Source organism: Ramlibacter sp., assembly GCF_035627355.1.
GTDB lineage: Bacteria > Pseudomonadota > Gammaproteobacteria > Burkholderiales > Burkholderiaceae_C > Ramlibacter.
Window position 1 is genome coordinate 53787 of the sequence record NZ_DASPLW010000025.1, and the last position, 54453, is coordinate 108239.

General features: G+C 70.0%; 55 protein-coding genes and 1 pseudogene (2 of these 56 running past the window's edge). 29 read left to right on the forward strand and 27 right to left on the reverse strand.

Going from position 1 to position 54453, the window contains the following annotated elements:
* Together VEC03_RS07140 and VEC03_RS07145 are read left to right on the forward strand one after the other, a co-directional pair.
* Window positions 1-845: the 3' portion of an ABC transporter substrate-binding protein gene (locus VEC03_RS07140; RefSeq protein WP_324913966.1), read on the forward strand. It extends 367 nt beyond the left edge of the window; the window shows 845 of its 1212 coding nt (coding positions 368-1212); its start codon lies beyond the left edge, outside the window; its stop codon occupies window positions 843-845.
* A gap of 781 nt (window positions 846-1626) precedes the next feature.
* Window positions 1627-1929 carry an RNA-binding protein gene (locus tag VEC03_RS07145; protein ID WP_324913968.1) on the forward strand — a complete coding sequence of 101 codons (303 nt, stop codon included), beginning with the start codon at window positions 1627-1629 and terminating at the stop codon, window positions 1927-1929.
* A 107-nt stretch (window positions 1930-2036) separates the two neighbouring features.
* Here VEC03_RS07145 and VEC03_RS07150 read toward each other — a convergent pair whose 3' ends face one another.
* Window positions 2037-2258 carry a hypothetical protein gene (locus VEC03_RS07150; RefSeq protein ID WP_324913970.1) on the reverse strand — a complete coding sequence of 74 codons (222 nt, stop codon included), beginning with the start codon at window positions 2256-2258 and terminating at the stop codon, window positions 2037-2039.
* A 399-nt stretch (window positions 2259-2657) separates the two neighbouring features.
* Between VEC03_RS07150 and VEC03_RS07155 the strand changes: the two genes are divergently transcribed.
* Window positions 2658-3011 (forward strand): hypothetical protein, encoded by a 354-nt coding sequence (locus VEC03_RS07155; protein WP_324913972.1) that lies wholly within the window; start codon window positions 2658-2660, stop codon window positions 3009-3011.
* A gap of 53 nt (window positions 3012-3064) precedes the next feature.
* Here the strand turns inward: VEC03_RS07155 and VEC03_RS07160 are convergent, their stop codons facing one another.
* Window positions 3065-4252: a HAMP domain-containing sensor histidine kinase gene (locus VEC03_RS07160; protein ID WP_324913973.1), complete on the reverse strand. Its 1188-nt coding sequence runs from the start codon at window positions 4250-4252 to the stop codon at window positions 3065-3067.
* A gap of 161 nt (window positions 4253-4413) precedes the next feature.
* Here VEC03_RS07160 and VEC03_RS07165 point away from each other — a divergent pair, with 161 nt between their 5' ends.
* Window positions 4414-4635 carry a hypothetical protein gene (locus tag VEC03_RS07165; RefSeq protein WP_324913975.1) on the forward strand — a complete coding sequence of 74 codons (222 nt, stop codon included), beginning with the start codon at window positions 4414-4416 and terminating at the stop codon, window positions 4633-4635.
* 38 nt (window positions 4636-4673) lie between these two features.
* Here the strand turns inward: VEC03_RS07165 and VEC03_RS07170 are convergent, their stop codons facing one another.
* Window positions 4674-5015 carry a hypothetical protein gene (locus VEC03_RS07170; RefSeq protein WP_324913977.1) on the reverse strand — a complete coding sequence of 114 codons (342 nt, stop codon included), beginning with the start codon at window positions 5013-5015 and terminating at the stop codon, window positions 4674-4676.
* A gap of 123 nt (window positions 5016-5138) precedes the next feature.
* A complete protein-coding gene (glgP, locus tag VEC03_RS07175) occupies window positions 5139-6827 on the reverse strand; it encodes an alpha-glucan family phosphorylase (protein WP_324913979.1) in 1689 nt (562 codons plus the stop codon).
* Window positions 6828-6986: 159 nt separating this feature from the next.
* Between glgP and paaA the strand changes: the two genes are divergently transcribed.
* The 8 genes from paaA to VEC03_RS07215 all read left to right on the forward strand — a co-directional run bounded on the left by paaA (window position 6987) and on the right by VEC03_RS07215 (window position 14888).
* Entirely contained in the window at window positions 6987-7994 is a 1008-nt protein-coding gene (gene paaA / locus VEC03_RS07180) for a 1,2-phenylacetyl-CoA epoxidase subunit PaaA (protein WP_324913981.1), read from the forward strand.
* 166 nt (window positions 7995-8160) lie between these two features.
* A complete protein-coding gene (gene paaB, locus VEC03_RS07185) occupies window positions 8161-8451 on the forward strand; it encodes a 1,2-phenylacetyl-CoA epoxidase subunit PaaB (protein WP_324913983.1) in 291 nt (96 codons plus the stop codon).
* 11 nt (window positions 8452-8462) lie between these two features.
* A complete protein-coding gene (gene paaC, locus VEC03_RS07190; RefSeq protein ID WP_324914064.1) occupies window positions 8463-9236 on the forward strand; it encodes a 1,2-phenylacetyl-CoA epoxidase subunit PaaC in 774 nt (257 codons plus the stop codon).
* Between the two features lie 5 nt (window positions 9237-9241).
* Window positions 9242-9745 carry a 1,2-phenylacetyl-CoA epoxidase subunit PaaD gene (paaD, locus tag VEC03_RS07195; RefSeq protein ID WP_324913985.1) on the forward strand — a complete coding sequence of 168 codons (504 nt, stop codon included), beginning with the start codon at window positions 9242-9244 and terminating at the stop codon, window positions 9743-9745.
* A 124-nt stretch (window positions 9746-9869) separates the two neighbouring features.
* Entirely contained in the window at window positions 9870-10958 is a 1089-nt protein-coding gene (gene paaE / locus VEC03_RS07200) for a 1,2-phenylacetyl-CoA epoxidase subunit PaaE (RefSeq protein WP_324913987.1), read from the forward strand.
* Complete coding sequence (locus VEC03_RS07205; protein ID WP_324913989.1) at window positions 10958-11581, forward strand: TetR/AcrR family transcriptional regulator; 624 nt, start codon at window positions 10958-10960, stop codon at window positions 11579-11581. The genes paaE and VEC03_RS07205 overlap by 1 nt, the downstream gene beginning before the upstream one ends.
* 203 nt (window positions 11582-11784) lie before the next feature.
* Window positions 11785-13833 carry a phenylacetic acid degradation bifunctional protein PaaZ gene (gene paaZ / locus VEC03_RS07210; protein WP_324913990.1) on the forward strand — a complete coding sequence of 683 codons (2049 nt, stop codon included), beginning with the start codon at window positions 11785-11787 and terminating at the stop codon, window positions 13831-13833.
* Window positions 13830-14888 (forward strand): RNA methyltransferase, encoded by a 1059-nt coding sequence (locus VEC03_RS07215; RefSeq protein ID WP_324913992.1) that lies wholly within the window; start codon window positions 13830-13832, stop codon window positions 14886-14888. The genes paaZ and VEC03_RS07215 overlap by 4 nt, the downstream gene beginning before the upstream one ends.
* Here VEC03_RS07215 and VEC03_RS07220 read toward each other — a convergent pair.
* The 7 genes from VEC03_RS07220 to VEC03_RS07250 all read right to left on the reverse strand — a co-directional run bounded on the left by VEC03_RS07220 (window position 14849) and on the right by VEC03_RS07250 (window position 21119).
* Complete coding sequence (locus tag VEC03_RS07220; RefSeq protein WP_324913994.1) at window positions 14849-15799, reverse strand: LysR family transcriptional regulator; 951 nt, start codon at window positions 15797-15799, stop codon at window positions 14849-14851. The genes VEC03_RS07215 and VEC03_RS07220 overlap by 40 nt on opposite strands.
* 130 nt (window positions 15800-15929) lie before the next feature.
* On the reverse strand, window positions 15930-16376 hold the full coding sequence (locus VEC03_RS07225; protein WP_324913996.1) for a hemerythrin domain-containing protein: 447 nt from the start codon (window positions 16374-16376) through the stop codon (window positions 15930-15932).
* Window positions 16377-16404: 28 nt separating this feature from the next.
* The gene (fdxA, locus tag VEC03_RS07230; protein WP_324913997.1) at window positions 16405-16731 is read right to left on the reverse strand and encodes a ferredoxin FdxA; all 327 of its coding nucleotides are present in this window, start codon (window positions 16729-16731) and stop codon (window positions 16405-16407) included.
* A gap of 42 nt (window positions 16732-16773) precedes the next feature.
* Complete coding sequence (locus tag VEC03_RS07235; protein WP_324913999.1) at window positions 16774-17754, reverse strand: acyl-CoA dehydratase activase; 981 nt, start codon at window positions 17752-17754, stop codon at window positions 16774-16776.
* Between the two features lie 11 nt (window positions 17755-17765).
* Window positions 17766-18581: an acyl-CoA dehydratase activase gene (locus tag VEC03_RS07240; RefSeq protein WP_324914001.1), complete on the reverse strand. Its 816-nt coding sequence runs from the start codon at window positions 18579-18581 to the stop codon at window positions 17766-17768.
* Window positions 18578-19927 (reverse strand): 2-hydroxyacyl-CoA dehydratase family protein, encoded by a 1350-nt coding sequence (locus tag VEC03_RS07245; RefSeq protein ID WP_324914003.1) that lies wholly within the window; start codon window positions 19925-19927, stop codon window positions 18578-18580. The genes VEC03_RS07240 and VEC03_RS07245 overlap by 4 nt, the downstream gene beginning before the upstream one ends.
* Before the next feature lie 13 nt (window positions 19928-19940).
* Window positions 19941-21119: a 2-hydroxyacyl-CoA dehydratase gene (locus tag VEC03_RS07250; RefSeq protein WP_324914005.1), complete on the reverse strand. Its 1179-nt coding sequence runs from the start codon at window positions 21117-21119 to the stop codon at window positions 19941-19943.
* Window positions 21120-21369: 250 nt separating this feature from the next.
* Between VEC03_RS07250 and VEC03_RS07255 the strand changes: the two genes are divergently transcribed.
* From VEC03_RS07255 to VEC03_RS07285, 7 genes are all read left to right on the forward strand, one after another.
* Window positions 21370-23553, forward strand: coding sequence for an indolepyruvate ferredoxin oxidoreductase subunit alpha (locus tag VEC03_RS07255; RefSeq protein WP_324914006.1), 2184 nt, complete (start codon window positions 21370-21372; stop codon window positions 23551-23553).
* The gene (locus tag VEC03_RS07260) at window positions 23550-25013 is read left to right on the forward strand and encodes an indolepyruvate oxidoreductase subunit beta family protein (protein WP_324914008.1); all 1464 of its coding nucleotides are present in this window, start codon (window positions 23550-23552) and stop codon (window positions 25011-25013) included. Before VEC03_RS07255 ends, VEC03_RS07260 begins: the two co-directional genes overlap by 4 nt.
* Window positions 25014-25070: 57 nt before the next feature.
* Window positions 25071-26045, forward strand: coding sequence for a TRAP transporter substrate-binding protein DctP (dctP, locus tag VEC03_RS07265; RefSeq protein ID WP_324914010.1), 975 nt, complete (start codon window positions 25071-25073; stop codon window positions 26043-26045).
* Window positions 26042-26572, forward strand: a complete 531-nt coding sequence (locus VEC03_RS07270) for a TRAP transporter small permease (RefSeq protein WP_324914011.1) — start codon at window positions 26042-26044, stop codon at window positions 26570-26572. Before dctP ends, VEC03_RS07270 begins: the two co-directional genes overlap by 4 nt.
* A gap of 13 nt (window positions 26573-26585) precedes the next feature.
* Entirely contained in the window at window positions 26586-27905 is a 1320-nt protein-coding gene (locus VEC03_RS07275) for a TRAP transporter large permease subunit (RefSeq protein WP_324914012.1), read from the forward strand.
* A gap of 118 nt (window positions 27906-28023) precedes the next feature.
* Window positions 28024-29517, forward strand: a complete 1494-nt coding sequence (locus tag VEC03_RS07280; protein WP_414708466.1) for an ATPase domain-containing protein — start codon at window positions 28024-28026, stop codon at window positions 29515-29517.
* 7 nt (window positions 29518-29524) lie between these two features.
* A complete protein-coding gene (locus tag VEC03_RS07285; RefSeq protein WP_324914015.1) occupies window positions 29525-31075 on the forward strand; it encodes a hybrid sensor histidine kinase/response regulator in 1551 nt (516 codons plus the stop codon).
* Between the two features lie 18 nt (window positions 31076-31093).
* Here the strand turns inward: VEC03_RS07285 and VEC03_RS07290 are convergent, their stop codons facing one another.
* The 3 genes and pseudogenes from VEC03_RS07290 to VEC03_RS07295 all read right to left on the reverse strand — a co-directional run.
* Window positions 31094-32698: a 4-hydroxyphenylacetate 3-hydroxylase family protein gene (locus tag VEC03_RS07290; protein WP_324914017.1), complete on the reverse strand. Its 1605-nt coding sequence runs from the start codon at window positions 32696-32698 to the stop codon at window positions 31094-31096.
* A 53-nt stretch (window positions 32699-32751) separates the two neighbouring features.
* Window positions 32752-33204: a sensor histidine kinase gene (locus VEC03_RS19110; RefSeq protein ID WP_414708468.1), complete on the reverse strand. Its 453-nt coding sequence runs from the start codon at window positions 33202-33204 to the stop codon at window positions 32752-32754.
* Window positions 33205-33270: 66 nt separating this feature from the next.
* Window positions 33271-34272 (reverse strand): annotated as a pseudogene (locus tag VEC03_RS07295) (PAS domain-containing sensor histidine kinase); the annotation flags it as partial.
* A 188-nt stretch (window positions 34273-34460) separates the two neighbouring features.
* Here VEC03_RS07295 and VEC03_RS07300 point away from each other — a divergent pair.
* The 3 genes from VEC03_RS07300 to VEC03_RS07310 all read left to right on the forward strand — a co-directional run bounded on the left by VEC03_RS07300 (window position 34461) and on the right by VEC03_RS07310 (window position 37616).
* Entirely contained in the window at window positions 34461-35612 is a 1152-nt protein-coding gene (locus tag VEC03_RS07300; RefSeq protein ID WP_324914020.1) for a DNA topoisomerase IB, read from the forward strand.
* A 93-nt stretch (window positions 35613-35705) separates the two neighbouring features.
* Window positions 35706-35915, forward strand: coding sequence for a hypothetical protein (locus VEC03_RS07305; RefSeq protein WP_324914021.1), 210 nt, complete (start codon window positions 35706-35708; stop codon window positions 35913-35915).
* A gap of 177 nt (window positions 35916-36092) precedes the next feature.
* Entirely contained in the window at window positions 36093-37616 is a 1524-nt protein-coding gene (locus VEC03_RS07310; RefSeq protein WP_324914023.1) for a hybrid sensor histidine kinase/response regulator, read from the forward strand.
* On the opposite strand, the gene VEC03_RS07315 is transcribed toward VEC03_RS07310, so the two are convergent.
* Together VEC03_RS07315 and VEC03_RS07320 are read right to left on the reverse strand one after the other, a co-directional pair.
* Window positions 37601-38233 carry a YitT family protein gene (locus tag VEC03_RS07315; protein ID WP_324914025.1) on the reverse strand — a complete coding sequence of 211 codons (633 nt, stop codon included), beginning with the start codon at window positions 38231-38233 and terminating at the stop codon, window positions 37601-37603. The genes VEC03_RS07310 and VEC03_RS07315 overlap by 16 nt on opposite strands.
* A 71-nt stretch (window positions 38234-38304) precedes the next feature.
* A complete protein-coding gene (locus tag VEC03_RS07320) occupies window positions 38305-39234 on the reverse strand; it encodes a nucleotidyltransferase (protein ID WP_324914026.1) in 930 nt (309 codons plus the stop codon).
* A 194-nt stretch (window positions 39235-39428) separates the two neighbouring features.
* On the opposite strand from VEC03_RS07320, the gene VEC03_RS07325 reads away from it, so the two are divergent.
* Together VEC03_RS07325 and VEC03_RS07330 are read left to right on the forward strand one after the other, a co-directional pair.
* Window positions 39429-40223, forward strand: coding sequence for a metallophosphoesterase family protein (locus VEC03_RS07325; protein ID WP_324914028.1), 795 nt, complete (start codon window positions 39429-39431; stop codon window positions 40221-40223).
* Between the two features lie 16 nt (window positions 40224-40239).
* On the forward strand, window positions 40240-40446 hold the full coding sequence (locus VEC03_RS07330; RefSeq protein WP_324914029.1) for a hypothetical protein: 207 nt from the start codon (window positions 40240-40242) through the stop codon (window positions 40444-40446).
* A gap of 23 nt (window positions 40447-40469) precedes the next feature.
* Here the strand turns inward: VEC03_RS07330 and VEC03_RS07335 are convergent, their stop codons facing one another.
* Window positions 40470-40847: a TraR/DksA family transcriptional regulator gene (locus VEC03_RS07335; protein WP_324914030.1), complete on the reverse strand. Its 378-nt coding sequence runs from the start codon at window positions 40845-40847 to the stop codon at window positions 40470-40472.
* A gap of 171 nt (window positions 40848-41018) precedes the next feature.
* Between VEC03_RS07335 and VEC03_RS07340 the strand changes: the two genes are divergently transcribed.
* The 4 genes from VEC03_RS07340 to VEC03_RS07355 all read left to right on the forward strand — a co-directional run bounded on the left by VEC03_RS07340 (window position 41019) and on the right by VEC03_RS07355 (window position 44916).
* Window positions 41019-41456 (forward strand): universal stress protein, encoded by a 438-nt coding sequence (locus VEC03_RS07340; protein WP_324914032.1) that lies wholly within the window; start codon window positions 41019-41021, stop codon window positions 41454-41456.
* Between the two features lie 25 nt (window positions 41457-41481).
* A complete protein-coding gene (gene hemN / locus VEC03_RS07345; RefSeq protein WP_324914033.1) occupies window positions 41482-42864 on the forward strand; it encodes an oxygen-independent coproporphyrinogen III oxidase in 1383 nt (460 codons plus the stop codon).
* 7 nt (window positions 42865-42871) lie between these two features.
* The gene (locus VEC03_RS07350; RefSeq protein ID WP_324914035.1) at window positions 42872-43543 is read left to right on the forward strand and encodes a sulfite exporter TauE/SafE family protein; all 672 of its coding nucleotides are present in this window, start codon (window positions 42872-42874) and stop codon (window positions 43541-43543) included.
* A gap of 185 nt (window positions 43544-43728) precedes the next feature.
* A complete protein-coding gene (locus tag VEC03_RS07355; protein ID WP_324914037.1) occupies window positions 43729-44916 on the forward strand; it encodes a Fic family protein in 1188 nt (395 codons plus the stop codon).
* A gap of 31 nt (window positions 44917-44947) precedes the next feature.
* Here the strand turns inward: VEC03_RS07355 and VEC03_RS07360 are convergent, their stop codons facing one another.
* Genes VEC03_RS07360 through VEC03_RS07380 form a run of 5 tightly spaced genes read right to left on the reverse strand, consistent with a single transcriptional unit; the run spans window position 44948 to window position 49565 of the window.
* Window positions 44948-46222 carry a cytochrome c gene (locus VEC03_RS07360; RefSeq protein WP_324914038.1) on the reverse strand — a complete coding sequence of 425 codons (1275 nt, stop codon included), beginning with the start codon at window positions 46220-46222 and terminating at the stop codon, window positions 44948-44950.
* Window positions 46219-46941 carry a cytochrome c4 gene (locus VEC03_RS07365; protein ID WP_324914040.1) on the reverse strand — a complete coding sequence of 241 codons (723 nt, stop codon included), beginning with the start codon at window positions 46939-46941 and terminating at the stop codon, window positions 46219-46221. Before VEC03_RS07365 ends, VEC03_RS07360 begins: the two co-directional genes overlap by 4 nt.
* 32 nt (window positions 46942-46973) lie before the next feature.
* The gene (locus VEC03_RS07370; protein WP_324914041.1) at window positions 46974-47111 is read right to left on the reverse strand and encodes a DUF2474 family protein; all 138 of its coding nucleotides are present in this window, start codon (window positions 47109-47111) and stop codon (window positions 46974-46976) included.
* Entirely contained in the window at window positions 47108-48121 is a 1014-nt protein-coding gene (cydB, locus tag VEC03_RS07375) for a cytochrome d ubiquinol oxidase subunit II (RefSeq protein ID WP_324914065.1), read from the reverse strand. The genes VEC03_RS07370 and cydB overlap by 4 nt, the downstream gene beginning before the upstream one ends.
* 7 nt (window positions 48122-48128) lie before the next feature.
* Window positions 48129-49565 carry a cytochrome ubiquinol oxidase subunit I gene (locus VEC03_RS07380; protein WP_324914043.1) on the reverse strand — a complete coding sequence of 479 codons (1437 nt, stop codon included), beginning with the start codon at window positions 49563-49565 and terminating at the stop codon, window positions 48129-48131.
* A 167-nt stretch (window positions 49566-49732) separates the two neighbouring features.
* On the opposite strand from VEC03_RS07380, the gene VEC03_RS07385 reads away from it, so the two are divergent.
* Window positions 49733-51526 carry a thiamine pyrophosphate-requiring protein gene (locus tag VEC03_RS07385; RefSeq protein ID WP_324914044.1) on the forward strand — a complete coding sequence of 598 codons (1794 nt, stop codon included), beginning with the start codon at window positions 49733-49735 and terminating at the stop codon, window positions 51524-51526.
* A gap of 18 nt (window positions 51527-51544) precedes the next feature.
* On the opposite strand, the gene VEC03_RS07390 is transcribed toward VEC03_RS07385, so the two are convergent.
* The 5 genes from VEC03_RS07390 to senA form a co-directional block, all read right to left on the reverse strand.
* Window positions 51545-51883 (reverse strand): plasmid stabilization protein, encoded by a 339-nt coding sequence (locus tag VEC03_RS07390; protein WP_324914046.1) that lies wholly within the window; start codon window positions 51881-51883, stop codon window positions 51545-51547.
* 188 nt (window positions 51884-52071) lie between these two features.
* The gene (locus VEC03_RS07395) at window positions 52072-52611 is read right to left on the reverse strand and encodes a hypothetical protein (protein WP_324914047.1); all 540 of its coding nucleotides are present in this window, start codon (window positions 52609-52611) and stop codon (window positions 52072-52074) included.
* Window positions 52608-53189 carry a hypothetical protein gene (locus VEC03_RS07400; RefSeq protein ID WP_324914048.1) on the reverse strand — a complete coding sequence of 194 codons (582 nt, stop codon included), beginning with the start codon at window positions 53187-53189 and terminating at the stop codon, window positions 52608-52610. Before VEC03_RS07400 ends, VEC03_RS07395 begins: the two co-directional genes overlap by 4 nt.
* A 154-nt stretch (window positions 53190-53343) precedes the next feature.
* Window positions 53344-53619, reverse strand: a complete 276-nt coding sequence (locus VEC03_RS07405; protein WP_324914050.1) for a hypothetical protein — start codon at window positions 53617-53619, stop codon at window positions 53344-53346.
* Between the two features lie 124 nt (window positions 53620-53743).
* Window positions 53744-54453 carry the 3' portion of a selenoneine synthase SenA gene (senA, locus tag VEC03_RS07410; RefSeq protein ID WP_324914051.1) on the reverse strand. 523 nt of this gene lie beyond the right edge of the window, so 710 of the gene's 1233 nt are visible here — the last part of the coding sequence; its start codon lies beyond the right edge, outside the window — the gene reads right to left on this strand; the stop codon is at window positions 53744-53746.

Below are 54453 nucleotides of genomic sequence, written 5' to 3' on the forward strand. Positions count from 1 at the left end.
TCGTCATGATCGGCGGCTCCAGCACGACCCGCATCACCGGGGATTCCTGCACACCCAACAGCGTGCAGTACGTCTACGACGGCAACTCGCTGCCCAACGTGACCGCCAAGGCGCTGATCGAGCAGGGCGGCGACAGCTGGTTCTTCATCACGGTCGATTTCGCGTTCGGCCATGGCCTGGAGAAGTCGACCACCGAGGTGGTCAAGGCGGCCGGGGGCAAGGTGCTCGGGTCGGTGCGGCACCCGCTCAACGCGCCCGACTTCGCGTCCTTCATGGTCCAGGCCAAGAATTCCGGCGCCAAGGTGATCGCCCTGGCCAACGGCGGCACCGACATGGTGAACGCCATCAAGAGCGCCAACGAGTTCGGCCTCACCAAGGGGAGCCAGCGCGTCGCCTCGCTGCTGACCTTCATCACCGACGTGCACAGCATGGGTCTGGCGCAGGCCAAGGACATCATGCTGACCGAGGCCTTCTACTGGGACCTGAACGACGATTCCCGCAAGTGGTCCAAGCGGTTCTTCGAGCGCACGAAGAAGATGCCGTCGATGGTGCAGGCCGGCATGTACTCGGCCACCATGCACTACCTGAAGGCCCTGGCCGCCACCGGAACGGACGCTGCGCCGGCGGTGATGACCCACATGAAGGCCACGCCGATCAACGACTTCTTCGTCAAGAACGGCAAGATCCGCCCCGACGGCCTCCACGTGCACGACATGTACCTGATGCAGGTCAAGCAGCCGTCCGAGTCCAAGTATGCGTGGGACTACTACAAGGTCAAGGCCGTGGTGCCGGCGGACAAGGCGTTCTCGCCGCCGAACCCGGCGTGCAAGCTGGTCTCCAAGTAAGCGGGAAGCCGCATCGGCCCGCCGGGGCCCTGGAATAGGGAACCGGGCGCGGCCACGACCGGGCAAGGCCGGGTAATCCGCGCGGGGTCGAGGCAGACCGATCCGGCTATCGCTGCGCTGCGCCGGTCAGCGCGTGCGGCCGTGTTCAAGGAAGAAGCGCAGCATCTCTGCGCTCGCGTCCGGCCCTTGCGGGTCCGGCTCGGGCCCCCGCGGCCAGGGAGCCTCGGCTCGAGGCGCCGCCCCGCCCGCATGCGATGGCTGCGGATCGCCACTCGGAACACCGGCGCGGCGGCATCGCCGACCTCGCGTGCCTCGACGTCCAAGACGGCATCGTCGGCGCGGACCTCCGTCTGGCACAGCGCCCGCCGGATGGTCTCCGTGGCCGCCTGCAGTTCCCCGCGGCGGGTCAGTCGTGTGGCTTGCTGGATGAGGCGCTGGAACTCGGAGTTCATGCTTTCCTTCTGCAGAGGCGCCCGACACGGGCGGCCAGCACCGCAGGTGAGACCGGCCTGGCGCAGAGCAAGCCCCGCAGAGGAATCAGGTTCCTTCATCGGGCCGGACCACGGGAACGAGCCGCGTCGTCGCACGGCAGGCACGCGGGTGCGCATCGTGCTACCATGGCCGCTGCTGGACGTCTACAGACGGTCGTCTTCCAGGCCTCTCTTCTCCTTCCGCCGGACTTGCAACCCGGCGCGTCGTCGTCGGAATCCTCCTGATGCTCTCTGGCGTTGTGCACCGCGCGGCATGTCGCTGCGCGGCCATTTCCTTCATGGGAGTCATCATGGGAAACAAACTCTACGTGGGCAACCTGCCCTACTCGTATGCCGACAGTGACATGGAGCGTGCCTTCGGCGCCTTCGGCTCGGTGAACAGCGCCAAGGTGGTGATGGACCGCGACAGCGGCCGTTCCAAGGGCTTCGGCTTCGTCGAAATGTCCTCGCCCGCCGAAGCGCAGGCAGCCATCCAGGGACTGCATGGCCAGGACGTCGGCGGACGGGACATGGTCGTCAACGAGGCCAAGCCGATGGAGCCGCGTGCCCCTCGGGCGGGCGGGTACGGCGGCGGCCCTGGCCGCCGCCACTGATGCATGGCGCTCAGCCTGTTGCGACGGGCGAGCGTGCCCTGACTTGTTGTTGGCATCCGTCCGGGTGCCTGCAAAATCCCGGTGGCCATGCCTTGCGACCGGGACGCTCAATGCATGAGGGCACCGCCCGGGACCACGAACACGAGATCGGTGGCGGAGCGCACGATCATGGCGCGGGCGGCCCCGTCCATCGAGCGGAGCGTCAATTTCCAACGTCCACTCAGCAGCCTCTTGAGAGCCAGCACCCGATACAGATGGTGGTCGTCGACGAGTTGCAGGATGTCGTCCGTGCTCAGCTCCTGAACCGAGCGCAGCGCATACGCTTTCACGAGAAGCGTCTCCTGCGCTCGGGACCCCGGCGACGTTCGCGGTCCCGCTGAAGGTATGGCCGCGCGCCATCGGAGCCCTCTCCCGAGCGCTCTCCGGCTCGCCGGCGTTGCCCCTCCGTGGCTTCCTTTTCGGCTCCAAGGATCGTTTCGGAAGGCGTGTGCGGGGGCGGAAGCTTTGGCTTCATGGTGCGATCTCCTGCACCATCATGCGCTGGCGTGCAGCCCGGATCCTGTCGAGCCAAGAGAAAAAATAACTCGGGAAACGCGCCATCTGCTTTCGGCCAAGGCGCGCTGTTGCTTGGCCGATGCCTGCATGCCTGCATGACGATGCGCGCGTCAGGCGTAAGGGTTTGTATGCCGAGTCCGCCGGAACTGGTCTTCGCGGGGCATGCTTGCGCCATGGGCAACACAGACAAGCGTTCTGCGCGCAGGATGCACGACGACCACAGTCGTGAAGAGGCGGAGCTTCGCCGCGCGCAGCAACACGACGCGGGCGACACGCACCACCCCGTGCAGGACATGCCCTCGCACGGCGAGCAGCCGGTCGTGCATCACAGCCTCACCAAGCTCCGCCGCGACTACGAAGACAGGCTGCGCCGCGAGGCGGAAGCCTGGAGTCGTCTCCACGGGCTTCCTGGCGAGGCCGGATTCTCCCAGGAGGCCTGGGAAAGCTGGAGGGATGCGGTCGAGGAGCGTGAAAGAGCCACACGGCTGTTGATCAACAGCGTGATGGACGTGCAGTCCCGTGACTGACTGCGGCCGCAACCGGGCGGATGAGGCATCGGCGGACTTCGGGCCGGACCCGATCACCCGCGTGTTGTCTCGCCATGGGTCGGGTCTGCAAGCCTCCTGTCCTTGGACGACGGCGGTATGCGAGGAAGCCGGGCAGCAAAGCGGGTGCCCTCGGCCGTCGACGTGACTTCGATGTCGCCGCCATGCGCCACCGCGATCTCGCGCGTGATGTACAGCCCGAGGCCGAGCCCCGAAGACCCGGCGCTCCGCTTTCCTTCCGTCGTGCTCTCTTGGCGCAGCGGAAGGAACAAGGTCTTGCGGGCCTCCTGGGTGATCGGTGCGCTCTTGTTCCGGACCTCCACCAGCACCTCGCCACCGAGGCCGCTCACCCGCACTTCGATCGGATGGGTCCGGTCGCCGTGCTGCACCGCGTTCGCCAGCAGGTTGGACAGCATCTGCCCGATTCGTGCTCCGTCCCAGCGCCCCGCCAGGTCCCCTTCGAACGCCAGCTCGACGTGGCACTCCGGAACGAGCGTGGTCACCTCCGCCACGATGGCCGTGGCGAGCGTCCCCATGTCGGTGGGCGCGGGTGAGAGGGGAAGGGTGACGCCGAACGCGGTCTGGGTGAAATCCAGGATGTCCTTCACCATGGCGGACATCCGCTCCGAGGCGGTCAGGATGCGGGCCGCGGCTTTCGTCTGCGGGCCGTCGAGCGTGTCGGTCCGCAAGAGGTAGTTCGCGCTCATGTGGATGACGCCGAGCGGGGTGCGCAAGTCGTGCCCGAGCACGCCCAGCAGGAGATTGCGCGAATCGTCGACCTTCCTGGCGTACAGGGAGGCCGATTCCGAGAGGGCCTGGTCCATCCCCTCCCCGAACCGCGTCAGGGAATCCAGGTCACTGCGGCCTGGGTCATCCGTCTGCTCGGTCCATCTGCGGATGACAGATGCGCGCAGGGCACGGAACTCCGAGACGAGGTGGTCGAACGAGAAGCCTTGCTCGAACCGCTGTGTTGCGTGGTCGCGCGCCACGCGCGTGACGTCGGGCGCGTTGTCCGGGTCCTTGCCCCGGGACTTGTCGTGCTGCTCCTTGGCCCCTTGGGGCTCCCGGAGATCAGCGGCAATCGCAAGCAGGAGAAGCTTCGCGTGGTCGGCCAGCTCCTCGCGCGTGAAGTCGTGCGACGTGGCCACCCGGGTGCGCGCGAACTCCACCCACTCGTCGACGATCGAACCCAGCTGGTCCTCGATGAAGTCCGGAATGTCCATCTCCCGCGTTTCCTTCCGTGCATGGGCCGAGTTCCCTCGCCCGTCGTGCATGAGCCACCTGCCATGCCTGCGTCGCCCCGCTCAGCGCGGTGGTCCTCTACAGTGCAGATCGCACCCGCGTTTTCCGTCTCCTTGTCCACTCTTGCTGAAGGTGCAAGTCCATGACCACACAACCCAGTGAGTTCGGCGGCGTCGAGGAAAGGCTCCTCGAGAGCGCGCTCGATGCGACCCAGGGACAGTTCGCCCAGGCGGAAGCGATCATCGCCGCGCAGTTCCCGTCGCTGGAGGCCCCGGCCCAGGCCCACCTGACGGTCGCCATCGCCCAGTGCATCGCGATCAACTACCTGGCAGCGGCCACGATCCGCAACCTGCCCAAGGGTTGAGGTGCGCGGCCACGGGCTGGCGGGCTCCCCGTGCACCGCTAGTCGGCCGGCGAGCTAAGCGGCAGCGCAGCCGGGGGTTGCTCGTCGGCTTGCATGCGCTCCTTCACGAGTGCTTCGAGCTCCGTCGAATTCGACGCTGCCTTGCAGCCCCCTGCCGCGAAGGCCTGGCCGCCGGGCGGCGCCCCGCAGACCTTCGCCGCCACCTCAGTCGGGACCAGCATGCTGAGCGGCACCAGGCTTTCATCCAAACCGTTGTGCCGCGCGAGCTGGCCGGCCACGTCGCTGAGATCGACACTGACCATGGCCTGCTGCGATTGGACGCCGCTCGCCGCGAGGACGGCCGCGAGGGCCAGCGAGGGCGGGATGAGACGCGGATGCATGATGCTGCTGCAGGTCGGCAAGAAGCACCTTACGCCCTGGGATGGCGCAGCGCGCGGATTGCACCAACGGTAACACTCGCTCGGCTCGCGTTCGCCGGCTGCAGGGCGCGTCGCGCGTGGCGACTAGCGCGAATACGCGTCGAGCACGTAGCGTCGGACCATGCGGTGGCTGTTGAAGAAGGCCCCGTTCTTCGCGATGGCGCCCTGCATCACCTTCAGCCAGCCGTCCGGGTCCTCGTAGAACAGCGGCAGCACCACGCGTTCCAGCTTGTCGTACAGCGACGCCGAGTCGAGTTCGTCGTCGTGCGGGCCGTCCTCGCCGATCGCCCAGCCGGTGATGCCTTCCTCGCAGCCCTCCAGCCACCAGCCGTCCAGGATGCTCAGGCTGGGCACGCCATTGAGCGCGGCCTTCATGCCGCTGGTACCCGAGGCCTCCAGCGGCCGCTGGGGCGTGTTCAGCCACAGGTCGACGCCGCTGACCAGCAGCCGCGCCGAATCGACGTCGTAGTCGGGCACGTACACCACCGGGATCTCCGCGCCCAGTTCGCGGGCCCACTGGTGCAGGCGGGCGATGTGGCGCTTGCCCAGCTCGTCGCGCGGGTGCGCCTTGCCGGCCAGGGCGATCTGCAGCGGGTAGCGACGGGCGATGCGGCGCAGCCGGGCCAAATCGCTGAACAGCAGCGAAGGCCGCTTGTAGTCGGTCATGCGGCGCGCGAAACCGATGGTGAAGCGCTGCGGATCCAGCGCGCGCCCGCCGGTCCGCGACAGCAGGCCGATCAGCGCGTGCTTGGCTTCTCGATGCGCCGCCAGCAGCTCGCCGGCGGGAATGCGCTCGGCGTGCAGCAGCAGCTCGGGCTCGTGGCACCAGTGCGGCACGTGCTGGTCGAACAGCCGCCTGTGCGCGTCGGAGGCCCAGGTCCACGGGTGCACGCCGTTGGTGATCGCGTGCACCGTGTAGCCCGGGAACATGGTGCGCGACACCTCCGCGTGCCGCTGCGCCACGCCGTTGACCCAGCCCGACAGGCGCAGGGCCAGATGGGTCAGGTTCAGCGATTCCTCGCCGGCCAGCTCGGCCACGTCGAGCTCGCGCACCAGCGGCCCCATGCAGGCCAGCGCGAGCGGGTAGTCGAACTGGTCGTGGCCGGCCGGCACCGGCGTGTGGGTGGTGAACACGCAATGGGCCTGCACCGCGGCGATCGCATCTTCGCGTGATTCGCCCCGGGCCAGCCGGTCCCGCAGCAGCTCCAGCGTGAGCAAGGCGGCGTGCCCTTCGTTGAGGTGGTACTTGTGCACCGGCTGGCCCAGCGCCGCCAGCAGGCGCACCCCGCCTATGCCCAGCACCATCTCCTGGCACAGCCGGTAGGTGGCGTCGCCGCCATACAGGAAGGCGGTGAGTCGGCGATCCTCGGGGTGGTTCTCCGGCAGGTCGGTGTCCAGCAGCAGCACCGTCACCGAGTGCGAAGTCTGGCAGCGGCTTTCCACCCGGTATTGCCAGCCGCCGACCCAGACCTCGCGGCCGCGGATCGCGAGCGGTACCTTGGCCGGCAGCCGGGTGGCGTACCGGGCGGGGTCCCAGGTGGCGTCGTCCTCGACCTGCTGGCCGCCTTCGATCCGCTGGCGGAAGTAGCCCTGCCGGCTCATCATGGTCACGCCCACCATGGGCAGCGACAGGTCGGCGGCGCTGCGCATCACGTCACCCGCCAGCACCCCCAGTCCGCCGCTGTAGGTCCCCATGCCGGGATCCAGGGCCATCTCCATCGAGAAGTAGGCGACGCGGGGCAGCAGCTGTTCGGGTTCGGAGGTGGGCTTCACGCGGGCCACATTAGCACGCAGGGCAGCCCAGCCGTTCCGCGCCAAAGCTCGACCGGATGCGAATTTCCCCGACCGACCGCGGTGCTTGCGTCCCGGCCGACCCTCCTTTATTATCGACCGCTCGGTCGGGTAAAACCCGCCAAAAGTCAAGGAGAGCGCATGTACACGCAGGCGATGGACACCATGGGGAAGGACGAAACCGCCGCCAGGCCGGTCCGTTCGGCCGATGAGGTGCGGCTGCAGGAACGGTTCGACCAGCGCATCGATGCGGGCGAATTCATCGAGGGCAAGGACTGGATGCCCGAGCACTACCGCAAGACGCTGGTGCGGCAGATCAGCCAGCACGCCCACTCGGAGATCGTCGGCATGCTGCCCGAGGGCAACTGGATCACCCGGGCGCCCACCCTCAAGCGCAAGGCCATCCTGCTGGCCAAGGTGCAGGACGAGGGCGGTCACGGCCTCTACCTCTATTCGGCGGCGGAGACGCTGGGCACCTCGCGCGACCAGATGCTGGAGGCGCTGCACAGCGGCAAGGCCAAGTACAGCTCGATCTTCAACTACCCCACGCTCACCTGGGCCGACGTCGGCGTGATCGGCTGGCTGGTGGACGGCGCGGCCATCATGAACCAGGTGCCGATCTGCCGCTGCTCGTACGGGCCGTACGCGCGCGCCATGATCCGCATCTGCCGCGAGGAGAGCTTCCACCAGCGCCAGGGCTTCGAGAGCCTGCTGGTGATGATGCAAAAGGGCACCGAGGCGCAGAAGGCCATGGTGCAGGACGCGGTCGACCGCTGGTGGTGGCCCTCGATCATGATGTTCGGCCCGCCCGACGACCAGTCGCCCAACACCGCGCAGTCCATGCGCTGGGGCATCAAGCGGGTCTCCAACGACGAGCTGCGCCAGCGCTTCATCGACGCCACCGCCGAGCAGGCCAAGGTGCTGGGCGTGACGCTGCCGGACCCCGAGCTGAAGTGGAACGAGGAGCGCCAGCACTACGACTTCGGCGCCATCGACTGGGACGAGTTCTGGAACGTGGTGAACGGCAACGGCCCGTGCAACAAGGACCGCCTGGCCGCTCGCGTCAAGGCGTGGGAGGACGGCGCCTGGGTGCGCGAGGCGGCGCTGGCGTACGCGCGCAAGCAGGAGGCGCAGCCGCTGGCGGCCTAGCGGGTATTCCTCCTCTCCACCTCTTGGGGGAGGCTGGTGCATTTCTCCTCCCCCCTCTGGGGGGAGGCCGGGAGGGGGGCACGCACGGCGCTGAGATGACCGCCACGCGTTCCCCCACCCCAACCCTCCCCCATAGGGGGAGGGAGTCAAGACACAGGAGCGAACCATGAGCACGAACACCGAATGGCCTCTCTGGGAGGTCTTCGTCCGCAGCAAGTCTGGCCTGGACCACAAGCACTGCGGCAGCCTGCACGCGGCCGACGCGAAGATGGCGATCCAGATGGCGCGCGACGTCTACACCCGCCGGCAGGAGGGCACCAGCGTGTGGGTGGTGCGCTCCGACCAGATCGTGGCCAGCGACCCGGGCGACAAGGACATGTTCTTCGACCCGATGGAGGACAAGGTGTACCGGCACCCGACCTTCTACAAGCTCCCTTCCTCGGTCGACCAAATGTGAGCCCCATGGCCATGCAAGCTTCCATCGCGATCAAGGACGATTCCGCCGTGCAGTACCTGCTGCGCATCGGCGATACCGCACTGGTGCTGGCGCAGCGGCTGGGCGAATGGACCGGGCACGCGCCGGTGCTGGAGGAGGACATCGCGCTGGCCAACATGGCGCTGGACCTGGTCGGCCAGGCGCGCGCGGTGCTCACCCGAGCCGGAGAACTCGAAGGCCAAGGCTTCGACGAGGACCAGCTCGCCTTCCTGCGCGAGGAGCGCGACTTCCGCAACGTGACGCTGGTGGAACTGCCACGCGGCGACTTCGCCGTCACGGTGCTGCGCAACGCCATGGTCGCCACCTTCCTCAAGCTGCTGTGGACTCGGCTGCAGCAGTCGACCGACGCCGAAGTGGCGGCCATCGCCGGCAAGGCGGTGAAGGAGGCGCGCTACCACCAGCAGCACGCCGCCGACTGGGCGGTGCGGCTGGGGCAGGGCACCGATGAATCGCGGCGCCGCATGGATGCGGCGCTCGGCCAGCTCTGGCGCTATGCCGCCGAGTTGTTCGCGGCCGATGCGGTCGACGAAGCGGCGGCCCGCAGCGGGCTCGGCCCGTCGTGGGCCGAACTGAAGGCCCCGTGGGAGGCCGAGATGGCCACCATCCTTTCCGCAGCGGGACTGCAGGCGCCCGCCGCGGGAACCTTCCTGTCCACCGGCAAGCGCGGCGTGCACAGCGAGCACATGGGCTACATCCTGGCCGAGATGCAGCACCTGCAGCGCGCCTATCCGGGCGGCGTCTGGTGAGCCTCGTGAGCACCGATCGCGTCGAGCGCGCCTGGCAGGTGCTGGACACGGTGCTGGACCCCGAGGTGCCGGCCCTGTCGGTGTGCGACCTGGGCATCGTGCGCGAGGTGATCGACCACGGCGCCGAGCTCGAGGTGGTGCTCACGCCCACCTACTCGGGCTGCCCGGCCACCGAGGTGATCGAGGCCAGCGTGCTGGACGCGCTGGAGACCGAAGGCCTGGGCCCGGCCCGCGCCACCCTGCGCCGCGCGCCGGCCTGGACCACCGACTGGATCAGCGCGGAAGGCCGGCGCAAGCTGAACGACTACGGCATCGCGCCGCCCGGACCCGTCTCGCCCGAGGACGGCGTGCCGATCCGCATCTTCGGGCGCAAGGCCGATGCGGTGGCCTGTCCGCGCTGCGGCAGCGCCATGACCGAGCGCCTGTCGGCCTTCGGCTCCACGGCGTGCAAGGCGATGTACCGATGCCTGTCCTGCCGGGAACCCTTCGAGCACTTCAAGCCGATATGACGATTGCCTCGCCGTTCTGTCATCCCCGCGAAGGCGGGGATCCAGGCCGTTCGCAGCGAAGGCGGAAGCACTGGATTCCCGCCTTCGCGGGAATGACCAGGTCCACGATGCCGTTCCAACCGACATGACCACGCCACTCTTCCACCCCCTCAAGGTCCGATCCATCACCCCCGATACGGCCGAGGCCGTGGTCGTGTCCTTCGAGGTGCCCGAGGACCTGCAGCCGGTGTTCGGTTTCACCCAGGGCCAGTACCTCACGCTGCGCAAGGAGATCGACGGCCAGGACCTGCGGCGCTCCTACTCGATCTGCGCCGGCGTGGACGACGGCGAGCTGCGCGTGGGCGTGCGCAAGGTCCGGGGCGGCACCTTCTCCAACTGGATCAACGAGCAGCTCAAGCCCGGCGACACCGTGAACGTGATGGCGCCGCAGGGCCGCTTCTTCGTGCCGATCGAGCCGCAGGCGCAGCGCCACCACCTGGGCATCGCGGGCGGCAGCGGCATCACCCCCATCCTGTCGATCATGAAGACGGTGCTGGCGCGCGAGCCGGCCAGCCGCTTCACCCTCGTCTACGGCAACCGCAGCCTCAAGTCCACCATGTTCAAGGAGGAGATCGAGGACCTGAAGGACCGCTACATGACGCGGCTGGTGCTGCACCACGTGTTCTCCGACGAGCACACCGACGCGCCGATCAACATGGGGCTGATGAACCGCACCAAGATCGGCGAGTTCCTGCAGGGGCTGGTGCCGGCCCGGTCCGTCGACCACGCCTACGTCTGCGGCCCGTTCCAGATGAACGACGAGGCCGAGGCCGCGCTGCTGGCGGCCGGCGTGCCCGAGGACCGCATCCACATCGAGCGCTTCGGCGTCCCGCAGCAGGCGGCCGGCGAGGTCGGCGCGGTGGTGCACCAGGCCCAGCCCGGCGACGCCGAGCAGGCTCGGGTGACCCTCATCCGCGACGGTTTGCAGCGCGAGGTCGCCTTCAGCAAGGACCAGCCCAGCATCCTGGACGCCGCCTCGGCGGCCGGCATGGAAGTGCCGTACTCCTGCACCTCCGGCGTGTGCGGCACCTGCCGCGCCCGGCTGGTCGAGGGCCAGGTGCGCATGGACCGCAACTTCGCACTGGACAGGAAGGAAGTGGAGGCCGGCTTCATCCTGACCTGCCAGGCGCACCCGACCACCGAGCGGGTGGTCATCTCGTTCGACGAGCGCTGATGGGGCGCGGACGGCACGCCGGCTACGAGGACCAGCGCGAGGCCATCCTGGCCGGCGCGGCGCGGTTGTTCGCCAGCCAGGGTTACTGGGCCACCTCCATGAACCAGGTGGCCCAGGCCTGCGGCCTGTCCAAGGCCACGCTCTACCACTACTACCGTGACAAGTACGCGCTGCTGTTCTCGATCGCCGATTCGCACGTGCTGCGGCTGCAGCGCATCGTCGGCGAGGCGGCGCTGGGCACCGGCCAACCGCGCGAACGGCTGCAGCTGCTGATCCGCCGCTTCGTGCAGGCGTACGCCGATGCGCAGGATGCGCACTGGGTGCTGACCAGCGAGGTCCGATTCCTCGAGCCGGCCGACCGCCAGCGCGTGCTGGACCGCGAGCGGGCCGTGGTGGCCGCGTTCGCCAAGGTGATCGCCGGCATCCGCCCCGACCTGGACGAAGCCACGCTCGCCAAGCCGCTGACCATGCTGCTGTTCGGCATGGTCAACTGGATGTTCACCTGGATGAAGCCCGACGGGAAACTGGACTACGAGGCCATGGCGCCCATCGTGACCGACCTGTTCCTCGGCGGCTTGCAGGCGGTCCAGGCGCCGCAGGAGGCGCTCGCGCAGAATCGCTGACTTTGCATTTCTCCTTCCCCCTCTGGGGGAAGGCCGGGATGGGGGCATGCAGCGGCGGATGAACCGGCGCCGGGCGTGCCCCCACCCCAACCCTCCCCCAGAGGGGGAGGGAGACAGACAGGCAACCCTCCCCAGAGGGGAAGGAAGACAGACAGGCAACCCTTCCTTGGAGGGAAGGGAGTCGAAACCAAGGAGACCCTGACATGAGCACCCCCATCCTCCAGAGCTACATCGCCGGCCGCTGGATCGGCGCCGAAGCGGCGCAGGCGCTGCGCAGCGCCGTCAACGGCCAGCCGGTGGCCAGCACGCACGCCGAGAAGCTGGACTTCGCCGAGGCGGTGCAGCACGCGCGCAAGGTCGGCGTGCCCAACCTGCTGAAACTGGACTTCCAGCAGCGGGCCGAGCGCCTGAAGGCCATGGCCAAGTTCCTGGGCGAGCGCAAGGAGGAGCTGTACGCGGTGTCGGCCCACACCGGCGCGACCCGCACCGACAGCTGGATCGACATCGAGGGCGGCAGCGGCACGCTGTTCGCGTATGCCGGTGTCGGCGCCAACGAGCTGCCCTCGGGCAACCTGCTGCACGAGGGCCCGGCCATTCCGCTGGGCAAGAAGGGCGGCTTCGCCGGCACCCACGTCCTGGTACCGCGCGGCGGGGTCGCAGTGCACATCAACGCCTTCAACTTCCCGGTCTGGGGCCTGCTGGAGAAGTTCGCACCCAGCTTCCTGGCCGGCGTGCCCTGCATCGGCAAGCCCGCCACCGCCACCAGCTACCTCACCGAGAAGGCGGTGCGCCTGCTGGTCGAATCCGGCCTGCTGCCCGAGGGCAGCCTGCAGCTGGTGATCGGCTCCACCGGCGACCTGCTCGATCGCCTCGATGGCGCCGACGTGGTCACCTTCACCGGCTCGGCCGACACGGCAGCCAAGCTGCGCGTGCATCCCAACCTGGTGAAGCACTCGATCGCGTTCAACGCCGAGGCCGACTCGCTCAACATGGCGGTGCTGGCGCCGGACGTCACGCCGGACGACGAGGAGTTCGAACTGTATGTCAAGGAAGTGGCGCGCGAGATGACCGTCAAGGCGGGCCAGAAGTGCACCGCCATCCGCCGCGCCATCGTGCCGGCGAAGTACGTGGACGAAGTGGCCAAGCGGCTGAAGGCTCGGCTGGCCAAGGTCGTCGTGGGTGACCCCTCACTGGAGGACGTGCGCATGGGCGCGCTGGCCTCGCAGGACCAGCGCAGCGACGTCGCCGGGCGCGTGCAGGCCCTGATGCAGAACGCCGAGCTGGTGTTCGGCGAGCGCGACGGCTTCGCGCCCAAGGGCGAGGGCGTGGCCGAAGGCGCGTTCTTCGCGCCCACGCTGCTGCTGGCCAAGAACCCGATGGTCGACGACGCCGTGCACGACATCGAAGCCTTCGGGCCGGTCAGCACGCTGATGGCGTACGAGGACATCGAGCAGGCGCTGGAGCTGGCCGCCAAGGGCAAGGGCAGCCTGGTCGGCACGCTGGTGACCAGGGACCCGGCCACCGCGGCGCGCTTCGTGCCGGCCGCGGCCGCCACCCACGGCCGCATCCTGGTGCTGGACCGGGAGGCCGCCGCCGAATCGACCGGCCATGGCTCGCCACTGCCGCTGCTCAAGCACGGCGGTCCGGGCCGTGCCGGCGGCGGCGAGGAGCTGGGCGGGCTGCGTGCCGTCAAGCACTACCTGCAGCGCGCGGCGGTGCAGGGCTCGCCCACCATGCTCAGCGCGGTGACCGGCGAGCACATTCGCGGCGCCAAGGTGCGCGAGAGCGAACTGCACCCGTTCCGCCGCCATTTCGAGGACCTGCAGATCGGCGACTCGCTGCTGACGCACCGCCGCACCGTGAGCGAAGCCGACATCGTGGCCTTCGGCGGCCTGTCGGGCGACTACTTCTACATGCACTTCGACGAGATCGCGGCCAGGGACAGCCCGTTCGGCCAGCGCATCGCACACGGCTACTTCGTGCTGTCGGCGGCGGCTGGCCTGTTCGTCTGGCCCTCGCCGGGACCGGTGCTCGCCAACTACGGCCTGGACACGCTGCGCTTCGTCAAGCCGGTCGGCATCGGCGACACCATCCAGGCCCGCCTGACCGCCAAGCGCAAGATCGACAAACGCAAGAAGGATGCCAAGGGCGTGGGGCAGGGCGTGGTGGCCTGGGACGTGGAGGTCACCAACCAGCACGGCGAGCTGGTGGCCAGCTACGACATCCTGACGCTGGTGGCGAAGCGGGGGTGACCTCCCTCGAAGCCCTCCGCCAGCGCCTGCGCGACGCCGGCGCCGGCTCCACCCACGAGCGCCGCGTGCTGCGCCTGTGGTCGCACGCGCTGCCGCAGGACAGCGGCCCGCGCGCGATCGGGAGCTTCCTGCCCAAATCGCTGATCGAAGCGCTGCCGTCGATCACGGCCGGCTTCGGGTCATTGGCGACGCTGGTGTCGCGCCACCCGGCGCAGGACGGATCCGAGCGACTGCTGGTGCGCCTGCCGGATGGCCAGACCTGCGAGAGCGTGCTGCTGCCGCGCGGCGGCCTGTGCGTGTCGACCCAGGTCGGCTGCGCGGTCGGCTGCCGTTTCTGCATGACGGGGCGCGACGGCCTGCTGCGCCAGATCGGCAGCGCCGAGATCGTGGCCCAGGTCGCGCTGGCGCGTTCGCTCCGTCCGGTGCGCAAGGTCGTGTTCATGGGCATGGGCGAGCCGGCGCACAACCTGGCCAACGTCATGGAGGCGATCGAATTCCTCGGCACCGTGGGCAACATCGGCCACAAGGAACTGGTGTTCTCCACCGTCGGGGACGAGCGCGTGTTCGAGCGGCTGCCGCAGGGGCCGGTGAAGCCGGCGCTGGCGCTGTCGCTGCACACCACGCGAGCCGACCTGCGGGCCGAATTGCTGCCACGCGCGCCGCGCATCGCGCCGGCCGAACTGGTGGAAGCGGGCGACCGCTACGCCCGCGCCACCGGCTACCCGCTGCAGGTGCAGTGGACGCTGCTGGACGGGATCAACGACACCGACGAGGAAGTCGAGGGCATCGTGGCGCTGCTCAAGGGTCGCTTCGCGGTCCTGAACATGATCCCGTACAACGCTGTGCCGGACCTGCCGTACCGGCGGCCGCCGTGGGAAAAGGCGGCAGAACTGGCGCGCCGCCTGCACCGCCGCGGCGTGCTCGCCAAGCTGCGCCGGTCAGCGGGGCAGGACGTGGAGGGTGGCTGCGGGCAACTGCGCGCCCGGGCCGTGCGCGAAGTGCCGGTGCAGCGGCATCACTTGGGCCGCTCGCCCGAATCGCGCGTCTTGCCGTAGCTGTCGCCGGGCCGCTCGAACAACTCGCGCAGCAGCTGCCGCAGCCACTGCTGGGCCGGGTCGCGCGCCGTGCTGGCATGCCACACCAGCCGCACCTCGTAGTGCGGCGCGAACGGCAGCTGCCAGGTGCGAACGCCCTGCAGGCTGGCCGCGTACATGGCCGGCACGATGGCCAGCAGGTCGGAGCCGGTCACCAGCTCGGGCAGCGCACTGAAATGCCGGGCCCGCAGCACGATGCGGTCCGCCAGCTCCAGCTTGACCAGCATCTCCTCCACGCTGCTGTGGAAGGTGGCCGTTGGGGAGGCCACCGCCAGTGCCGCACCGGCCAGCTGGGCCTGGTCCAGCGATTTGCCGTTGCGACCGGAGGGCGGCTTCCAGTCCGGTGCGGTGATCGCGACGTACTGCTCGCGGAACAGCGGATCGGCATGCACGCCCCGATGGCGCGGCTGCAGGATGCCGACGGCGCAGTCGATCTCGCGCTCCTCCAGCGCCCGGGCCACGGCCGGCGCGGCCACCGCGATGTTGGTGATGCGGGTACCCGGTGCGCGCTGGCGCAGCGCCGCCGTCAGCCGCGGCAGGAACAGCATCTCGCCCAGGTCCGACAGCGACAGCCGCCAGGTGAGGCGGCTGTCGCGCGGGTCGAAGGCCTCCATGCCGGTCACCACCGCCTCCAGCGACAGCAGGTGGGCGACCACGGCCGGCGCGACCTGCTCGCACAGGCGCGTGCGGTGCAGGCCGGTGGGCGAGCGCACGAACAGGTCGTCGCCGAAGAATTGGCGCAGCCGGGCCAGCGCGTTGCTGGTGGCCGACTGCGACAGCGACAGGAGCTTGCCGGCCTCGGTGACCGAGCCGGTGCGGTGGATGGCCGCCAGCACACGCAGCAGGTTGAGGTCGAGCTGGCGGAAGTTCATGCCTGGGTTCGCGGCGCTCGCCGCCGGGTCATCGGATCGGTGAATGTACGTCACCCGCAGCATCCGCTTCGCGAATGCAGGCGCGCCCGACGACCGGGGGCACGCGGCGCTCTCCCAGGGCGCGCGGCGCTCAGAGGGCCATCTGCTTCACGTCCGCCAGCAACGCCTGCCGGTCCGCACCCATCGCCTCGTCCAGCATCGGATACATCATCTGCTCCTCCTTCTGGTTGTGCGGGACGAGGATCTCGAGCAGCGCCTGGGTCGCGCGCTCGTAGCCGGGGCCGTCCTGGCCGCTCACGGCGGACTGCAGCTGCGCCAGGATCGGCTGCATCTGCACGTGCTCCTCGCGCATCTGCACGCTCGGGCCACCTGCGGCCATGCCAGTGCGTTGCTCGAAGGCCGGGAACAGCAGGTCTTCCTCCATCTCGATGTGGCGGCGCAGCCGCCGCAGGAATTCCGAGCCTTCGCGCTCCAGCGTGGCCCAGTCGCCGGCCGCGGCGGCGGCCACGGCGCGCTCGGCGATGCCGTCGATGAGGTCGTGGTCCTGCTCCATGTAGATGCTGATCGTTTCGCTCATGGTCTGCCTTGGGTTGGATGCGAGCGCCTCAGGGGTGCTGCAGGTGGTCGAACTTGCCGGACACCCCCGTCCACTGCGCCGCATCGGGGAGGGGATCGCGCTTCTTGTTGATGCTCGGCCAATGGCGGGCGAGCTCCGCATTGAGCGCCAGGAACTTGCGCTGGCTGTCCGGCACGCTGGCGTCTGCGTAGATGGCCTCGACCGGGCAGGCGGGAGCGCACGCATCGCAGTCGACGCACAGGTCCGGGTTGATGACCAGGAAGTTCGGACCCTCATGGAAAGCGTCCGTCGGGCACACCTCGACGCAGTCGGTGTGCTTGCAGTTGATGCAGGATTCGGTGACGACGTAGGTCATCGCTGGCTCCGTTTCCCGTGCCGGGGACGAGGGGGCTGCGGATCAGGCCGGAGCCTGCTCCGAGGTGGTGGCAGCAGGGGCCGTCTTGACGACGGTGACCGGGCATTCGCCGGTGTTGCAGGGCTCGAAGCGCTTGCGGGTGGCGGCCATCGCCGACCAGCGGCGCACCGGCTTGTTGCCCTCGACCAGCCCTTGCTGGGCGGCGGTCGGCGGGATCGGCTTGCCTTCGGCCAGCAACTTCTCCACTCGGCGCAGGCCCAGGTAGGCGGCGCCATAGGCTCCGTTGAGCTGGCCCAGTCCGTTCGGCGCGACGTGGAAGCTGTCGCCGAGGGCGGTCTCCAGCGCCTTCACCATCGCCGCGTTGCGGGTCATGCCGCCGGTGAGCATGTAGCCCGGCTCCAGGCCGACCCGCCGCATCAGCTGGATCGCCCGTCCGCCGAGCGAGACCATGGCGCCCATCATGATGTCCTCGGCCGGGACGCCGTTGGACAGGTGGTTGATCACCTCCGATTCGGCGAACACCGCGCACACGCTGCTGATCGCCTTGGGCGAGGTGGAGCGCAGCGCGTAGGGGCCGATGTCCTCGGTGGTCAGGCCCAGGTAGCGGGCGGTCTTCTCCAGGAAGGCGCCGGTGCCGGCCGCGCACTTGTCGTTGAGGCGGAACGCCTTCACCCGACCCTCGGCGTCGACCTTGATCGCCTTGATGTCCTGCCCGCCGATGTCCAGGATGGTCCGGGTATCCGGGAACAGGTGCACCGCTGCCTGCGCGTGGGCTGTCAGCTCGGTGATCTGGGCGTGGCGGAACGGCACGGTGTAGCGGCCGTAGCCGGTCGCGCCGACGTAGATCACGTCCGCGCGCTGCAGGTTGCAGTTCTTGAGCAGGTCCTCGAAGACCGCCTCGGAGGCCTGCGCCAGCTTGAAGCCGGTGCGCCGCACCGCGGTGCCCACGACCTTGCGGTCGCCGTCGAGCGCGATGGCCTTGGTGTAGGTGGAGCCGATGTCCAGTCCGACAACGTAGATCATGTCCGTCCTCCTCAGGCCAGGGCCGCTTCGACCGGCGCGGCCGCGTTCGACAGTGCGTGCTCGCGGGCGAAGAGCGCCGCGCCGAGCGCCCCGCAGAAGTGCGCGTCGGGGCTGACGTTGATCTTCATGCCCACGGCCTGCTCGATCAGCTGCACCATGGCGACGTTGCGGCTGACGCCGCCGGTGAACGTCACTTCCGAGTGGATGCCCACGCGGCGCGCCAGCGACACGCAGCGGCTGGTGATCGCCTGGTGCACGCCCATGAGCACGTCCTCCGGCAGGATGCCCTTGGACAGGTGGCTGATGATCTCGGACTCGGCGAACACCGTGCAGGTGGTGGTGATGCGCACCGGGTTGCGCGACTGCTGCGCCAGCGGGCCGAGGTCCGACAGCGACATCTCCAGCGCGTACGAGGCCGCGCCGAGGAAGCGGCCCGTGCCCGCAGCGCACTTGTCGTTCATGGTGAAGTCGGCCACCTGGCCGTCGGGCTTGACGGCGATCGCCTTGGTGTCCTGGCCGCCGATGTCGATCACCGTGCGCGTGCCGGGGAACAGCGCCACCGCGCCGCGCGCGTGGCAGCTGATCTCGGTCACCTGCTCGTGGCCGAAGGACACGTTGTAGCGGCCGTAGCCGGTGCTGGCGATGCGCTCCACCTGCGATTCGGCCAGCCCGGCGTCCGCCAGCGCCGCGCGGAACGCGTCCTGGGCGATGGTCACCATGCTGGTTTCCATGTCGAGCAGCGCGCGGCCGACGAGCTTGCCGTCCTCGTCGAGCACCACCGCCTTGGTCTGCGTCGAGCCCACGTCGACGCCGCCGAAGTACCTCATGCCTTGCCTCCTGTCGTTGTGGTTGCTGGGGTGCCGGGTGCCGCCCCGCCGCGCTGGTGCAGCGATTCGAAGAACGCGTCGACCCGGTTCTTGATCTGCGCATCGGACCAGTAGCGCGGGTCGATCAGGTCCGATTCGATGTACAGGCTGGGCATGTTCAGGCGCTGGTTCAGGTAGTTGCGCGTGTCGGCCATGCCCGAGGAGACGAAGCGGCAGCTCTTGATGCCGTGGAACACGATGCCGTCCACGTCGTACTCCTTGATCTGCTGGGCCAGCCGCTCGTGCGCGAAGAACTGGTTGGAGAGCCCGCGCTGGGCGGCCAGCGCCGTGATCTCGGCCAGGCTCTCCAGCGGGCGCGACGTGTCGTAGACCATCTCGCCGGCGTCCATGCCGCCGGCCGCGAAGGTCAGGTAATCGGAGTAGGCGAACACGCCGCCCCAGGTCTCGAACAGCTCGACCAGCCGGCGCATGGACACGTAGCACGGCGTGCCGGAGAACAGCAGCCGGAAGCGCTCTTCCGCGACCCGGCCCTCGCCGCGCGCCACCTTGGCTCGCAGCTGCTCCTCCAGGCGGCGCATGTACTCCACGCCTTCCTCGGTGCCGCGGTAGACGTTCATGATCCCGATGTAGGTCAGGCCGTCCAGCATGGCGTTGTAGGGCGCCGGGCAGACCCGGTTGAGCGCCATCACGTTGTTCCAGTGGTGGACCATGCGGTTCACGCGGTCCTGCACCTGCGCCAGCTTGTCGAAGTCGAAGCGCCGGCCGGTGATGTTCTCGCAGCGGGTGATCAGGTGCCGGAACTGCGCCTCCACCCACTGGGCGTCGGCCATGTGCTGGGCGTCGCCGCGCCGCACCTGCCAGTTCGGCCCGCGCTGGCCGGGCAGGTCCAGCGTGAAGGTGGGCATCTTGAGCATGCGCTCCCAGATCTCGCCCCACTTGATGAAGGTGCTGCACATGTTGGAGGTGATGGCGATGTCCGCCTTCGGGATCTGGCCCGCCGGGTGCTGCTGCTCGCGCAGGATCAGGCCGACGTCGGCCTTGACGTAGGAGCACACGTCCGGCGAATAGCCGTAGTCCTCGGATTCGCGCAGGTACTCCTCGGACTTCTTGCGCACGCCGGTCTGCAGCGAGTTGATCTCCGGGAAGACGAGCTGGAAGTCGAACGCGCGCAGGATCTCCACCGCGTTGCCCATCACGAAGACGTTGGCGACCTTCTGGTCGCGCGCCTTGGCCTGCTCGAGGTTGGCGTACCAGGCCTTCATCAGGCGCTGGCCTTCCTGGATCGGGTTGAACTCGGCCTCGCCGGCCGCGGGCGCCGGGGCCCGTTCGAGTGTTTCGGTGTTCATGGACGGGCTCCGGTCAGGCGGTTGCGAACAGCAGCGATTCGGCGAAGGTCTCGAGCTGCATGGCCATCTGCTCGAAGGAGGTCATCTTTTCCTCGAACTCGAGCACCAGGTACTGCACGCCGACCTCGTCGAGGTGCTTGGACCAGGCCACCTGTTCGTCCAGGCCGGGCTCGCAGAACTTGGCGGCGGTGACGATCGCCGCCTCGGCCTTGCTGCCGGCGATCATGTCCATCAGGTAGGCCTCCTTGGTCTTGCGCTCGTCGTGCTGCACCGGGCTGGCGGCGCAGCGCTGGATGAAGCTCTCGGCCAGCGCCCAGATCGGGTCGCCCGTGCCGGGGACGTCGTCGGTGAGCCAGCGCAGGCCGATCAGCAGGTCGTCGTCGACCACGTAGCAGTTGTCGTCGATCGCTTCCAGCATCTCCAGCGGCGGCTGCTCGCAGAAGCCGCCTACGAACACCACCCGGGGCTTGTCCTGGGCCTGGCGGTTGCGGGCGCGGATGCCCACCAGCGCGCGCTCGAGCAGCTCGTTGTGCGCCTCGCAGGGGATGCGGGTGCGCGCGCGCAGCAGCAGGTAGGACTCGGTGCAGCTGAGCTTCCAGGGCTCGTCGCGCCGGATCGCGTACAGCTCGCGCAGCAGGGCGCGGTTGCGGTTGTAGGCGCGGATGCTGGCGGCCAGCTTGGCGTCAGTGGCCTCCTGGCCCGACTTGCGCTCCAGCTCGCCGCGCAGGCGCTGGTACTCGGACGCCACGTAGCGCACCGCCCCCGGCGTGTTCGGGTTCTGCGGCAGGTACAGGATCTGGGCCAGCTGTTCGGGGAAGTTGCGGCCCCAGATCCCGGCCAGGTGCTTGGCCGCGTCGCAGATCGGGTGGGTGATGAAGCCCTTCAGGCCCTGCAGGGAACCGTTGAGCCCCATCTCCGAGGTGGAGCGGCAGATGGAGCAGATGAACGAGCCCATGTGGGCGTCGGCATGCTTGAGCTCCAGCTTGTTGCCGCCGCCCAGGATGTTCACCGGCAGCAGGCCGGCGGCATGGGCGATCTCCTCGGGGAAATACACGGGGAAATGGCCGAGCGTGCCGGTGAAGCCGGTCGGCAGGGCGCTGTCATCCGGCACGGGCGACTGCCGCAGGGTGTTGCAGTACTCGAGGATCTCGTCGAGCTCGGCGCCGGGGCCGTCGGACGGTGCTGTCTCCATCGCTTGTCTCCTGTAAACCGGTATTGCAGTACCGGAATACGTTTATTTAAGCGCGGGACCGGCCTGGCAATGTCTGACGTGGATCAAGGTTTCGGAGCGCGGCCTCCTGATGGGGTACTTGAATGAGGCCCTTCGTTTTCAGGGTTGGCCCGGATCATTCACGCGCGGAATGTGCGGCATCGACACAATCCATTCGCCAAATGTCAAACGGGTGCGTAGATTGCTGCGTTACCGCTGTCCCGGGACCCCCATGGCTGAACGTTCCTTTGCCGCCGAAGTCGAGAAGCTGCGCCTGGGCGCCGGCGAGGAGTTCCGCGGCGAGGGCATCCTGGCCGTGACCAAGGCGCTGCTGCAGTCCGGCGTGTCCTACGTGGCCGGCTACCAGGGCGCGCCGATCTCGCACCTGATGGACGTGCTCACGGATGCCAACGACATCCTGCGTGAGCTGGGCATCCGCTTCGAGCACAGCGCATCGGAGGCGACCGCGGCGGCGACGCTGGCCGCCTCGGTCAACTACCCGCTGCGCGGCGCCGTCACCTTCAAGTCCACCGTCGGCACCAACGTCGCCTCCGACGCGATCGCCAACCTGGCCTCGGGCGGCGTCACCGGCGGCGCGCTGATTATCGTCGGCGAGGACTACGGCGAGGGCTCCAGCATCATGCAGGAGCGCTCCCACGCCTTTGCCATGAAGTCGCAGGTCTGGCTGCTGGATCCGCGGCCCAACCTGCCGTCCATCGTGCAGGCGGTGGAGCAGGGCTTCGAGCTGTCCGAGGCCAGCCGAACGCCGGTGATGCTGGAGCTGCGCATCCGCGCCTGCCATGTGCACGGGCGCTTCACGTGCAAGGACAACCGGCGCGCCGACTTCACGCTCAAGGACGCGATCGAGCAGCCGCGCCGCGACGCGGGCCGGATCGCACTGCCGCCCTCGACCTACCTGCACGAGCAGGAAAAGGTCGAGCAGCGCTGGCCGGCCGCCGTGCGCTTCATCCAGGAGCGCGGGCTCAACGAATTCTTCGCCGAGGGCGAGCAGGACGTCGGCATCGTGCTGCAGGGTGGCCTCTACAACGGGGTGCTGCGCGCGCTGGAACTGCTGGGCCTGGCCGACGCCTTCGGCCGCTCGCGCGTGCCGCTCTACGTGCTGAACGTCACCTACCCGCTGGTGGATGCCGAGTTCACCCGCTTCTGTGCCGGCAAGCGCGCGATCTTGCTGGTGGAGGAGGGCCAGCCCGACTTCATCGAGCAGGCGGTGCACGCCATCCTGCGCAAGGCCGACGTGCAGACCCAGGTGCACGGCAAGGATTTCCTGCCCATGGCCGGCGAGTACACCGGCGGGGTGCTGGTCAAGGGCATCGCCGGCTTCCTGCGCCAGTGCGCCCCGGCGCTGCTGGAGGGCCGCGAGCTGCCGGTTGCCGCGCGGCCGGCTCCGCCCCCCGCCCGCATGGAGGGAAACCCGAAGGCGATCGCGATCCGGGAGGCCACCGAGCAGGTGCAGGGCCGGCCGCCCTCGTTCTGTACCGGCTGCCCGGAGCGGCCGATCTTCACCGCCATCAAGCTGGTCGAGCGCGAGCTGGGCACGCACCACGTCAGCTGCGACATCGGCTGCCACCTGTTCTCCATCCTGCCGCCGTTCAACATCGGCGCCACCACCATGGGCTACGGGCTGGGCTGGGCGGGCGCGTCGGCGTTCAACACGCCCGAGACCGGCAAGCGGGCCCTGGCCATCATGGGTGACGGCGGCTTCTGGCACAACGGCCTGACCAGCGGCGTCGGCAACGCGGTGTTCAACAAGTCCGACAACGTGCTGGTGGTGATCGACAACGGCTACTCCGCCGCGACCGGCGGGCAGGACCTGCTGTCCTCCAAGGCGTCCAACCCGATCCGCGCCACCAACCACCCGATCGAGAAGGCCGTGCGCGGCGTCGGCGTCGAGTGGGTGCGCACCATCGACCACACCTACAGCCTGTCGAAGATGCGCGATGCGTTGCGCGAAGCGCTGACCACGCCGGTCCAGGGCCCGAAGGTGATCGTCGCCTCCAGCGAGTGCATGCTGAACAAGCAGCGCCGCGTCAAGCCGCTGGCCCGCAAGGCCATCGCCGAGGGCAAGCGGGTGGTGCGCGAGCGCTTCGGCGTGGACCCCGACACGTGCACCGGCGACCACTCCTGCATCCGGCTGTCGGGTTGCCCGTCGCTGACCATCCGCGAGAACCCCGATCCGCTGCGACGCGATCCGGTGGCGACGGTGATCGACAGCTGCGTGGGCTGCGGCCTGTGCGGCGAGACGGCGCACGCGGCGGTGCTGTGCCCTTCGTTCTACCGCGCCGAGATCGTCAACAACCCGACGCGCTGGGACCGCTTCAAGCAGCGGCTGGCGGCCGCGGTGATCGGCTTCTTCCAGGACCGCATCGAGCGCCGGCTGGAGGGCCTGGCCGCATGACACAGCCCCGCGCCATCACCATCGCCCTGCTCGCCATGGGCGGCGAGGGCGGGGGCGTGCTGTCCGACTGGCTGGTGGACCTGGGCGAGGCCAACGGCTTTCTGGCACAGGCGACCTCGGTGCCGGGCGTGGCGCAGCGCACCGGAGCGACGGTCTACTACATCGAGCTGTTCCCGCAGTCGGCCGTGCCGGCGGGGGCGCAGCCGGTGCTGGCACTGGCGCCCGTGCCGGGCGAAATGGACGTGGTGATCGCCTCCGAGCTGATGGAAGCCGGCCGCGCGCTGCAGCGGGGCCTGGTCACGCCCGGGCGCACCACCTTCGTGGTGTCCACCCACCGCGTGTATTCGATGAACGAGCGCACCGCGATGGGCGATGGCCGGGTCGACGGCGACAAGCTGATGGCCGGCGCACGCGCCGCGGCGGCACGGCTGGTGGCGGCCGATTTCGCGGAGCTGGCCGAGCAGGCCGGCGGGCCGATCTCGCCGGTGCTGTTCGGCGCGCTGGCCGCCTCCGGCGCCTTGCCCTTCGCGCGCCAGCAGTTCGAGGAGGCCATCCGCCGCGGGGGCGTCGGCGTCAAGGCCAGCCTGAAGGCCTTCGCGGCCGGCTACGACGCCGCCCTGGCCGAGGCCGCCGCGCAGGCAACCCCGGCCAGCACGGTGCCCTTGGGTCCCCGGCTGGCCGAATTGGGTGCGCGCATCGCCCGGGAGTTCCCGCCCGCCGCCCAGGACACCCTGCGCCACGGCGTGCTGCGCCTGGCCGACTACCAGGACGAGGCCCATGCCGCGGACTACCTGGACCGCCTGCTGCCGCTGCGTGCCGCGGGCGAGGTGCTGGTCGAGGCCGCGCGCCACCTGGCCTTGTGGATGAGCTATGAGGACGCGATCCGCGTCGCCGACCTGAAGACCCGCCGCACCCGGTTCGCCCGCGTCGCCGGCGAGGTGCGCCTGCGGCAGGACCAGCTGCTCGCGATCAACGAGTACATGCACCCGCGCGTGGAGGAGATCGCCGACATCCTGCCGGCCGGCCTGGGCCGATGGCTGCTTGCCAGCCGGATGGCGCGCGCGCTCGTCGGCCGCTTCACGCGCGAGGGCAAGGTGGTCCGCACCAGCTCGCTGGGCGGCTTCCTGCAGCTGTATGCGATCGCGGCGCTGCGCCCGCTGCGGCGCCGCTCGCTGCGCTTCGCCGCCGAGCAGCAGCGCATCGCCACCTGGCTGGCCGAGGTGCAGCGGCTGGCGGCCATCCACCCGGATTTGGCGCTGGAGGTGGTGCGGGCGCAGCGCCTCGTCAAGGGCTACGGCGACACCCATGCGCGCGGCTGGCGCAGCTTCCAGCGCCTGATGGCCGAATTGCCCCGGCTGGAGGCCCGGGCCGATGGCGGCCGCCGGCTCCGCGAACTGGCCGGCGCCGCGCTCGCCGACGACGACGGTGCGGCCCTCGAACGCATGCTCGCGTCTGCCTGAATTGACCGGTCCCCCTGCAAGCTATATGTTCGTCCACCACCACAAGGAGACAAGGCGATGAAGCGAAGAGTCCTATGCCAGGCCGCGGCAATGCTGCTGGCCACCGGGTTCGCGGCGGGAGCCGCTGCGCAGGAGGCGACGCTGCGCATGGTCAGCGCCTTCGCCGAGAACGGCATCTACGTGCAGCGCCTGCAGCCGTGGATCCAGAAGTTCAACGCCGAAGGCAAGGGCGTGCTGCAGATCAACTTCATCGGCGGGCCCAAGGCGATCCCGACCTTCGAGGTCGGCAACGCGGTCAAGACCGGCGTGGTCGACATGGCCCTGTCCACCGGCGCCTTCTACACCAACGTGATGCCGGAGGCCGACTTCCTCAAGCTCACCCAGATCCCGGTCGCCGAGCAGCGCAAGAACGGCGCCTTCGACGCGATCAACAAGGTCTGGAACGAGAAGGCGAACATGCAGTACCTGGCGCGGATGGTGGAGAACCAGCCGTTCCACCTGTACACCACCAAGAAGATCGACAAGCCGGACCTCACCGGCCTGAAGATCCGCATCACGCCGGTGTACCGCGAGTTCTTCCAGTCGCTCAACGCCAACGTGGTCACCACCCCGCCGGGCGAGGTCTACACGGCGCTGGAGCGCGGCGTGGTCGACGGCTACGGCTGGCCGATCGGCGGCATCTTCGACCTGAACTGGCAGGAGAAGACCAAGTACCGCGTCGATCCCGGCTTCTACGACGCCGAGGTGTCGCTGATCATGAACCTGCCGGCGTACCGCAAGCTCACGCCGGCGCAGCGCGACTACCTGCAGAAGCAGCTGCTGGCGCTGGAGGCGCAGAACACCTTCTGGGCCCAGTACACCGCCGACGAGATCGCGCGCCAGCAGAAGGCCGGCATCGAGACGATCAAGTTCGATCCCGCCACCGCCAAGGCCTACCGTGACAAGGCCTACGAGGTGGGCTGGGCCAACGCCCAGAAGCTGAGCCCCGAGGTCGCCGCGCGCTTCAAGCCGCTGTTCGCGCCCAAGCAGTGAGGGCGAGCCTCGCCCTCGGATGGCAGCGCCTGCTGGCCGGCCTGGCGCTGGCCGGCTGCGCGGTCATGTTCGCCATGATGATGGTCATCGTGGTCGACGTGGCCCTGCGCAACATCCCGGTGCCGGGCCTGCCGCGCGGGCTGGCCTGGAGCAACGAGGTCTCCGAGATGATGCTGTTCCTCACCACCATGCTGGTGGCGCCCTGGCTGCTGCGCCAGGGCCAGCACATCCGGGTCGACATCGTGCTGCAGGCGCTGCCGCCCAAGGTGGCCTGGCAGATCGAGTGGCTGGGCGACATCGTCGGCCTGGCCTGCTGCATCTTCATGACCTGGTACGGCGCCCGTGCCGCGTGGGCGAGCTGGAGCGACGGCTCGCTGATGATCAAGACGCTGGTCACGCCCGAGTGGTGGTCGCTGGCGCCGCTGCCCATCACCTTCGCGCTGCTGTCGGTGGAGATGGTGCTTCGGATGCAGCGGCTCGCGGCCGGCGAGCGCGCCCCGCGACAGGATGCGGTGAGCGCCGCGTGAGGAAGGCCTTCGAATGAGCGACTGGGTCGTCGCCGCCTGGCTGATGCTGGGCGGCTCCACGCTGCTGCTGTTCATCGGCATCCCGGTGGCGCTGACCTTCATCACGATCAACATCGTCGGCGCCTGGCTGTACATGGGCGGCGAGGCCGGGCTGGCGCAGCTGGCCCGCAGCAGCGTCAGCTCGGTGATGGCGTTCTCGCTGACGCCCATCCCGCTGTTCGTGCTGATGGGCGAGGTGCTGTTCCACACCGGGCTGGCGCTGCAGGTGATCGAAGGCATCGAGCGGCTGATCCGGCGCCTGCCGGGCCGGCTGGCGGTGGTCGCCGTGGTGGCCGGCACCGTGTTCTCGGCGATCTCCGGTTCCACCATCGCCACCACCGCCATGCTGGGCTCGCTGCTGCTGCCGGTGATGCTGGCGCGGGGCTACCACCCCACGCTGGCGACCGGGCCCATCATGGCCATCGGCGCGGTCGACATGCTGATCCCGCCTTCGGCGCTGACGGTCCTGCTCGGCTCGCTGTCCGGCATCTCCATCTCCAAGCTGCTGGTCGGGGGTGTGCTGCCCGGTGCGCTGCTGTCCGCAGCGTTCGTGCTGTGGATCGTGCTGCGGGTGCGGATCACGCCCTCGCTGGCACCGACCGCGGAGCAGCAGCCGGCCTACACCGGCTGGGCGAAGTGGAAGCCCTTCTTCGCCTACGTGCTGCCCACGCTGTCGATCTTCGGCGTGGTGGTGGGTGCGCTGGCGGCGGGCTGGGCCACGCCCACCGAATGCGCGGCCCTGGGCGCCTTCGCCACCCTGCTGCTGGCGGCGGCCTACCGCGCGCTGACCTTCACCGCGCTGCTCAAGGCCCTCAAGGGCACGGCCAACATCTCGGGGATGATCCTGTTCATCATCCTGGGCGCGACCACCTTCGCGCAGATCCTGTCCTTCTCGGGCGCCAGCAACGGGCTGGTGCAGCTGATCACGGGGCAGGGCTGGTCCACCGGCGCGATCGTCGCGGGCATGATGGCGATGCTGATCTTCCTGGGCATCTTCGTCGACCAGGTCAGCATGATGATGATCACGCTGCCGATCTTCATGCCCATCGTGCAGCAGCTGGGCATAGACACCGTCTGGTTCGGCATCATGTTCCTGATCTGCATGCAGCTGGGGCTGCTGCTGCCGCCGCACGGCCTGCTGCTGATGACCATGCGCGGCGTCGCGCCGCCCTCGGTCAGCATGGGGCACATCTTCCAGGCGGTGGTCCCCTACGTGGCGATGAGCATCCTGCTGCTGGCCGCCGTGTTCTGGCTGCCGGCGATCGCGACCTGGCTGCCGGGCTGGATCGGCTAGCGAAGGCAGCGAATCCCCGGTGCGGCAGGCGTGACGCAGACCGGGCGTCAAAGCGCCTTGCCCGAACCCGGTCGAGCTCCCTCTGGCGCACCCGCTGTGGCTTAATCGGCTCACGTGGATGTGTGCACTGGAACGCGGGAGTTGCAAGGTGGATCTGAGCGTGGGTGTGGACGGGCTGGACGACGTCCTGGGCGGTGGCCTGACACCGGGAAGGCTGTATCTGGTCGAAGGCACCCCGGGCGCCGGCAAGACCACGCTGGCGCTGCAATTCCTGCGCGAGGGGGCCCGACGCGGCGAAGCGGTGCTGTATGTCACGTTGTCGGAAACGATCGGGGAGTTGAAGGGCGTCGCCGCGTCCCATGGCTGGGACCTCGCAGGCATCGAGCTGCGCGAGCTGCTGCCTTCGCCGGACAGCCTGCTGCCGGACGAGCAGTACACCATGTTCCACCCTTCGGAGGTGGAACTCGGCGAGACCACGCAGCGCGTGATCGCGGACGTGGGTCAGCTCAATCCGACCCGCGTCGTGTTCGACTCCCTGTCGGAGTTGCGGCTGCTGGCGGGCAACTCGCTGCGGTACCGCCGGCAGATCCTGGCGCTCAAGCAGTTCTTCGCCGGGCGCAACTGCACGGTCCTGCTGCTGGACGACATGACGTCGACCGACCACGACCTGCAGGTGCAGAGCATCTCGCACGCGGTGCTGAAGCTCGAACAGCAGCAGTCCGACTACGGCGTGACGCGCCGGCGGCTGGTGGTCACGAAGTATCGCGGTCACGATTTCCGGTCCGGCTACCACGACTACAAGATCGTCCGGGGCGGGCTGGTCGTCTTCCCGCGCCTGGTCGCCGCCGAGCACACCGGCGATGTCGCCCCCGAAAAGCTCGCCAGCGGCGTCCAATCCCTGGACGCCCTGCTGGGGGGCGGCCTCGACCGGGGCACCAGCACGCTGCTGGTCGGTGCGCCGGGAACCGGCAAGTCGAGCGTGGCGGTGCAGTTCGCCTACGCGGCCGCCCAACGCGGGGAATGCGCCTCGCTTTTCATCTTCGACGAGAGCGTGGCCACCCTGAAGCGGCGATGCCAGGGGCTGGGGATGGACCTCGCACCCCATGTCGAGGCGGGCCGCATCCTGATCCGGCCGGTGGATCCGGCGGAACTGTCGCCCGGGGAATTCGTGCATCTCATCCGGGACGCGGTCGGTCGTGGCGCCCGGCTGGTGATCATCGACAGCCTCAACGGCTACCTGAACGCCATGCCCGACGAACGCTTCCTCGTCATCCAGCTGCACGAACTGCTGACCTACCTGGGCCAGGCCGGGGTGGCGACCCTGCTGGTGGGCGCGCACCATGGCCTGATCGGCCCCCAGATGCAGACCCCGGTCGATGCCAGCTACCTGGCCGACTCCGTGGTGCTCCTGCGCTACTTCGAGGCGGAAGGCGAAATGCGCCAGGCCATCTCCGTGATCAAGAAGCGCAGCGGAGCGCACGAGCGCACCATCCGCGAGTTCTTCCTGTCGGACAGCGGATTGCGCGTGGGGCCGCCCCTGAAGGAGTTCCGTGGCGTCCTGACCGGCGTGCCAGCGTCCGTCGGCGGCTCCCCCTCGCAAGACAAGGGGTGAGCCTGCCGTGAGTGCCGGGCCCGGATCCGGGGAACTGCGCGTCCTGCTGCGCGCGGTGACCGGCAAGGATGCGTCCATGAGCGTGCGCCTGCTCGAGCGCGCCGGCATCGAGGCCCTGCCGTGCACCGGTCCCCGCCACCTGCTGCAGCAGATCGCCGGCGGTGCGGGCGCGCTCATGGTGGCCGAGGAGGCGCTTGGGGAGCCCGGCTTCGAGCAGGTCATCGTCGCGCTCCGGTCGCAGCCGGCGTGGTCGGACCTCCCGGCCATCGTGCTGGCCCGTCCGGGTGCGGACTCGCCGGCCATCGCGCGCGCCATGAGCGAGCTGGCCAACATCACGGTGCTGGAGCGACCGGTCCGGGTGGCCGCCCTGGTCAGCGTCGTGCGGTCCGCGCTGGCGGCCCGCAAGCGGCAGTACCAGCTGCGCGCGATGCTGGACGGCCTGCGGGAGGCCGACCTGCGCAAGACCGAGTTCCTCGCCACGCTGGCGCACGAACTGCGCAACCCGCTGGCGCCCTTGCGCAACGGCCTGGCCATCCTGAACCGGCAGGAGGTCGAGCGCACGCGCGCGATGGAGCTGTACGGAATGATGGAGCGGCAGGTCGGGCACATGGTGCGCCTGATCGACGACCTGCTGGAGGTGTCGAGGATCACGCGCGGCAAGCTGCAGCTGCGGCTCGAACCCGTGGACGTGGTGCAGGTCCTGCGCGATGCCGCGGACGTGAGCCGGCCGCTGGTCGAGGAGAACGGCCTCGAGCTGGTGCTGGACCTGCCGCAGGAGCCGTGGCCGGCCATGGGCGACAAGGTGCGGCTGGTCCAGGTGTTCAGCAACCTCCTGAACAACGCGGCCCGCTATTCCGTGCGCCAGGGGCGGATCGAGGTCGAGATGAAGCGCGAGGACGGGACCGGCCGGGTGTCGATCCGCGACGGCGGCATCGGCATCGCGCCGGCGGATCTTCCTCGCATCTTCGACATGTTCGTCCAGGTGTCGGATGCGTCGCGTGCGCCGCGCGCGGGACTCGGCATCGGCCTGACCCTGGTTCGCACGCTCGTCGACCTGCACCAGGGCGAAGTGTCCGCGCACAGCGAGGGGCTGGGTCACGGCTCGACCTTCACGGTCCGGCTGCCCCTGCTGCCTGCAACCGAACCGGTCGGGCCCGCGCCGGCTCAGACCCCCGCCGTGTCCGGCCAGCAGGTCCTCGTCGTGGACGACAACCGGGACGCGGCGGACTCGCTGGCCTCCCTGCTGGAGATGCTGGGCTGCACCCCGCAGACGGCCTACAGCGGCGCGGAGGCCCTGCGCCTGGCCGTGACGACGAAGCCGGCGATCGCGATCCTCGACATCGGCATGCCGGACATGGACGGCTGCGAACTGGCGCGACGCATCCGCTCCCTTCCGGGCACGGCCGGCATCTACCTGGTCGCCTTGACGGGCTGGGGACAGGAGCCCGACCGTGCGCGCGTCAGCGCGGCCGGCTTCGACCAGCACCTGCTCAAGCCCGTCGCGGTCGAGGACCTCGTCAGGACCTTGTCCGCGGCAGTGCCTGCGCCCCAGCGGTGACGATCAGGCCCTCGCAGGTCAGGTCTTGCGGCTGGCCGGCAGCGGCACCATCACCGGTTGGCCGGGCGTGCTGCAGCCGCTGTCGCAGCAGCGGCCGGGTTGCCGGTTGCGGGTGATCGCGCGGCCTTCCTCCTGCAGCACCCCTCGCTCCAGCAGGCGCTCGACCAGGTCGACCTTGCTGCCCACCGGGTAGTGCCGCCAGATCTCCTGCTTCATGGCAGCCGGCGAGCCGCCCCCGTGGAGGCTGATCAGCGAGTACCAGCCGCCCTGGTAGGACGCCGTGAGGTCCTCCAGGAAGCGCGCCACCTCGATGCGCTTGTCGTAGGGCACGGCCGGATTGGCGCGCAGCACTTCGGCCAGGGTGGCGGCGGTGGCCGGGTTGTGGTCCTCGTCCGGGCCGGGCAGGGCCACGATCAGCCCGCCCGACACCTCGTGCGCGAGCCGGTGCATGTCGTAGATCTGGGTGGCCAGCAGCAGTTTGCCGATGTTCGCGAACACCGGCTCCGGCATGAACGAGCCGCTGTGCGGGTCCTGCGTGCCATACACGCTGGCGGCCACGCCGCAGGCGAAGAAGCCCTCGGTGATCTTGATCAGCTCCACCATGGGCTCGCGCAGGTTGGATTTCTCGCCGGGGTCGAAGCCGTTCGCCTCGCACATCAGGGCGCCGGCGCCGATCAGGAGGTCGCCGAAGCCGGCCCGCGCCGCGATGCAGCTGTGGCGATGGTGGGTGGCGTAGCTGTAGGTGAGCACCTGGCTGTGCTCCCACTCGCCTTCGTAGAACACCCGCTCCCACGGCACGAAGACGCGGTCGAACAGCACCACCGCGGTGGCCTGGCCGTACTTGCGCGAGAACAGGGCGCTGCCGTGCTCCAGCTTCTCGCCGGGCCGGCCGGCCGGGCGCGACACCAGCGTCACGCCCCCGGCGTCGATGGGCACCGCGCAGCAGACGGCGAAGTCGCGGTCCTCCTGGGTCATCTGGCGGCCCGGCATGACCAGCAGTTCGTGCATGTACGGTCCGCCGGTGACGATGGCCTTGGTGCCGCTGATCACGATACCGCGGGCGTTGCGCTCGACCACGTGCACGTAGGTGTCCGGGTTGGCCTGCTGGTGCGGCCGCTTGCTGCGGTCGCCCTTGGCATCGGTCATGGCGATGCCGAGCGACAGGTCCTCGTCCTGGCAGCGGGCCAGGTAGGCCGCGAACCGTGCGCGGTGCTCGTTGGAGCCGCGCGCATCGTCGATGCAGGCGGTCGCCTGCGCCAGCGCGTTCAGCGCGTCGTGCGCCAGGTAGCGCTGGGCACAGCCGGTTTCCTGGCACAGCACGCGCACCGCTTCCAGCTTGTTGAGCAGGTCGCCCGCCGAGTCGTTGACGTGCAGCATGCGGTTGACCACGCGCTGGCGCGAGGCCTGCGTCGCCAGCGCGATCGGCTCGTGGGCGGCATCGCGCGCGAAGTCGTAGGTGAAGGCCAGCGCGTTGACGCCGGGGCGCAGCGAGGGCTCGTCGGCCACGCTCTGCACGAGTTGCCCGTCGACGTAGACCCGGGGCTTGAGGCGCCGCAGCGACTCGCGGTAGTCGTCGCCGCTCATCAGGGACGCGCGGGACGGCACGGGATCGGAGAGTTTCATGCGGGCTCCTGTCAGGCTCGGTCCATTGGACCATCGCCTCGGCGCAGGCGCGATCAGGCGTTTCCCGCGGCCGGCTTGTCTGCGAGCGGAATCCGGAACCCGAAGGTCGCGCCCTTGCCCAGGCCTTCGCTGTGGGCCGACATGCTGCCGCCGTGCATCTGCACCAGCGCGCGGGCCAGCGCCAGCCCGACGCCCAGGCCGGTGTCGGATGCGGTCGGGGCCAGCCCCGCCGCGCCCTGGGCGAACAGCTCGAAGATGTGCTCCAGCTCGTCCTTGGCGATGCCGCGGCCGCTGTCGGTCACCGAGACTTCCACGTTGTCCCGCGTGCGATGCAAGGTCAGCGTGATGCGCCCGCCCTCGGCGGTGTACTTGGCCGCGTTGACCAGCAGGTTCTGCAGCACCTGGGCCAGGCGGGTGGGGTCGCCGTCGACCTGGTGGGGGCCGGGCGGCACGTCCAGGGTCAAGGTGTGCGCGCGCGCCTCGATCAGCGGCCGCACGGTTTCCACGCTGCGGGCGATGACCTCGGCCAGGTCGATCGGCTCGCGCCGCAGCCGGATCTTGCCGGTGGTCAGGCGCGAGACGTCCAGCAGGTCGTCGACCAGCCGCGTCATCTGGGTGAGCTGGCGGTCGATCACGTCGCGCATGCGCTGCACCGGCACCGGCAGCTGGGCGTCCATCTTCTGCATGATGGTCACGGCGTTGCGGATCGGCGCCAGCGGGTTGCGCAACTCGTGCGCCAGCATGGCCAGGAACTCGTTCATGCGCCGCGTGGAGCGCTCCAAGTCGGCGATCTTGCGCTGCACCGACAGGTCCTGCGTGATCTTGGCGTAGCCCGCCAGCTGGCCGGTGCTGCCGCGGATGGGCGTGACCAGCACCCGCCCCCAGAAGCGGCCGCCGTCCTTGCGCACGCGCCAGCCCTCGTCCTCGAAGCGGCCGTCGGCGCGGGCCAGCGCAAGTTCGCGCTCGGGCTTGCCGGCCTGGCGATCCTCCGGGGAGAAGAAGATTCCGAAGTGCCGGCCCATGATCTCGCTGCCGCTGTAGCCGTGGATCACTTCGGCGCCGCGGTTCCAGCTGCGCACGTTGCCCTCCGCATCGAGCATGAAGACGCCGTGGTCCGAGATGCCGTTGACCAGCATCCGGAAGCTTTCCTCGCTGGAGCGAAGCGCCTCCTCGTGCTGGCGCCGCTCGGACAGGTCGCGCGTCACCTTGGCGAAGCCGGTCAGCTCGCCGGTGGACGGTTCACGCAGGGCGGTGATCACCACGTTGGCCCAGAAGCGGCTGCCGTCCTTGCGCACGCGCCAGCCCTCGTCCTCGAACCGGCCGTCGCGCGCGGCGCGCCGCAGCTCCTCCTGGGGCCAGCCGGTGGCCACCGCCTCAGGAGGGTAGAAGACCGAGAAGTGCTGGCCGACGATCTCGTCGCGGGTCCAGCCCTTGAGCTTCTGCGCGCCGCTGTTCCACGAGCTCACCCGTCCGTCCGCATCGAGCAGGAAGATGCCGTAATCGACGACGGAGTCGATCAGCAACTGCAGCCGGCGCTCGATGTCCGTTCGTGAAGATGGTGCAGGCACTGGCAGGCGGTTGAGAGGCAGGTACGGCGAGGGCGGAAAAGGGGACGTCGGCCATTATCACGTGCGAATGCGGTCCGGTACGTGCGAAGGCCCACGGTGCAACTCATCGGTGCCTGTCGGGCCCGGTCGCCGTGCAGTCCCGCCAGCGTCCTACCCCCGTGCACGCGACGGCGGCGCAGCATCGATCGGGATCCATGAAGCAAGACCAGGCGCCAGCAGGGGGCGACAGCGACCCGCAGCAGGCCGCGCGTTCGGCGGGCCTGGTGTACGTCGGCGACGAGGAGCCCGGCATCCGGCGCGAGCCCGCTGCGCAGGGCGTGCGCTACCTCCACCCCAACGGTTCGCCGGTGCGCGACGAGCGCACGCTCGACCGCATCCGCGGCCTGGCGATCCCGCCCGCATGGACCGAAGTCTGGATCTGCCCGTCGCCCGACGGCCACCTGCAGGCCACCGGCCGGGACGCGCGCGGGCGCAAGCAGTACCGCTACCACCCGCGCTTCCGCGAGCTGCGCGAGGAGAACAAGTACGGCCGCATGATCGAGTTCGCGCAGGCGCTGCCGCAACTGCGGGCTGCGCTGGCGCAGCACATGGCGCTGCGCGGGTTGCCGCGCGAGAAAGTCCTGGCCACGGTGGTGCACCTGCTGGAAAGCACGCTGATCCGGGTCGGCAACGACGACTATGCGCGGCAGAACCGCAGCTTCGGGCTGACCACGCTGCGCGACCGGCACGTGGAGGTCGAGGGGGCGCAGCTTCGCTTCCGGTTCAAGGGCAAGAGCGGCAAGAGCTGGCAGTTGCAACTGCACGACCGGCGGGTGGCCCGGGTGGTTCGCGCCTGCCAGGAGCTGCCCGGCCAGCGCCTGTTCCAGTACGCCGACGAAGCCGGCGAACTGCGCGAGGTGACCTCGACCGACGTCAATGCCGACCTGCGCGAGATCAGCGGACGCGACATCACCGCCAAGGACTTCCGCACCTGGGCGGGCACGGTGATGGCCGCCTTCGCGCTGCAGGCGATCGGCCCGGCCGATGCGACCCGCAAGGCCGTGCGCGACGCGGTCGCGGCCGTGGCTGCACGGCTGGGCAACACGCCGACGATCTGCCGGAAGTGCTACGTCCACCCCGAAGTGTTCGCAGCCTGGCAGGCGGGCGAACTGGTGCTGGCGGTGGAGTCCGTCCGCGTCCGCGATGCGACCGGCGGGTTGCGGCCGGAGGAGGCGGCCGTGCTGGCCCTGCTGCAGGCGCGGCTGTCGCGCACTGTCGAGGGCGACCTGGCCCGCAGTCTGGCGGCGCTGGGGCCGCGCGAGGGGGCGCGCCGGCGCCGCGGCGGCAGCAAGCGCCTGCGTGCTTGAGCATCCGCCCGAGCCGCCTTAGTCAATCGCCCTAAGCCTCGAGCCGCAGGGGTCCCTAAGCTCTTCACCACACCAGGACCGAGGAGAGCTCGCATGTATGCACCGCCCGCCGATCGCACCAGCCCGTGGCTGGTCCAGCTCGCGCGCCTGCAGGCCGAGCGCAGCGGCACCCCGCAGACCCCCTTCGCCCTGGAACTCGCTGCCGTCCGCAACGAGGTGGCCCACTTCGCGGCGGCCCGTCCGGCGGCGCCGCGTGCCGCCGGCGGGCTGGTGCGGCGCAGCCGCCTGCAGTCGCTCGGTTGAGCAAACCTGCACTCAGCGGCAAGAACCCTGCACGAGTCATTCGTCGGATCCGTTCACATCCGCTTACGTTTCCCTTCCCTGAAGACGGGCTTCAGGCCTTATGTCCAGCTTGCCCATGTAACGCTGAGTCACCAATAATGTGACTCGGCTGCACATCGCAGTCACAGGGAGGACCTCATGCATTCCGCACCGGTCCCGAGCGACTCGCGGTACGAATCGCTCTCCCGGGTGTCGGCACAGATCGCCTGGATCACCGACGCACACGGTGAGTTCGCAGCGCCCCAACCGGCCTGGGCCGACTACACCGGCCAGTCCTGGGACGAGCACCGCGGGCTGGGCTGGCAGCGCGCGGTCCATCCCGACGACCTGCCCGCGATGCGGCGCAACTGGTCCGTCGCACAGGAACAGCGCGCGGTCTTCGGCGCCGAAGGGCGCATCTGGCATGCGCCCAGCGCGCAGTACCGGCACTTCGAGATCCGGGCGGTGCCCAGCCTGGGCGAAGACGGCCAGGTCCGCGAATGGATAGGCACGTGCACCGATGTGCACGAGCGGCGCAGCAACGAGCAGGCACTGCGCATCGCCGACCGGCGCAAGGACGAGTTCATGGCGGTGCTGGCCCATGAGCTGCGCAACCCGCTGGCGCCCATCCGCAACGCGGTCCACGTGCTCAAGGTCTGCCGCGAGGACAACGCCCGCTCGGCCTGGGCCCGCAACATCATCGAACGCCAGGTCGACCAGATGGCGCGCCTGCTGGACGACCTGCTCGACGTCACCCGGATCGCACGCGGCAAGCTGGAGGTCCGGCGCGAGCGGCTGGATCTCGCCGAACCGCTGGAGCGGGCCATCGAGACCAGCCGCCCCCAGCTCGACGCCCAGGGCCATGCGTTCGAAGTCGATGTGCCGCGCGGCACGCTCGTGGTGGAGGGTGACGCCCCGCGCCTGGCCCAGGTGTTCGCCAACCTGCTGAACAACGCGGCCAAGTACACCGACCGCGGCGGCCGGGTCCAGCTCAGCGCCCACGCCGAGGACGGGCAAGCCGTGGTGCGCGTGCGCGACAACGGCATCGGCATCGATCCGGCCGTGCTGCCCACCCTGTTCCGCATCTACACGCAGGCGGTGCCGGCCCGCGAACGCGCCCAGGGCGGCCTGGGGATCGGGTTGTCGCTGGTGCGCGGGCTGGTGGAGATGCAGGGTGGTTCGGTGGCCGCGTCCTCCGAAGGACTGGGCCGCGGCAGCGAGTTCGTGGTGCGGCTGCCGCTGGTGAGCCATGAAGCGGCACCGGTCCGCCGCAGCGCGCCGGTAGCCGAACCCCGGCGGCTGCGCGTGCTGGTCGCCGACGACAACCACGACGCCGCCCAGACCCTGGCCGTGCTGCTGGAGGTCATGGGCCACCAGGCCCGCATCGCCGCTGACGGCGAGGAAGCGGTGGAGCTGGCCGAGTCGTTCCGTCCCGATGCGGTGCTGCTGGACATCGGCATGCCGCGTCTGGACGGCTATGCGGCCGCGCAGCGCATCCGCGAGAAATGGCCCGGCACGCTGCTGGTGGCCGTCACGGGCTGGGGGCGCCGGGAAGACGTGCAGCAGGCCGTGGCGGCCGGGTTCGACCACCACCTGGTCAAGCCGGTCGGCCCCGAGCAGCTGGCCCGGCTGTTGTCAGGCGACGTGCGCAACCGCGCCGACGGGCCTCAGCCGGTGAAGTAGCGCCCCGGCCGGTGGTTCACGGCCAGCACGAGGTTGAGCACCACCACCGCCAGTACCGAGGCCAGCACGCGCGGCAGGTCGGCCACCAGCAGGCCACCGCCCAGCACGATGGCCGCATCCAGGCCCATCTGCACCTTGCCGGCGCTCCAGCCCCAGCGTTCCTGCAGGTAGAGCGCCAGCACGTTCAGCCCGCCCAGGCTGGCCCGGTGGCGGAACAGCACGAGGATGGCCACGCCGCACAGCAGGCCGCCCAGCACCGCCGCCACGATCGGCGCGATGCGGGTGATGGCCAGACCCTGCGGCAGCAGCCAGGCGAACAGCGCCATCAGGCCCACGGCCAACAGCGTCTTGAGGGTGAACTCGCGGCCCATGCGCAGGCAGGCCAGGCCGTAGAAGGGCGCATTCACCAGCAGCAGGGCGATGGGCAGCGGCACGGGCGAGGCGTAATGCAGCACCAGCGAGAGGCCGACGGTGCCGCCGGTCACCAGGCCGGCCTGCTGGAACAGCACCAGGCCGAGCGCCGCCAGCAGCGTCCCCGTCAGCAGGGCCAGCAGGTCCTCGGAAGCGGCGTGGCGGGCAGGGGCCGGAGCGGCCAGCGTGGCGGACGAAGGAGGCATGCCGCCGAAGCTAGCGGCCCGTGGGCCGCAGGGGATTGACGTGCGTCAGGGGCGCTCCGGCGCCGCGACCCTCATTGCGGCGGCAGGCCGCGCCGCGCGCGTCCGGTCGGCGGCAGCGGGACGGCGGCGGGCAGGGCGCCGGAAGCGGTCACTTCCGGCACGACTTCGTCGTCCGCCGGCGGGGTGGGGATGGCCTCGGTCCAGCGCTCCACGTCCTGGGGCGTCATGGTGCTCAGTGCGGTCAGCCGTCCGTCGACATAGCCCAGCCGCTGGATGTCGTGCAGGTACTGCTCGCGCGACAGCAGCGTGCCGGCGCAGACGTGTGCATCGTCCTGCGGCGGCTCGCCGGTCTCCTGCGCGAGCCGGGCCAGCAGCGTGTCCATCACCCAGCGCGGCACCCGGTGCCGCTCGCCGGGGTATACGAAGCCGAACAGCGTCAGGTGGGCCAGCAGCACGCGCCAGTGCGGGCCGAAGCGGCGCACCAGCCGTTCCCAGTCGAGCTGCTCGGCATTGGACTGCAGCAGGTGCGCGATGTCGGCGCCATCGAAGCGCTCGCGCTCCATGATGAAGGCCTTGGACAGCAGCGAGTCCTCGATGTTGGCGATCAGCACCGGCACGCCCAGCACCTGCGCCTGCGCATTGCCCTGGAACCACTGGTCGTCCACCGGCGTGACGCCGTTGCCCGAGTTGAAGATCAGGTCGATGAAGTCCTCGCCATCGCCGGCATACACCTTGGCCAGCCAGTGCGGGAAGGCCAGCTCGGTGCGCCAGCCCTGCGCGCGCATCAGCGCCTCGACCTGCGCGTAGTGCTCGCGGCGGATGAACAGGTCCAGGTCCTTGGTGGAACGCCGGATGCCGGTGAAGCAGGCATGCGCGAAGGCGCCGCCCACCAGGAACGGAATGCCGACATCGGACAGGGCCTGCAGCGCGCACCGGTAGAACGCCGCGGTGTCGGGCTGGACCTCATCCTCCAGCGAGGGGGCGAGCGCAAGGGCGGACATCCTGGGGTGGGCATGGCGATGAAGGGGATTCAGGCTAATCGCCAAAGCCCCTTCCGCCATCCGGGCAAGAGGCCCCAAGCAGCGTCGGCGTGCGCCTACAGGCCTCGGCGGCGGTTGGACATGGCTGTCGGCGCGGCGGCGCGGCAGCATCGGTGCACGGGCGGCGCCGTGCCGCGACAAGGACAAGAACCCGAATGCCCAAGACCCGGACGGCCCCGGCCAGCCGCGTGCGCTTCGCCGCCGTCGGCGACCTCCACGCCACCCGCGACTCCGCGGGCCACCTGCGCGGCTTCTTCGCCGAGGCCACCGAGAAGGCCGATGCGCTGCTGCTGTGCGGCGACCTCACCGACTACGGTACGGCCGAGGAAGCCCACGTGCTGGCCGACGAGCTGTCGACGGTGAAGGTGCCCATCGTCGCCGTCCTCGGCAACCACGACTACGAGTCCGGCATGCCGGAGAAGGTCTGCGAGATCCTCACCCGCGCCGGGGTGCGCGTGCTCGATGGCGAGGTCTGCGAGATCGAGGGCGTGGGCATCGCGGGAGCCAAGGGCTTTGCCGGCGGCTTCGGCCGCGGCTCGCTGGGCGCCTGGGGCGAACCGGCCATCAAGCTGTTCGTCAAGGAAGCGCAGAACGAGGCCATGAAGCTGGAGGCGGCGTTGGCCAAGCTGCGGATGCCGCGCAAGATCGCGCTGCTGCACTACTCGCCCATCGCCGGCACGATCGCCGGCGAGCCGCCGGAGATCTTTCCCTTCCTCGGCAGCAGCCGGCTGGAGGAGCCCCTGCTGCGCTATCCAGTGGACGCGGTCTTCCACGGGCATGCCCATCGCGGCACCCCGGAAGCACGCACCATCAACGGCGTGCCGGTGTTCAACGTCGCGCGCCCGCTGCTGCAGCGCACCCGGCCGGGGCAGGCACCGTTCCGGCTGTTCGAACTGCCCCGCCAGGCCGGCGACGCAGCCGACCAGCCGCTGATGCATGCCGCGGCCTGACACCCAGGAGAGCGAGATGAAGAAGGACAAGCAACCCCGCCGAGCCAGCAAGGACCTGCCGCTGGACCAGCTGCACCCCGCCAGCGACATGGGCAAGCGGGCCAAGGGCGGCGACAAGGTCAGCAACCGCGAACTGCCGCGCCGCATGAAGGGCAGCGAGCAGACCGGGGTGGCCGCGCAGGCGACGCGCGAGCCGTCGAAGAAGGGCAAGGGCGGGGCTTGACGCGGCTGCCGCGCGCGAGCGCCTCAGTGCGAGCGGGCGGCGCGGCGCTCCAGCCATTCCTGGCAGGACGCGCAGTGCGTGGTCGTGGGCAGGGCCGTGAGCCGGCGCGGGTCGATTTCGTCGCCGCACTCCTGGCAGAAGCCGTAGCTGCCGTCCTCCAGCCGGCCGCGCGCGGCCTGCAGCCGGTGCAGTTCGGCGACCACGTGCGCGGCCTGCGCCTCGTCCACCGTGGCCTGGACTTCCGCCACCGCCATGTCCTTGAAGTCGCCGACCTCGCGCTCGTCGGCCGGCTGGATCGCGCCCCAGGTGCAGGCGTCCAGCAGCGACCGCAGCTCCGCTTCGCGCCGGGCCAGCCGCTGGCGGACCTGGGAGGCTTGGACGGGATCGGTCAGCGTGGGCATGATGGCTCCTGGGCGGGGGTGCGATCCCATTTTGGGAAGACGACCCGATGGGCGCATTGACCTGTCTCAAGCCGCTGCTCGGCTTTGGACCCGCGTTGACACATGTCAAGCCATCCATCCCGCCCGCGCGCGAGCATTGCCCCATCCACCTGCAACAGTGAGGACCCACCCATGTTCAAGCACATCCTGCTGGCCACCGACGGCTCCGAAGCTTCCACCCGCGCCGTGCAACTCGCGGTGGGGCTCGCGCGCGAGCACGGAGCCCGCCTGACGGCGCTGTACGTGGTCGACCCCTATCCCTACCTCGGGGTCGGCGAAGCCAACCCGATGGGGTTCCAGGCCTACATGTCCGCCGCGCTGGAGCATGCGGCGCAGGCCCATGCGGCCGTGATCACGGCGGCCGACGCCGAACCCAAGGTCAACGTGGACCTGCGCCGGGTGGAGGACGTCGCGGCCGCCAAGGGCATCACCGAGAGTGCCCGCGAACTGGGCGCCGACCTGATCGTGGTGGGCTCGCACGGACGCTCCGGGCTGCAACGGCTGATGCTGGGCAGCGTGGCCGGCAAGGTGGTGGCGCAGGCCGAGGTTCCGGTGCTGGTGGCCCGCTGAGCGCCCCGCCGATACGATGGCCAGCATGAGCAAGCTCCCGGTTTCCGACGACCTGCTGCGGCGCTTCGACGTCCCCGGTCCGCGCTACACCTCCTATCCCACGGCCGACCGCTTCGTCGATGCCTTCACCGAGGCCGACTACCTGGCCGCACTGGCGCAGCGCGCAGCCAGCCCGCTGCCGCAGCCGCTGTCGGTCTACGTGCACATCCCGTTCTGCGAGCAGCTGTGCTACTACTGCGCCTGCAACAAGATCATCACCAAGCACAAGAACCGCTCGCCGGTCTACCTGGAGTACCTGCAGCGCGAACTGGACCTGCATGCGCTGCACCTGGGGCGGCGGCAGTCGGTGTCGCAGCTGCACCTGGGCGGCGGCACGCCCACCTTCCTGTCCGATGACGAACTGCGCCAGCTGATGGCGATGCTGCGGCGAGCGTTCGACATCGCGCCCGGCGGCGAGTACTCGATCGAGGTGGACCCGCGCACCGTCGATGCCTCGCGGCTGCAGGCGCTCGCCGAGATGGGTTTCAACCGGCTCTCGTTCGGCGTGCAGGACTTCGACCCCGAGGTGCAGAAGGCGGTGCACCGGGTGCAACCGGCCGAGCAGGTGTTCGCGCTGGTGGAGGCGTCGCGCCGCATCGGCTTCGAGTCGATCAACGTGGACCTGATCTACGGCCTGCCCAAGCAGACGCCGCAGTCCTTCGCCCGCACGCTGGCGCAGGTGTCCGAGCTGCGGCCCGACCGCATCGCCCTGTACGGCTATGCCCACCTGCCCGAGCGCTTCAAGCCGCAGCGCCGCATCAACAGCGACGAGATCCCGCTCGGCGGGGACAAGGTCGCCATGCTGTCGCAGGCGATCGGCGCGCTGCTGGAGACCGGCTACGACTACATCGGCATGGACCACTTCGCGCTGCCCGAGGACGCGCTGGCGGTGGCCAAGCGGCAGGGCCGGCTGCACCGCAACTTCCAGGGCTACAGCACCCAGCCCGATTGCGACCTGATCGCGCTGGGCGTGTCGGCCATCGGCCGGGTGGGCACCACCTACAGCCAGAACGCCAAGACGCTGGAGGAGTACTACGACCTGCTGGACCAGGGCCGGCTGCCGATCGTGCGCGGGCTTTCGCTGACGCGCGACGACCTGGTGCGGCGCGCCGTGATCATGGCGATCATGTGCCAGGGCCAGCTGCAGTTCGAGGACATCGAGGCCGGCTGGCTGCTGGACTTCCGCAGCTATTTCGCACCGGAGCTCGAGCGCCTGCAGTCGCTGGCCGCCGAGGGGCTGGTCACCGTGGACGAGAAGGGCATCGAAGTCACGCCCATCGGCTGGTACTTCGTGCGCGGCGTGGCCATGGTGTTCGACCGCTACCTGCACGCCAACGCCAACCGCTCGCGCTTCTCGCGCATCCTGTGAGGCAGCCGTGATCTCCGTCTCGCTGGCGGGCACGGCGCTGCTGATGGGCATAGCCGGCGCACCGCACTGTGCGGCCATGTGCGGCGCCGCCTGCGGTGGACTGTCCGGCGGCGCACGCCCGGCGCGCTCGCGCTGGCTGTTCCAGGGCGGCCGCCTGGCAGGCTACGCCGCGGCCGGTGCCGTCGCCGCCGGCGCCGTGCAGGCGTTCGGTTCGCTCACCCAGTACGCCGCCATGCTGCGACCGGCCTGGACCCTGTTCCACCTCGCCGTGCTGGCCTGGGCGCTGTCGCTGGTGGTGCTGGCGCGCCAGCCGGTGTGGGTGAGCAGCGCCGGGCGCACCGCGTGGACGCGCATCCGCCCCATGGCGCAGCGCAGCGGCGGCCTCTTCACCGCCGGCGCGCTGTGGATCTTCATGCCCTGCGGCCTGCTGTGGTCGGCGCTGCTGGTCGCCTCGCTCAGCGGCGGTCCGGTGCAGGGCGCGATCTCGATGGCGCTGTTCGGCGGCGCCAGTTCCACCGGCCTGCTGTTCGGGCCCTGGCTGTTCGCCAAGCTGAAGCAGGCCGGCAACCGCCTGCGCCAGGACTGGGGCACCCGCGCGGCCGGCGTGCTGCTGGCGGGTGCGGCGGGCTGGGCGCTGTGGATGGACCTGGCCGAGCGGATCGCGATCTGGTGCGCGTAACGCTCTCGGCCGCGCATCTCTTGCCACCCCGGCCTGATCGCGCCACTTCCGATCGATTCCTTTCCCGCGAACGTGGTGTCGCAGGCTACGTGCGCGGGCCGTTGAGCTCCCATTCTCATTAAAGTAAAGTCGGCTTGTGTTTAATAGCCGACTCGCTTATTCAAGCCAACCCGAGCGGAGCTTCCATGCGCCGTGATCGTACCGGTCGCCATGTCCGCAGCATCGCCGGCAGTGAATCGGTGGGTGCCTTCGTGCCCGCCCCACTGCCGCCCACTCCGGCGCTGCAACTGACCGGCGCCCGCCAGGCCCTGCTGGAGCGTGCCACCCTTGCCCTCGGCCGCCTCGACAGCGTGGCGCTGTTGTTGCCCGACCCTCAGCTGTTCCTCTACGCCTACGTCCGCCGCGAGGCCGTGCTGTCGTCGCAGATCGAGGGCACCCAGTCGTCGCTGTCGGACCTGCTGCTGTTCGAGCTGGACGAACTGCCTGGCGTGCCGTTCGACGACGTGGTGGAGGTCTCCAACTACGTGGCGGCGCTGGAGCACGGCATGGCGCGTCTGCGCGAGGGCTTTCCGCTGTGCAACCGGCTGCTGCGCGAAATGCACGAGCGCCTGATGGCGCGCGGGCGCGGCAGCGACAAGCTGCCCGGCGAGTTCCGCCGCAGCCAGAACTGGATCGGCGGTACCCGACCCGGCAACGCCCACTTCGTGCCACCACCGCCCTCGGAGGTGGACGCCTGCATGGCGGCGCTGGAGTCATTCCTGCATGCCGGCGAGGCGGGGAATGGTGCGACCGCCGGGGGCGAACTGCCGATACTGCTGAAGGCGGCGCTGGCGCACGTGCAGTTCGAGACCATCCACCCCTTCCTGGACGGCAATGGCCGCCTGGGGCGGCTGCTGATCGCCATGCTGCTGCACGACGGCGGGGTGTTGCGCCAGCCACTGCTGTACCTGAGCCTGTACTTCAAGCAGCACCGAGCTGTGTACTACGAACTGCTGGACCGGGTTCGTGCCGAAGGCGATTGGGAGGCCTGGGTCGACTTCTTCCTCGAAGGCGTGGAGCAGACGGCGCAGGGTGCGGTGGACACGGCGCGCCGGCTGGTGGACCTGTTTCACGAGGACGCGAAGCGCGCGCAGGCAGAGGCGGGGCGCAATGCGAGCTTGCTGCGCGTGTTGGATGCCCTGCGGCGCCGGCCCGTGTGCAGCCTGCGCCAGATCGCCGCCAGTGCCGGCATCAGTTTCCCGACGGCCAGCAAGGCGATGCTGGCGCTGGTGGAGATGGGGATTGCGCGGGAGTTGACGGGCCAGAGGAGGAATCGGGTGTTCGTGTACGACGCGTACCTGGGCGTGCTGAGCGAAGGCGGAGAAGCGTTGTGAAACCCGCGCATCGAGCGCTTTCCCTATCGGCTCATCTCACCCTCTGCACATCCAGCAGCGACACCGCCGGCGCGTCGTTGCCCCACGCACTGCGCACGTAGCTGGCGACCGCGGCCACCTCCGCATCGCTCAAAGCCTGTCCGAAAGGCTGCATGCCGAAGGGGCGCGGATGCCCCGGCGTGGTCGGCGGGAAGCCGCCGCTGAGGATGACCCGCACCAGGTTGGCACTCGACCCCATGGTCACCGTGCGGTGCCCGGCCAGCGCCGGGTAGGCGGCGCCGGCGCCTTCGCCCTGCTTGCCGTGGCACTGGGCGCAATGGTTGCCGTAGACGCGGGCCCCGAGTTCCAGCACCTCCCTGGGCGCGCGCGCGGGCTCGGGCGGATCGGGGTCGTGCCGCGGCACCTGCTTCAGGAAGGTCGCCATGGCGCGCAGGTCGGCATCGGACAAGAACTGCGTGCTGCTGAACACCACCTCCGCCATGGGGCCCATGGTCGCGCCACGCCGCGACATCCCGGTCTTGAGCAGTTGCACGATCTCGTCGATCGACCAGTGCTGCACCCCTGCTTCGGCCGGCGAGGCGAGCGAGGGCGCGTACCAGTTCTGCATCGGGATCAGCCCGCCACTGAGCTCGAGCCGGTCGTTGGTGGCGCCCAGGACGTTGCGCGGCGCATGGCAGGCCTGGCAGTGCGCCAGCCCGCGCACCAGGTAGGCGCCGCGGTTCCACTCCGCCGGTTTCGACGGGTCGGGCTCGAATTCCGCGGGCGAGAAGAACAGCGCGCGCCAGACCGCCAGGGCCGCCTGCTGGTCGTAGGGAAAGCGCAGGTCGTGTTCCCGGTTGCGTTGCCGCACCGCCGGCTGGCTCTGCAGGAAGGCATAGAGGGCGTCGGAATCCTCGCGCGTGACCCGCGTGAACTCGGTGTAGGGGAAGGCGGGATACAGCAGCCGGCCGTCCTTGGAACGCCCGTGGTGCATCGCGCGCCAGAACTCCGACGGCGACCAGTTGCCGATGCCGGTGGCCGCGTCCGGCGTGATGTTGCTGGCGTAGACGGTGCCGAAGGGCGTGGGGATGCCCTTGCCGCCGGCGAAGGGCGCGCCGCCGCGCTCGGTGTGGCAGGCCGCGCAGTTGCCGGCGCGCGCGAGGTAGGCGCCCCGCTCCAGCAGCGCCCCGGTGGCCGGACCCAGGGATGCTTCCGGCTCGAGGGGCGCTTCGCCCCGCACGTTCAGCCAGGCCACCGCGGCGGCCAGCACGAGCAGGAGCACCGCCAGCGCGGCCACGACTTTCGGCCAGCGCCGCCCGCGCCTCATCGCAAGCCGCTCCCGCAGTCCAGCGGCAGCTTGGGTGCCAGCGACCCCGCCGGCGCCGGCCCCGAGGTCACCGGCTGCGAGGACAGCCAGGCGGCCGCGGCGGTGACGTCCTCCAGCGACAGCCGGCGGGCGATTTCCGCCATGCAGTCCGGCGCCGCCGCGCGCCGCTCGCCGGTGCGCCAGGCACCGAACTGGGCCAGGATGTAGTCGCGGGGCAGGCCCAGCAAGCCCGGCATGGCGGGATTCACCCCGGTCATGGCGGTGCCGTGGCACTGCGAGCAGGCCGGGATGCCGCGCTGCGGGTCGCCCTGGCGCACCAGCTGCTCGCCGCGCGCCAGCAGTGCGGGCGGCGCCCCCGTGGTCTGCGGCGGCGGGTAGGGCAGGTCGAGCCCGGCGAAGTAGCCGGCGATCTCGTGCAGGTAGGCCTCCGACATGTGGTCGACCAGGTAGGTCATGGTCGAGTTGAGGCGCCGGCCTTCGCGGAAGTTGTTCAGCTGGTTGAAGAGGTAGCCGGCCGGCTTGCCCGCGATGCGAGGGAAGAAGCCGTGGTTGGTGGCGCGCCCTTCCTTGCCGTGGCAGACCACGCAGGCCTGCATGCGCTGCGCCATGTCGTCCGGCACGGTGAGCGCCGCGGTGGGCGCCGCGGCCAGCAGCGAACCGGACAGCGCGGCAGCCAGCAGGGCGGCACGGGCGCGAAGCGGTGGCTGCGGATTCGGCATGGGCAAGCCGGAATTCTGGTCGATCCTGCGCGTCAGGAAGCCAGCCCCGCGGCGCGCATGAACTGCTTCAGCAGCCAGGCTGCCAGGCCCAGCGCGAGCACGCCGGCGCTCCAGAGCGCCACCAGCCAGGCGAGACGGCGCCAGATCGAGGCACCCGGTGTTGCCTTCATCCGTGGTAGCCCTCGCCCGCGCGCACCTTGCCGCGGAACACCCAGTAACCCAGCGCCGTGTAGCCCAGGATCATCGGGATGATCAGCAGCGCGCCGACCAGCGTGAAGCCCAGGGCCTGCGGTGGCCCGGCCGCCTCCCAGATGGAGATGTCGGGCGGGATGACGTTCGGCCACAGGCTGATGCCCAGGCCGCTGTAGCCCAGGAAGACCAGCGCCAGCGTCAGCACGAAGGGCAGTGCATGCGTGCCGGGCGAGTGGAGCTCGCGTTGCAGGTACAGCGTGACCAGCACGACCAGCACCGGCACCGGCGCGAACCAGAACAGGTTGGGCAGGCTGAACCAGCGTTCGGCCACCGCCGGCTGCGACAGCGGTGTCCACAGGCTGACGGCGGCGATGAAGGCCAGCAGCACCCAGGCAAGGATGCGCGAGACCGCCCGCATGCGCCGGTGCAGGGGACCCTCGGTCTTGATCACCAGCCAGGTGCCGCCCAGCAGCGCGTAGGTGGCCACCAGGCCGAGGCCGACGAACAGCGGGAAGGGGGCCAGCCAGGCGAACGGCGAGCCGGCGTAGGCGCCGTCGCGCACCGGCACGCCCTCGAGGAAGCCGCCCAGCGTCACGCCCTGGAAGAAGGTCGCCGCATAGGAGCCGCCGGCGAAGGCGCGGTCCCAGATCCAGCGCCGGTGCTCCCGGGCCTTGAAGCGGAACTCGAAGGCGACGCCGCGGAACACCAGGCCGACCAGCATCAGCACCAGCGGCAGGTAGAAGGCGCTCAGCACCACGGCGTAGGCCAGCGGAAAGGCCACGAACAGCCCGGCCCCGCCCATCACCAGCCAGGTCTCGTTGCCGTCCCACACCGGCGCGACCGTGTTCATCATCACGTCGCGATCCTCCTTGGTGCGGAAGAACGGGAAGAGGATGCCGATGCCCAGGTCGAAGCCGTCCATGACGACGTACATCATCACGCTGAAGAGGATGATCACGGCCCAGACCAGCGGGAGGTCGATGCCCACGCCCATGTCAGGCTCCCGTGGCCGCCGAGGCGGGTGAATCGTCTTCGTCGTCCGATGCGCCGGACATCGGCCGCATGCCCTGCCGCATCCGCCCGGGCCCGCCTTCCCGCGAATGCAGCGACTCGTCCACCGCCGGGCCGCGGCGGATGATGCGCAGCAGGTAGAGGGTGCCTGCACCGAACACGAGCGCGTACACCAGCACGAACAGCGCGAGCGTGAAGCCCACCTGCGCGGCGCCGTGCGCCGACACGCCCTCGGCGGTGCGCATGACGCCGTAGATCAGCCAGGGCTGGCGTCCCACCTCGGTCGTGATCCAGCCGGCCAGGATCGCCAGCAGGCCGGCCGGTCCCATGGCGAGCGCGAACTTCAGGAAGGGACGGCTGGCATAGACGCGCCCGCCGCGGCGCAGCGCGTTGCCCCACAGCGCCAGCGCGATCATCAGCAGGCCCAGGCCCACCATGATCCGGAACGACCAGAACACGATCGGCGAGGGCGGCCGGTCCTCCTTCGGGAACTCCTTGAGGCCCGGAAACTGCCCGTCGAGCGAGTGCGTCAGGATCAGGCTGCCCAGGCGGGGGATCGCCACGGCGTAGCGCGTCGCCTCGGCCTCCATGTCCGGCAGGCCGAACAGGATCAGCGGGACGCCTTCGCCCGGCGTGTTCTCCCAGTGGCCCTCCATCGCCGCCAGCTTGGCCGGCTGGTGCTTGGCGGTGTTCAGCCCGTGCAGGTCGCCGACCACGGCCTGCACCGGCGCCGCGACCAGCGTCATCCACAGGGCCATCGACAGCATCAGCCGCACCGGCGGGTTGTCGCGACCGCGCAGCAGGTGCCAGGCCGCGCCGGCCGCGACCATCAGGGCCGTCGCCAGGAAGGCGGCCGCGACCATGTGCACGAGGCGGTACGGGAAAGAGGGATTGAAGATCACCCGCAGCCAGTCCACCGGCACCACCCGGCCGTCCAGGATCTCGTGGCCCTGCGGCGTCTGCATCCAGCTGTTGGAGGCCAGGATCCAGGTCGCCGACAGCAGCGTGCCCAGCGCCACCATCAGCGTGGCAAAGAAGTGCAGCCCGGGCCCGACCCGCTGCATGCCGAACAGCATCACGCCCAGGAAGCCCGCCTCGAGGAAGAACGCGGTCAGCACCTCGTAGGCCAGCAGCGGCCCGGTGACGCCGCCGGCGAAGCGCGAGAACTCGCTCCAGTTGGTGCCGAACTGGTAGGCCATGACCAGCCCCGAGACCACGCCCATGCCGAAGGCGACGGCGAAGGGCTTCAGCCAGAACTGGAACAGGTCGAGGTAGACGCGCTGCCCGGTCTTCAGCCAGATCGCCTCCAGTACCGCCAGGTAGCTGGCGAGGCCGATCGTCAGCGCCGGAAAGATGATGTGGAACGAGATCGTGAACGCGAACTGGATGCGCGCGAGCATCAGGGCGTCCAGGCCGTCCATGTGTGTCCTGTGTCGGGTCCTAGTAACCGGAGCCATGGACCCTAGCAGACCTGGCCCGGCTTGTGGCTGCCCGGCCGCGCATCTCCGGGCCCGTCCTACAGCGGCCCTGCACCCGCGTGCCCAGACTGGGGCCGGCGCGCCACCGCGCCAACCCGACGGGATGAAGGATGAGCAAGACCACCAGCGACCAGCTTCTCGAACGCCTGCACGAATGGGGCGTGCGCCGCGTGTTCGGCTACCCCGGCGACGGCATCAACGGACTGATGGGTGCCTTCGGCCGCATCGGCGATCGCCTGCAGTTCGTGCAGGCCCGGCATGAAGAGCTGGCCGCCTTCATGGCCTGCGCGCACGCCAAGTTCACCGGCGAGGTCGGTGTCTGCATGGCGACCTCCGGGCCCGGTGCGATCCACCTCCTCAACGGGCTGTACGACGCCAAGGCCGATCACCAGCCGGTGCTGGCCATCGTCGGCCAGGCGGCGCGCGCGGCCATGGGCGGCGACTACCAGCAGGAGGTGGACCTGCACGTGCTGTTCAAGGACGTGGCGCACGAGTACGTCCAGGTCGGCATGGTGCCCGAGCAGATCCGGCACCTGGTCGACCGGGCCATGCGCATCGCGCGCGACCGGCGCGCCGTCACCTGCATCATCCTGCCGCACGACCTGCAGGACCTGCCGGCGGTGGAGACGCCGCCGCGCGAGCACGGCACCGTGCACAGCGGCATCGGCATGACCGCCAAGCGCGTGGTCCCCGCCGAAGCCGACCTGCGCGCCGCCGCCGAGGTGCTGAATGCCGGCCGCAAGGTGGCGATGCTGGTGGGTGCCGGCGCGCTGCACGCGACCGACGAGGTCATCGAAGTGGCGGAGCGGCTCGGCGCCGGCGTTGCCAAGGCGCTGCTGGGCAAGGCCGTGCTGCCCGACGACCTGCCCTTCGTCACCGGTTCCATCGGCCTGCTGGGCACGCAGCCGAGCTGGCGGATGATGAGCGGCTGCGACACGCTGCTGATGGTGGGCTCGAGCTTCCCCTACTCCGAATACCTGCCGAAGGAAGGGCAGGCGCGCGGGGTGCAGGTCGACATCGACGGCCGCAAGCTGGGGCTGCGCTACCCGATGGAGATCAACCTGGTGGGCGACAGCCGCGAGACGCTGCGCGCGTTGATCCCGCTGCTGCAGCGCAAGACCGGGCGCGAGTGGCGCGAGGCCATCGAGGACGACGTGCGCAAGTGGTGGCAGGTGCTGGAAGCGCGCGCGAAGAACGCCGCGGAGCCGGTCAACCCGCAGCAGGTCTACTGGGAACTGTCGCCGCGCCTGCCCGACGACTGCATCCTGACCTGCGATTCCGGCAGCTCGGCCGCCTGGTTCGCGCGCGACCTGAAGATCCGGCGCGGGATGATGGCCTCGCTGTCGGGCGGGCTCGCCACCATGGGGCCGGCGGTGCCCTACGCGTTGGCCGCCAAGCTGGCATACCCGGACCGCACGGCGATCGCGCTGTCGGGCGACGGTGCGATGCAGATGATCGGCATCAACGGGCTGGTGACCGTCGCGCACCGCTGGCGGGACTGGGCCAACCCGCGGCTGCTCGTGCTGGTGCTGAACAACAGCGACCTCAACATGGTCACCTGGGAGCAGCGCGTGATGGCCGGCGATCCCAAGTTCGAGGCCTCGCAGGTGCTGCCGGCCTTCCCCTATGCCGACTACGCGCGTTCGCTGGGGCTGGAAGGCATCCGCGTGGACGATCCGGCCTCGGTAGCGCCGGCGCTGGACCAGGCGCTGGCGGCCGACCGCCCGGTGGTGCTGGAAGTCGTCACCGATCCCAACGTGCCGCCGCTGCCACCGCACGTGACGGCGAAGCAGGCCGGCGCCTATGTCCGTGCGCTGACGCAGCGCGACCCCGACGCGCTACGGACCGTGATCGCCACGGCCCGGGAGTGGTGGGACGGGCTGTTCCCCGGCAAGTCGCGGTAGGTCGCACATCCGCGGCCGTCAGCGGCCGACCGCCTTCTGCAACTGGGCCTTGCTCATCCTGGAGCGGCCCTCGACGCCCTTGCGCCGAGCTTCCTCGTACAGCTGCTCGCGCGTGCGCTCGCTGCTGCCACGCGACGCGGCCGGCTTGCTGCTCTTCCTGCTGGACGAGCCGCCCGAGCGGCCGGACGACTTGCTGCCGCGCGAGGAACTGCCCTTGGTCTCGCCGGCCTCGGCCCGCTCCTTGTTCACCGTGCGGGCGGCGATCTCCTCGGCACGCCGGCCCTGTCCGCGGGACTCGTAGCTTTCCTTGATGTGCTCGTACTGGCGCTCACGCTTGGGACTGGAACCTCGGGGCATGGTGCTCTCCTGGTGGTGGATAGGAACGGGTCCGGGTGGCGGGCGGCGGTGCGGGCAGGGGGCCGCGCGGCGGCTCGGGCTGCGGACCCAGCGGTGGCCGGGGTTGCGGTGGCGGCTGGCCCGGTGGAACGCCGGCCGCCAGCGGGCACGCGAAGCCGTGTCGCATCGTGCGCGTCGATACCCGCGCGTCAGAGCGACAGCAGCCGCTGGAAGAACGAGCGGTAGCCGCGCAGGGCCATGCGCATGTCTTCCGTGTCGGCCTGTCCGTCGCGGCCCAGGCTGGCTTCGAGGCGTGACCGCTGCTCGGCGAAGCTGCCGGCCAGGCGCTTCATGACCTGCGCCACCAGTTCGTCGGCCTGCTGCACCGCCTGCCGCGGGTCGTCCACGAACCCGATCTGCACCTGGTTCCAGCGCTCGCGGAACTCCGCGGCGATCTCCGGCGGGAACAGGGCCGCGAGTTGCTCCATGCCGTGCGCCTGCGGCTGCCCATGCGGCTGGCCGTGCATCGCCTGCGGCGCTTGCCCGTGCTGGACAGGCTCGCGCTCCGGCGCGTGGCGCTGCTCCATCTGCTGCGGCATGCCGGGGTCGCCCTGTTGCCGCAACTGCGGGTCGCGCCCGTGGGCCATGGCCTCCCCGGCCTGGCGCTCGCTCCAGGCGCGCTGGTCCTGCTGTCCGGCGCCGGCCACGAGGTCGGCGGTGCCCATGCGTTCGTGCGATTCGCGGTTCATGCGGAGGTCCTCATTTCAGGGTGGTGATGGCCCGCTTCGCGCGGACCCTGCGTCTGCAGCAGGTCGGCGAACAGGGCGCGGTAATGGATCACGGCCTGGCGCATGCCTTCGGTGTCGACTTCGCCGCTGCGTTCGCGTTCGGTCAGTTCATGGGCGGCGCGGTAGTGCTCCACCACGCCGGGGTGGTGCACCGAGATGTCGGCGGCGCGCCGCTCGAAGTCGTCGCCAGCCGGGTAGCCGCGCTTGTCCATCAGCTCGCGCACCAGCGCGTCGGCTTCGCCAAGCACGCCGCGCGGGCTGTCCACGAAGCGCGCCTGCAGCGCGCGCCAGGCCTGCGTAAAGCGGTGGGCGTCCTCCGGGCTGAGCGGAACGAGCTTGAACTGCTGCACCCGCTTGCGCCGGGCCAGCAATTCGGCTTCGGCCTTGTCGCGGCTGCCCATCGCACGGACGGCGCGGCCGTACTCGGGGCCGAAGTCGCGTTGCAGGCGGTGCGTGCGGGACTGGCGCTGCTGGAAGAAGAGGGCGACGGCGACCAGCGCCAGGATCACCAGCGCGAGGATCAGCAGGTCGGTTTCCATGGCAGGCTCCTTTCGTTGTGCATGGCGCCAAGCTATGCCCCGGAAACGTCGCGTGATGTCGGTCCGTGCCCACCGGAAGCTGCACCCGTGCTGATCCGGTGGTAGGACAGGTCCGGCCGGGCCGTGGCGCCGGCCGGGGAGGCTTCACGCGAGGTCAGCTTTCGCCGACATCCGCATCGTCCTGGTCGAGGGAGGAGCGGCTGCGCTGCTGGCGCTGGTCGGTCTGGCCCTTCTGGTGCTGCTGCTGTTGCTGTTGCCGCCCGGATTGGCCCTGGCCCTGGTCCTGCTGGCTGGAGGGGTTGCGGCCCATGTTGCCGCCCTGTTGCTGCTGGCCGGGCTGGTGGCGGCCGCCCTGTTCCTGCTGGCTGGATTGGTTGCGGCCCATGTTGCTGCCCGGGTTCCGGCTACCGCCCTGGTTCTGTTGTGCCATGTCGATCTCCTTGGAGGTTCGCAGCGGCGGGATTGCCGCTGGTAGAGGTCAACATACCGGTGCGGTTGCGTTGGGCCTGTGGGACGGCGCCCCCTGTGCTGTAGGCCCGCGCGCAGCGGCCCGCTCAGGCGTCGCGGCAGCTGCGGAAGCCGGCGAACACGTCGCTGCGATGGGGCTCGAAGAAGTTGCGATAGCGGGCATGGGCCAACGCCGGCGACGTGGCCGGGCAGGCGCCCCGCAACACGCGGCGCGTGCCGAACCACGGTGCCGAGTAGTCGCGATAGGGATGCGGCTGGAACCCGGCGTAGGGCTCGAACGGGCTGGCCGTCCACTCCCACACCTCGCCCCAGCGGAAGTCCGGCGCCGACAACGCCGCGCATTCCCACTCCGCCTCCGAGGGCAGGCGCCGTCCGGCCCAGCGGCACCAGGCCTCGGCCTCGAAAGCCGTCAGGTGCATGGCGGCGCGCGTGGGATCGACCGCCTGCCAGCGCCCGCCGCGCCGCCGCAGCCAGCGGCTGCCCTCGGACCGCCACGGCGCGGGTCGTTGCCGCAGCCAGTCGCGGCCCGGCGCCGACCACCATTCGGGCTGCTCGTAGCCGCCATCGGCGACGAAGGGCAGGAAGCGCGCCCAGCTCACCGCCCGCGCATCGATGCGGGTCGGCGAGAGGGTGGTGTCGTGGGCCGGCAGTTCGTTGTCGAACGCGAAACCGGGCCCGCCGGATCCCATGCGGAAACGCTGGCCCGCCAGTTCGATTTCTTCGTTCGTGGAAGGCGCCGGCTCGTCCTCCGCTTCCGCTGCAGGCGAGATGCCCAGCGTCTGCGCCATGTACAGCG

Excerpts from the sequence above, each read along its gene's own strand:
- paaE (WP_324913987.1), top strand. The coding sequence starts at position 9,870 with ATGACCACGCCACTCTTCCACCCCCTCAAGGTCCGATCCATCACCCCC.
- VEC03_RS07275 (WP_324914012.1), top strand. The coding sequence starts at position 26,586 with ATGAGCGACTGGGTCGTCGCCGCCTGGCTGATGCTGGGCGGCTCCACG.
- VEC03_RS07220 (WP_324913994.1), bottom strand. The coding sequence starts at position 15,799 with ATGAACTTCCGCCAGCTCGACCTCAACCTGCTGCGTGTGCTGGCGGCC.
- VEC03_RS07360 (WP_324914038.1), bottom strand. The coding sequence starts at position 46,222 with ATGAGGCGCGGGCGGCGCTGGCCGAAAGTCGTGGCCGCGCTGGCGGTG.
- dctP (WP_324914010.1), top strand. The coding sequence starts at position 25,071 with ATGAAGCGAAGAGTCCTATGCCAGGCCGCGGCAATGCTGCTGGCCACC.
- VEC03_RS07160 (WP_324913973.1), bottom strand. The coding sequence starts at position 4,252 with ATGGACATTCCGGACTTCATCGAGGACCAGCTGGGTTCGATCGTCGAC.
- VEC03_RS07335 (WP_324914030.1), bottom strand. The coding sequence starts at position 40,847 with ATGCCCACGCTGACCGATCCCGTCCAAGCCTCCCAGGTCCGCCAGCGG.
- VEC03_RS07390 (WP_324914046.1), bottom strand. The coding sequence starts at position 51,883 with ATGCCCCGAGGTTCCAGTCCCAAGCGTGAGCGCCAGTACGAGCACATC.
- VEC03_RS07405 (WP_324914050.1), bottom strand. The coding sequence starts at position 53,619 with ATGGCACAACAGAACCAGGGCGGTAGCCGGAACCCGGGCAGCAACATG.
- VEC03_RS07300 (WP_324914020.1), top strand. The coding sequence starts at position 34,461 with ATGAAGCAAGACCAGGCGCCAGCAGGGGGCGACAGCGACCCGCAGCAG.
- VEC03_RS07280 (WP_414708466.1), top strand. The coding sequence starts at position 28,024 with ATGTGTGCACTGGAACGCGGGAGTTGCAAGGTGGATCTGAGCGTGGGT.
- VEC03_RS07395 (WP_324914047.1), bottom strand. The coding sequence starts at position 52,611 with ATGAACCGCGAATCGCACGAACGCATGGGCACCGCCGACCTCGTGGCC.
- VEC03_RS07380 (WP_324914043.1), bottom strand. The coding sequence starts at position 49,565 with ATGGACGGCCTGGACGCCCTGATGCTCGCGCGCATCCAGTTCGCGTTC.
- VEC03_RS07155 (WP_324913972.1), top strand. The coding sequence starts at position 2,658 with ATGGGCAACACAGACAAGCGTTCTGCGCGCAGGATGCACGACGACCAC.
- VEC03_RS07145 (WP_324913968.1), top strand. The coding sequence starts at position 1,627 with ATGGGAAACAAACTCTACGTGGGCAACCTGCCCTACTCGTATGCCGAC.
- VEC03_RS07370 (WP_324914041.1), bottom strand. The coding sequence starts at position 47,111 with ATGAAGGCAACACCGGGTGCCTCGATCTGGCGCCGTCTCGCCTGGCTG.
- VEC03_RS07260 (WP_324914008.1), top strand. The coding sequence starts at position 23,550 with ATGACACAGCCCCGCGCCATCACCATCGCCCTGCTCGCCATGGGCGGC.
- VEC03_RS07235 (WP_324913999.1), bottom strand. The coding sequence starts at position 17,754 with ATGATCTACGTTGTCGGACTGGACATCGGCTCCACCTACACCAAGGCC.
- VEC03_RS07250 (WP_324914005.1), bottom strand. The coding sequence starts at position 21,119 with ATGGAGACAGCACCGTCCGACGGCCCCGGCGCCGAGCTCGACGAGATC.
- VEC03_RS07245 (WP_324914003.1), bottom strand. The coding sequence starts at position 19,927 with ATGAACACCGAAACACTCGAACGGGCCCCGGCGCCCGCGGCCGGCGAG.
- VEC03_RS07330 (WP_324914029.1), top strand. The coding sequence starts at position 40,240 with ATGAAGAAGGACAAGCAACCCCGCCGAGCCAGCAAGGACCTGCCGCTG.
- VEC03_RS07165 (WP_324913975.1), top strand. The coding sequence starts at position 4,414 with ATGACCACACAACCCAGTGAGTTCGGCGGCGTCGAGGAAAGGCTCCTC.
- hemN (WP_324914033.1), top strand. The coding sequence starts at position 41,482 with ATGAGCAAGCTCCCGGTTTCCGACGACCTGCTGCGGCGCTTCGACGTC.
- VEC03_RS07290 (WP_324914017.1), bottom strand. The coding sequence starts at position 32,698 with ATGAAACTCTCCGATCCCGTGCCGTCCCGCGCGTCCCTGATGAGCGGC.
- paaZ (WP_324913990.1), top strand. The coding sequence starts at position 11,785 with ATGAGCACCCCCATCCTCCAGAGCTACATCGCCGGCCGCTGGATCGGC.
- VEC03_RS07365 (WP_324914040.1), bottom strand. The coding sequence starts at position 46,941 with ATGCCGAATCCGCAGCCACCGCTTCGCGCCCGTGCCGCCCTGCTGGCT.
- paaA (WP_324913981.1), top strand. The coding sequence starts at position 6,987 with ATGTACACGCAGGCGATGGACACCATGGGGAAGGACGAAACCGCCGCC.
- VEC03_RS07310 (WP_324914023.1), top strand. The coding sequence starts at position 36,093 with ATGCATTCCGCACCGGTCCCGAGCGACTCGCGGTACGAATCGCTCTCC.
- paaC (WP_324914064.1), top strand. The coding sequence starts at position 8,463 with ATGCAAGCTTCCATCGCGATCAAGGACGATTCCGCCGTGCAGTACCTG.
- VEC03_RS07320 (WP_324914026.1), bottom strand. The coding sequence starts at position 39,234 with ATGTCCGCCCTTGCGCTCGCCCCCTCGCTGGAGGATGAGGTCCAGCCC.
- VEC03_RS07205 (WP_324913989.1), top strand. The coding sequence starts at position 10,958 with ATGGGGCGCGGACGGCACGCCGGCTACGAGGACCAGCGCGAGGCCATC.
- VEC03_RS07325 (WP_324914028.1), top strand. The coding sequence starts at position 39,429 with ATGCCCAAGACCCGGACGGCCCCGGCCAGCCGCGTGCGCTTCGCCGCC.
- VEC03_RS07255 (WP_324914006.1), top strand. The coding sequence starts at position 21,370 with ATGGCTGAACGTTCCTTTGCCGCCGAAGTCGAGAAGCTGCGCCTGGGC.
- VEC03_RS07340 (WP_324914032.1), top strand. The coding sequence starts at position 41,019 with ATGTTCAAGCACATCCTGCTGGCCACCGACGGCTCCGAAGCTTCCACC.
- fdxA (WP_324913997.1), bottom strand. The coding sequence starts at position 16,731 with ATGACCTACGTCGTCACCGAATCCTGCATCAACTGCAAGCACACCGAC.
- VEC03_RS07170 (WP_324913977.1), bottom strand. The coding sequence starts at position 5,015 with ATGCATCCGCGTCTCATCCCGCCCTCGCTGGCCCTCGCGGCCGTCCTC.
- VEC03_RS07315 (WP_324914025.1), bottom strand. The coding sequence starts at position 38,233 with ATGCCTCCTTCGTCCGCCACGCTGGCCGCTCCGGCCCCTGCCCGCCAC.
- VEC03_RS07240 (WP_324914001.1), bottom strand. The coding sequence starts at position 18,581 with ATGAGGTACTTCGGCGGCGTCGACGTGGGCTCGACGCAGACCAAGGCG.
- VEC03_RS07355 (WP_324914037.1), top strand. The coding sequence starts at position 43,729 with ATGCGCCGTGATCGTACCGGTCGCCATGTCCGCAGCATCGCCGGCAGT.
- VEC03_RS07400 (WP_324914048.1), bottom strand. The coding sequence starts at position 53,189 with ATGGAAACCGACCTGCTGATCCTCGCGCTGGTGATCCTGGCGCTGGTC.
- VEC03_RS07225 (WP_324913996.1), bottom strand. The coding sequence starts at position 16,376 with ATGAGCGAAACGATCAGCATCTACATGGAGCAGGACCACGACCTCATC.
- VEC03_RS07305 (WP_324914021.1), top strand. The coding sequence starts at position 35,706 with ATGTATGCACCGCCCGCCGATCGCACCAGCCCGTGGCTGGTCCAGCTC.
- VEC03_RS07385 (WP_324914044.1), top strand. The coding sequence starts at position 49,733 with ATGAGCAAGACCACCAGCGACCAGCTTCTCGAACGCCTGCACGAATGG.
- paaB (WP_324913983.1), top strand. The coding sequence starts at position 8,161 with ATGAGCACGAACACCGAATGGCCTCTCTGGGAGGTCTTCGTCCGCAGC.